A 43,734-nucleotide genomic window follows, 5' to 3' on the forward strand; every position below is an offset into this window, starting at 1 on the left:
TTTAGCATTCAATGAATTCTCCATTTATAACCACTCCTTTTACAACAACTCTTTTTTCTGCCATCCTTTTTTCGCCTTCTGAATCCAATAAAAGGGTCGGCTCATTCTCGATCGAGAATAAAGTCAGGTTCGCAATATCCCCAGCTGAAACCCTTCCAAGCTCTGGTTTATTCAACCAGGCTGCTGCATTGACCGTAACCGCATCTATTACTTCTTTTAATGGATAACCGAGGTACAAAAATTTTGTAAGCACATTTGCCATATTAAAAACTGGCCCATTCTCTCTATTTTTCCGATATATATCCGTACTGATCGTATTGAAGCCTATTCCCCGCTTTTTAGCCATTTCTGCAGTTTTAAAAGAAAAGCTTGCCGTTCCATGACCTACATCCAAATGTACACCACGTTCAATCGCCTTAATCAACTCAGGCAGCGGCTCTTCTCTTTCATCAAATAGATTATTCGCTTTACCATTTAGAAAATGAGTAATAATGTCCTTTTTCTCAAGTAATTGAAGGACTTCCTTAATATCAGGCGGCCCTGAACCGATATGAACCATTAATGGTAAACCCGTTTCAGCCGAGAACTTCCTAGCGATTTTTAATGGCTCGACACCATTTGGACCAACTACACTTTTACTTATTCTCGCTTTAAGTCCAACAACAAAATCCCCGTACTTGGAAATTGCCTTCATTAATTCCCCTTCGTCCAGCCATGAAATATCCGATAACTCATCAACCCTTTTCAATCCAATACGCGAAATATTCAGAAAGGCGAAAACATTCGTTTTGGAATTTTCACAACTTCTAACCAGATCGGTTATCCTATCTGCCCCCGTGCTTCCCGCATCTATGACCGTTGTTACACCAGTTTTATATCCAATCTCATCAACCTCATCACCATAAGGATCGAATTCCGGGAAAGCATGTACATGCATATCAATCCAACCGCTCGAAACAAAAACCTTTTGATCATAATCTATTATCTTATCTCCTGTTGCAGTTCCGGGTCGTGCAATTTCCTTAATCATCCCATTTTCCAGGATGATATCCGCTGCTTTTCCCTCTACCATTTTTACATTCTTCAGAACTAACGTATCTGTCATTTCCCTCATCCTTTTCGGTACATCCTATCGATTGAAAGTACTTTGTATACGGTTACACTGAATTGTATAAGAATTCATTAATTTCTCTTTACAAAAATAGATTATCATATTTTGTCGAACTAATCAATATTACGTTATAATGTTTAATTTAAATTTACAGAATTTTTATAAGATCAAGGCTATTTTTTCTTTGTGCTTCTTAGTTTCTTCATATAATATAATCTCATTAGGTTTTTTTAAATTTTTCATGCTACCCATGAAAAAAAGGCGGGAAGAAAAACAATCTGTTTTTCTTCCCGCCTTTTTTTTACGAATTCACAAAATCCATTGATGAAAGTTTCTACTCTAATTATCCCGGAAATAATGCTTTTATTAAAAAACTTACTCTAAATCAGAATAAAGACTAATGGGTTTAAAGGGTTTGAACGGTTCCTCCAAGACACTCGCTATAGAACCCCTTTTGTCTTCAAACAGAAGAATTAGATCCTTTTTTTCTTTTTATTCAACCATATAATTAATCCAATTATCGCTATAAATAAAATGAATAGGTCTATATTGTACATAGAAAATAAATTTCGATCGGCTATTATTACTGAGGACATCCTGATTATAAAACCTAGACATATAGAAATAAGTACAATTATTACTGTTTTAAAACTTTTTTCCTTAGTTTCCATATTTATTTTGACCCCCTGCATATAGTTATATAGTATGAAATTATACCAAATTTTCAAAAAAATATAAGGTAGTGTATTAAAAATGAAGAAAAAGTCCTTATTTTCAATACTAATAATCAGTTTATTAGTATTTTCACATGTCCCCAATACATTGGCCGAAGAGAAAAATGAAACAATACCTTCATCAACAGTCAACCCCATTGTGGAAGTCAAATTAATTAGTGATGATGTTATACAAACACAACCAACAGCAAGCATCATTGAAATGAGCAAACCTATTGCTCATCAGGCTAAACTAACAAATACCCAATTAGGAAAGATGGTAAAGGCTCATCAAAAGGGAACAACATGGTTAAGCATCGTAAGTACTCTTGTGTTTGCAGGTGGCTCAACCGCACCAGCAGGAGTAGTTACTGCACTGGCATCAGCACTTGCTGGCAGTCCTAATAGTTTAATAGCAGCATATTATTCCGGAAAACACGCTTATCATGTATCTGTCTATGCTAGTGGTAAAAAACCAAGTTTATCTAAAATAACGTATATATATTACACTAAGTCAAATCTTTCATTTAGAAGCCCTCGTTAATTAATCCTTCCTGCTCCTAATATTACAGTGGAATGTTGCTTTCCATAATATAAAAACCAAGAATGCTTATTTAAAAGCATTCTTGGTCTTGTTAATTTCCGTACTTCATTCGTTTTTCCTTTTCATGACATTCACTTAATATATATCCCGTTCCTATGAAAGCCGTTAATTTACCTTTTTCGATCCTTTCCAATGGATTTCCCTCAATCGGTATTTTTGTAGCTTACCTGTTGCCGTTTTCGGTAAAGACTCTACGAATTCAACTTTTGTCGGTGCTTTAAAGTGAGCCATTTTTGAGCGGCAAAAGGTAATGATCTCATTTTCCGTCACTTTTGCATTTGGCTGCAGCACAATGATTGCCTTAGGCGTTTCTCCCCATTTATCGTCTGGAATGGCAATGACCGCAGCCTCCAAAACATCTGGATGTTTATACAATACCCCTTCTACCTCTGTTGAAGAAATATTTTCCCCGCCGGAAATGATTAAATCCTTAGCCCTGTCTTGTATCTCAATATATCCATCAGGATAGGTAACTGCCAGATCCCCGGTATGAAACCAGCCATCCCTAATTGCTTCGGCCGTCTTTTCCGGATCCTTATAATATCCTTCCATTACAACATTGCCGCGAGTAATGATTTCCCCCAGTTCCTTTCCATCCCAAGCGACTTCTTTCCCTTCTTTATTGACTACCATCGTTTCCCCATTGAAAACCAATTCAATCCCTTGTCTTGCCTTTATTATTGCTTGTTCGTCCGCCGATTTAGCTTCAAACTCATCCTTCCACTCGTTATATAGGATGAATGGGGAAGTTTCTGTTAATCCATATACGTGGATCATATTCAAACCAAGGATATCTTGTGCCTTTTGTATAAGCGCTGCTGCTGGAGGAGCACCTGCCGTTGCCATCCTTGGATGCACTTTGATATTTGTTTCTTTTGCTTTAGGGTCATTTACCAGCATATTTACGACAGTAGGCGCTCCACATAACAATGTAATATTATGACGGGCGAATAATTTGAGGATAAGAGGGGGATCGACTTTCCTTAAACAAACATGAGTCCCGCCAGTAGCCGTTACCGACCATACCCCTCCCCAGCCATTAGCGTGAAACATTGGCAATGTATGTAAGTATACATCGTCATGCTTCACCCCTAGGTGAAAAATGAAATTAGCGGCGTTCATGTAATTCCCGCGATGAGTTAACATGACCCCTTTTGGTTTTGAAGTCGTTCCACTCGTGTAATTTATAGTCAAAAGTTGATTTTCTTCGATTTTAACCTCTGGCAGTCCATCATCATTTGCATGCAAAATGAAATTCTCATAATCTATTCCAGGTAAAGTTGTTTCATATCCTTCAAAAGGCACGATGATGATCTTTTCCAAGGAAAGTTTAGTAATGATCTTTTCGACTGGAGCGGTGAATTCTTCATCGACTATCAACATTTTTGAATCGCTATGCTTGATGATATATTCCAAATCCTCTGCAGCAAGCCTGTAATTCAAAGGGACCATTACCGCTCCCATTTGACAAATGCCATAAAAACATTCCAACATATAATGCGTATTTGGCAACATAACTGCAATATGGTCACCTTTTTCAATTCCCGAAGAATACAAAGCTTTGGAAAGTTGATCTGTTCGCTGCCCGAATTCCTTATATGTAAACTTTTTCTCTTCATCGATGACTGCTACTTTATGAGGATAATATTTTACGGCCCTGCGCTTCCAATCAATTGGGGTTAAAGGGAAAAACATTTTTACCATCTCCTTCTTTCCAGATTCACTATATACAGCACCCTGCTTGGTTCGTCATGATGGATCCTGAGAAAAAACTTCGTATCCTTTTAATACATATTCATTTTCCAGCCGTCATATCTTCTTTAATGGATTTCCATTTAAAGATTTTTGAATGACCTATCCGCTTTACTCAAGGAAATGAAACATCCGAATTTTTTTAATTATTCTGATAATTAATCTCCTAAAAACAGTGAAATTCACTGCTTTAAGAATATAGTGCTTCTTCTTTCTATTATAATGGAAACTATACACGTCAGGAAAATTATATTTTATTATCTATGCATGCCGACAGATGTTCGGTAAGTTTCCCAACGATTTGTTTGAGTCGTTCCGTTTCCTCTTCATTCAGGACGCTATAAAAATCACGAAAGGTTTTGGTAAAACACTTATTGATGGAATGATAGGTACTCCTTCCACTTTCGGTGGATTGGATAAAAACGACCCGCCGATCATCCTCACTGTGTACCCTCTCAATCAACTTCTTCCGTTCAAGCCGATCAATTAGTGCAGTTCCTGCTGCAGGTTTAATCTTCAAATGATTCGAAACATCTTTAACCGCTATGGATTCATTCAAGACTATTAATTGCAATGCGCGATACTGCACAGTAGTTAAATCATATTTAACCAGTAACGGTTCCACCAATTCCTGTGATAGGCTGCTTAATTCCCTGATCTCTAGATGTAAATTATACAATTCACTTGAATGCATGTTTGACAATCCTTTCTTATTGACACTATCTATCTAAAACTATAACATAATTAACGTATCAAAAAATTAACCATGCGAATTAAATTGGTTATTGATTTTTAAAGAGAGAGAGAGGCTGTCCATGTCAGCAGAACAACGCAAAAAGATCATTATCCTCATGATCAATATGTTTATAGCAATAGGAAGTTTCGGGATCATCATCCCCATTTTACCAGCATACCTGGCCTCCATTAATCAAGGCGGAACCGCCGCTGGCCTAATGATTGCCATTTTCGCAGGTGCACAACTTATCTTTTCGCCAATTGCCGGAAAATGGACTGACCAATTCGGGCGCAGAAAAATGATTATTTATGGATTGGTCGGTTTGACATTATCCATGTTCATTTTTTATGCAGTCAATTCCATTTGGTTATTATATGCTTCACGGATCATTGGCGGAATCGGAGCAGCTTTGCTTATACCCGCAATTTTTGCTTATGTTGCCGATATCACCACATTTGATCAACGCGCTAAAGGCAATAGTTTAGTATCTGCCGCCATGTCCCTGGGAATTGTAGTCGGTCCAGGAATTGGAGGTTTTTTAGCTGACTTTGGCTTGAAGTTTCCCTTTTTGATTTCTGCGCTTGTATCCCTATCAGCAGTCGTATTTTCGATTTTTGTTTTAAAAGAAAGCGAAACGGCACAGGTTACTCAATCCATGGATGCAAAAACTGAAACGATGCTTCGGAAGATCACTTTATCCGTGAAAAAGCCTTATTTCATCCCACTCATCATTACGCTTGTAATGAGCTTTGGCTTAATGGCGTATGAATCTGTAATTGGTCTTTATCTTGATAATCAATTCAATTCGACTCCTAAGGACATCGCCGTCATGGTTACAGCCACCGGTATCGTCAGTGTAATAGTTCAATTGTTTGTCGTCGATCGGATCGTACAGCGTTTCGGGGAAGTGAATGTGCTGAATATCTTTATCAGTGTTGCAGCCATCGGTTTCCTCCTATCACTTTTTGCATCAAATTACCTGATTTTCTTTTTGATTTCACTTATCATCTTCCTTTCCACTTCCATCTTACGTCCAGTTCTTAACACACTGATTTCCAAGATGGCAGGGAATGAGCAAGGTTTTGCAATGGGTATGAATAATGCGTATATGAGCATCGGAAATGTGCTTGGACCAACACTTGCGGGAATGATGTATGATGTCCACATTACCTATCCGTTCATGTTGGGTCTTATCCTCTTATTCATTACTTTAATGATTACTATGGCTTGGCAAAAGCGATCTCTTCATGCAAAGGCCTTATCTTAGAGCTTAAATGGCATTTCAAAATTTATTCCTTAACGAATCCCCCGAGTAGCATCCGCTATCCGGGGGTTTTCATTATGATTTTTTTATCCATTCTTCTTTTAATTGAAATCCTCTAAAACAGTTTAATATCGAGTAACACTTCAATCTCTTGAGAACTAGCTCCAATTTCATACGGTAACTTCTCATATTTTTGCGTAACACTCGAATTCACGAGTAAACAGCTTACAACTCATGCGCATCCTCTACAATTTACAAGTATTTGCTCCATTCTTTCCTTAAGTTGAAGCTTTTATCTCACCAAAATAAAAAGCGACCTTATTTTTGGAATAAGGCCGCTTATCATTCAGTTTTCTCATTTCATATTGTTATAAAGGGAAATTAATTTCATTTAATATAAATGGCTTTCTTTCCTTTACTGCTTTCAAAAGCCGCATCAATGATTTTAATGACCGTTAACCCCTCTTGGGCAGTGACTGGAGCTTTTTTCCCGCTCAATATACTATCGGCAACTGCCTGGTAATACGTTAAATAAGAACCATGCAGTGTTTCAATGGTTTCATGTATCTCATTTTCTCCTTCTACCGTAACCAGCTTACCATAAAATTCGGGATCATCTGCACCCCAAGAGTCATCGACTGGTTTTTTCCCCTCACTTAAGTCAGCCTCTTGGCAATCAAGACCGTATTTGATAAATGATCCTTTACTTCCATGCACCTGATACCGCGGTCCATTATACGGAACGATTGAGCCTGAATGCAAGATAACCCTCAGCTTTTCATATCCTAATATCACATGGAAATAATCATCCGTTTCTGCATTTTCTTTTTGGGAAAATACATCTGCCGAAACGAATTGCGGCAATCCAAACAAATGAAGTGCTTGATCGATGAGATGTGATCCTAGATCATAAAGCATGCCTGATCCCGGGCCCGGTTTTTCCCTCCATCTATCCCTGACCACAGGCCGGTATCGATCATAATGGACTTGGTATGTATTGATTTCCCCAAGCACTCCATCATCCATAAGTTTTTTCACAGTCAAAAAGTCATTATCCCATCTCCGGTTATGATAGACACTTAAAACAAGATTCTTTTCCTCGGCAATCTTGATGAGCTCCTCCGCCTCCCAAGCTTCCACAACCATCGGCTTTTCGAGAATGACATGCTTCCCGGCTAACAAGCTTTGCTTGGCCATTTCATAATGCAAACCACTCGGTGTCGTAATAACAGCCAAATCAATGGACGGGTCTTCAAGAATTTCCTCTAAGCTGCCTACCACTTCCACATCTTTCAAATCTTTTTGGACTTTTTCCTTATTGGAGCTCACAACTTTCACTATTTGAAACTGCTCTAAAACACTAAGTAATGGCGCGTGGAAAGTAGCTCCTGACAATCCGTACCCAACTATGCCCACTTTAATTTTTCTCATTTTCAATCCCACTCGCTTTCTTGTTCCTCTTAAACAAACATTTTATTATATTTCATTGTCCGGGTATGTATCTCTCAAAAACTTGACAGATTGATTAATCAATTCTTTCAATACATTAATATTGATATCTGCCACTTTATTGATGTACACACACGCTTTTCCGGAAGTGTGTTTTCCAAATACCTGTAACAATTCTTCTCTTTTTTTGTCCCCTGGAGCAAAGTATAAACTGATTTTTGCTTTTCGAGGTGAAAAGCCTACCAGTGGGGCATCGCCTTCGTGACCGGATTCATATTTATAATGATAGGTTCCGAACCCAATTATGCTAGGTCCCCACATCTTTGCCTCATAACCTGTCGTTTCGGTAAAAACATTCAACAATTCGTAGGCATCTTCACGTTTTTTCGGATTATCGACGTTTTCGATGAACTCAATGACACTACTGTCCGTCTCATTGGTTTTTTGTTTATACATGACCGGAACCTCCCTTATATTAAAAGGCAGAAAAAATTCATAAGATATCGCTTGCTCTGTATCTTAATACCCTATACAATCGTGTTTTTAGGTTGTTATGTATGTATACAGCCTTCATCACCGATGTATCAATGATTGGCGGACGAGCTCCTTTACTATTTCTCTATGCTTCATGGCAAATCCTTCATTCAATACCCTAATATATTATAGAACATTGATTCGTTTTATTCTATTTTAAGAGCAAGTTTATTAAGTAAATCTTTCGCGCTTTAAAAATCAGTACTTTACCATAATAATCTCTACGATCAGAAATTATTATTCTGATCGTAGATTTTTTTATTAAAAGGCAAACTGCAGTTTTACCAGATCTATTGCCGCCTGATCTTATCTATTTCATCAGCTATGAATTGCACCTGTGTCCCTACGATGACTTGAATGCTTTGGGGACCCACAATATTGATTCCGGCAACCCCTGCTGATTTGATTTTATTCTGATCGACAGCTCCCATATTTTCCACTTCCACCCTTAATCGGGTAACACAATTATCTACAGATGTTACGTTAGCGTCTCCGCCTAATCCCTCATATATAGCGGAAGCCATTCCAAAGAATTTACTCTCATTATTCCCGCCTTGACCGCTGTCTGCTACCGCAATCGCTCCTCCGCCATCAAGCTCATCTTCTGTATCATCTTCTCTGCCGGGAGTCATTAAATTGAACCTAGTTATCAAGAATCGGAATAAGAAATAGTAGATGACTGCAAAAGCCAGTCCTTGAAGAAGCAGCATATAAGGTTCATTTGCCATTGGCAATCTTGAGCTTAAAACAAAGTCAATGAATCCTGCACTAAAACCGAACCCTGCTGTCCATTGGAAAGTCGCAGCAATAGCCAACGATATTCCTGTTAATAAGGCATGCACAACGAATAGGGCTGGTGCAACAAACATGAAAGCAAATTCCAAAGGTTCAGTAACGCCTGTGAAAAATGAAGCGAAGCCAGCTGCGAGCATTAATGAGGCCACTTGTTTTTTCTTCCGTGATTTTGCCGAATGGTACATGGCAAGAGCCGCTGCCGGTAAACCGAACATCATGACGGGAAAGAAGCCGGCTTGATACATGCCTGTGGTTCCTTTTATTCCCGTTCCAGCCCAGAATTTACCGATATCGTTAAGACCGATTACATCGAACCAGAATACGGAGTTTAACGCATGATGTAAACCAGTTGGTATCAAAAGCCGATTGAAGAACCCATAGAGTCCTGCTCCAGCGGCACCTAATTCACTTATTCCTTCCCCAAATATAACTAACCAGGAGTAGATGAGTGGCCATACGAAGAATAATATTAGGGAAACCAGTAACATGGCAACCGCAGTAAGGATCGGAACAAGGCGTTTACCGCTAAAGAAAGCGAATGCATCCGGCAGTTCTACCTTACTGAACCGATTAAACATAGCTGCCGCTATAAGACCCGAGAGGATTCCGACAAATGCATTTTCTATTTTCAGAAACGCTGGATTTACATCTTTTACATCGATTCCTTGCAGCATCGCCACCGAGTCCGTGGAAAGCAATGTCGTTACGACTAGATAGGCTACCAGCCCGCTCAAAGCGGCAGCTCCATCTTTTCCTTTCGACATCCCCAACGCCACACCAACGGCAAACAAGATAGCCATATTGTCAATGATCGAAGAACCTGCTTTGATTAAGAAAGCCGCTAACGGACTTCCCGCTCCCCATCCTGCTGGATCTATCCAGTAACCGATCCCCATTAAAATGGCGGCTGCCGGCAATACGGCTACTGGCAGCATCAAGGAACGCCCTATTTTTTGAAGATATTTTTTCATTCCGCTTTCCTCCTGACAATTACTGATTTAGGGCAAACCCCATATTCTATTAGACAACGGTTCCTTCCATTTTAGAACTTCATTTCATTTATAAATTTGACTATATTCAGGAATAAAGTCTTAGCGATTTACTCCTCCTTCGAAAGCCCATAAAAAAAGAAAAGTCCAACCCGGACTTTTCTTTTTTCACTTATTTATAGAGCAAGTAATTTTTGCGAACCTTTTTAAAGGCATCCTGCTTTACTTGATATTCTTTCAAGATTTCATTTACTGTTGAACCTTCTTTAATTCTAGACATTATCCAGCCATTGCCAATCAATAAATTGAAATTGTTGGCTGCAAGGAATTCGAAATCATCGGGATATAGATCCTGAATGGTCTTGATGATGTGAAGTCCAGTAGGGACAGCCTTGAACTCTTCTCTATCCGTTATATAAATTTCCACTCCGTGGCTAAGTTTACCTGCATGTTTTGAAAATGTAGGTGTAAAGGACGCTGCCCTGAATTTTACACCGGGTAACCTTAATGCATTTAATTCCCCAGCAAGCTCATCACCGTTTATATAAGGAGCACCTATCAACTCGAATGGTTTGGTCGTTCCTCTGCCTTCCGAGACATTCGTTCCCTCGATCAAGCCTGTAGCCGGATATACGAAAGTAGTGGAAACTGCCGGCATATTCGGTGACGGCAAGACAAAAGGGAGACCAGTATCGTCATAATCCATATCTCGCTTCCAGCCTTTCATCTTGATGACCTTGAGATCTGCTCCAATTTTAAATTCCTTATTGAACAAAGTCGCGAGTTCCCCAACCGTCATCCCATGCTTAAGCGGGATTGGATACAACCCAACAAACGATGAGAATTCAGGTTCAAGGACCGGCCCATCTACCGACTCTCCGCCTTGTGGGTTCGGCCGATCCAGCACGATAAAGGGGATATCATTTTCTTTGGATGCTTCCATTGCATAAGCCATCGTGTAGATATAAGTGTAATAGCGTGTTCCGACATCCTGGATATCAAAAACAAGGACCTCAACATCCTTTAACATTTCAGGTGTCGGTTTTTTCGTTTTACCATATAAACTATAAACGGGCAATCCTGTTTTTTCATCAATATAATATTCAACGCTTGCACCAGCTTGCGCATCTCCACGCACTCCATGTTCAGGACCAAATAAAGCCGTTAAATGAATATCCGGATCATCATGAAGGAGATCGACGATGCTGGTTAATTTAGAGTCGATGCCAGTTGGATTCGTAATCAAGCCGACTTTCTTTCCGCTTAAAACGTTCTTTTCTTCTTTTAAAAGAACTTCAATACCAGGACTGACCTTTTGTTTTTTCTTCTCTTTAACAGCAGTTACACTTTTTGAGGAAACGATGCCGAAACAAAGCATGCAAATGGCAAATAGGATTATCATTCTTTTCAAATTGCTTCTCTCCTTAATTTTTAATGGGTCTTCCAGATTTAATATCTAATCCATATCCATATTTATAAAGGCTTTCAGAGGGCTTAGTTACTGAAGGTATATCGACCGGCAACGTGCCTTTTGGTCTTGATTCTCCAAAAATGGTCGAGATGCCTGCCGGGATATTCGGCTGTCTATAACGCCCATTCGAATACCCTTTAAACCCGTAAACAGCAAGAATCGCCTTTGCTTCTTCAAAGTTTGCAACATCATAAGGGTTTCTTAAACTCATTAAAACAAATTCTTTGTCTTTTTTCTTGGCATGATTCATGACCGCTCTAGGGAAGGCTGTTGCCCACTTCGACGAATCTTGAATGCTGTCATCTATCACTCCATCATTGACAGCCGGATCGTTTTTGACAATATAGGAACCAGTTATGACAAAATCCGATTCATCAATGAGTCTGGCCACTTGATCTGTAAATGACTTTCCTGAAAAACTCATACCCGTTATTTGGACTTTCTTTATTTTCTTTTTATCAGCTAATTCGCTGATGCTCCTGGACATGGATTCAACTTGGTCATCAAAAGGAGCAAGAATTAAAACTTTATCATTTTTCTTAGGTTTGAAAGGCAATGTTTTGTGTTTATTTTTCAATAGAGTGATGGCATCTTCCGCCATTTCCCTTTCTTTTTTCAAATGATCTTCCTTACCGACCACTTGAAGCGCGGTTTCGATTTTTTTATCTATCGGAGTATCTTCCGGGTTTAATATCCCTCTTTTCACTTTTAGTTCAAGTATCCTCGTTACAGATTGATTGACTTGATTTAGAGGAATTTCCCCGCTTGCCACTGCTACCTTCACTGCATTGAATACAGAGGTTAGATTCTTTTCCATTTGAAGCGAATTAACCTGTGCCGGCATCAAAGCAATATCAACACCAGATTTCAGGGCAAGGACCACAGCTTCTTCCTGTCCGAAGTTGTCCGCGATGGCTTTCATATTCAAAGCATCTGTAACCACAACACCGTCAAATCCCATTTCTTCACGTAATAGACCCGTGATGACCTTTTGTGACAGCGTTGCAGGAACCATAATTTCTTGACCGTCTTTTTTACTGATATAGGTAGTGTCATCGAATGCAGGAAATTGAACATGTGCAGTCATCATCATATCAACTCCAGCATCGATGGCTCTTTGGAAAGGAAGCAGCTCGATGGAGCGCAAACGCTCTTTATCATGAGAAACAAGGGGAAGACCATAATGACTGTCGACTGCTGTATCTCCATGGCCAGGGAAATGCTTGGTCGTCGCTATCATGTTCTGATTTTGCAATCCTTTTATCATCTGAATGCCAAGCTTTGATACAAGTTCCGGATCGGAACTGAAGGATCGAACGCCAATAACAGGATTTCCGGGATTATTATTGACATCGACAGACGGTCCGAAATTGACATTTATGCCAAGTGACGACAGTTCCTTGCCAATAATTTCTCCGGATTGATATGCGTAACTCTCTTGTCTGGCTGCACCAAGTGCCATATTACCAGGAAGGTTCGTTCCAGTTTGAAGGCGAGTTACGATTCCACCTTCCTGATCAATCGTTATGAACAGCGGAAGGTCCGGGCTTGCCATCTGTAAACCATCGGTGAGCCGAACCGTTTGTTCGGTATCGACTACATTCTCAGCAAACAGAATCACACCGCCCAGATGATATTTTTCGATGATGCTTGCAACTTCCGAGTTCATTTCAATAAATCCGGTCGCCTTTGTTTCTCCTTGTTTTTGCCAATTACGAAAATCCGGCATGAGCATTTGACCGACTTTTTCATCGATTGTCATGTTTTCTACGATTTCCTGTATATCTGAAACCGTTTTTTCATTCTCGTATCCCTTTGCCGTCGCATTCCCTCCCATAATGGACAAAACCAAACATAATGCGATTCCAGCTGGGGCACATATCCTTTTTATCATTCAGGCTTCCTCCCTTGTATTCTTTTTAGTTCTGTTAGCAACAATTCCAAACCACTGCCATGAAGGGGTAAAAATGAATGGAAATGAACTATAGATATCCTATAAAGAAATCAAGGCAGCATCGGGAATCTCAGCAGCCGCCTCTTTAAAAAGCCTTCATGAAATGTATCCATTTATCCCTGGATTCTTTGAGTCCAATTGTTTACTCAATTATAAGTTTTATTGTTTGACCAGGCTTTAGAAGGGACAGCAAGGGAATATCTTCTTCTATAACTCTTCCTATAACGTTGACTCGGTGGTCTGCCCCTAGGTCTCTTTTGCAAATCTGAACCTCTCCCCGATACCTTCCATAAGCATCATTGTCCATCGTTATGGATCCAAGGCTTCGTGCAGCTGTATTACTCGGCTCAACATTTGCGGTGACACGGGTATTCTGCAGCCGGAAAACATCTTGAGAAACATCTGGCCTCAATTTATACTGACCGCTTTGCAAAAGTCGGGATTCCATTCTAATAGTTAGAATGTTCAGATTTTCATACGCAGTTAGATTCTCAAGCAAATTACCCTCCGTTCCCTGATCTCCAACGTAAACTCCTTCCACATGCTGGATCAGCTCAATTCCGGCGGCGTAAGGATTCATCAACCTGTGTTTTTCAAGCGTTGGAAGACCCTCATGAAGAGGACCGCGTTTACTTCCTGCACCCGGGATGAAAGCAAAGATCGGTATGCCGTATTTCTTGAACATTCTATTTTGTTCATGAAAGAACTCTTCTTCAAGGCCCGTTTCAGGCCTTGGATAAAAGTTGTGCCAAGCTATGAGACTTTCCGGTTCCACTCCGCCCCCAAGCACGGCTAAAAGTTCATCCTCATTCAACGTACTTGCATTTAGTGAGAGTGAAAACACCTTAGATAAAGATATGATCGTTTCTTTATCGAACTCATCATCAAGGCGAATCCCTTTAATACCTAATGGCCATAAATCCGTAAATTTGTTAATCCCCAAATGATCAAGCGTATTTAATGAGACATCTGCATGGATTTCCATTCCATAGTCCTCTGCAAGCTTTAAAAGCCTGATCATCCTCTTCACGAGGTCCCCCTTTTCTTCAGGAATATGGAGCGAGGTAAATGCTCTCTTCACTCCCAGGTTAGCAGCATGTATAATTTGTGTTTCTGCAAGCGGGTCCTGTAGATAAAAAGAAATTCCGATCACTTAAATTCAACCGCCATTTCATCTTTAAATCCGAACAGATACGTAAAAATAAACCCTGCTATATAGGAAATGAACAACCCAGCAAGGAACAGGGCGATTTGGTTTGGATGAACTAGAAAGGTAAGCGGCAGTCCGGAAACTCCGATGGAAGACGTGGCGATCCCGAATTGAGCTTGGAATGCTCCGCCTACTCCTGCACCTAAACATGCAGTTAAGAAGGGCCGGCCCAATGGCAGGGTCACTCCAAATATAAGGGGTTCACCAATACCTAGCATTCCTGAAGGAAGCCCTCCTCCGATAGCCCTCTTCAAACTTGCTTTCTTCGTTTTCATATAGATGGCAAATGCCGCTCCCACTTGGCCCGCGCCACCCATCGCCAAAATAGGAAGCAGTGGATCATCACCAATCGAATTTATCAATTCTAGATGGACAGGCGTTAAACCTTGATGTAAACCAGTAATGACGAGAGGGAGGAAGGCCGCCCCAAGCACGAATCCAGCTACAACACCGCCGAAATCCAATACATTCAATAACCCATTCGTAATGGCATCCGATAAAAACCCTCCTACCGGCATAAATACAATGTAAGTGACAATCCCGGTAATGAGTAAAGCGATGGTTGGCGTCAAAATGATATCCAGTGATTGAGGAATGAATTTCCTGACCTGTTTTTCCACCAAGGCTATGAAAATAGCTGCAAAGAGTACTCCGATCAACCCACCGCGGCCAGGGAGCAAATTTTCACCGAACAATGAAATGTCGCCGACGGCCGGATTTATGACCAAGATACCAGCAAGGGCACCAAGTGCAGGTGATCCGCCGTATTCTTTTGCAGCATTGGTCCCTACCAAAATCCCCAAGTAGGCAAACAGACCGGATCCGATAACGGTTAAAATGATGGCTAATTGTGATTCTGCTGCGAGCCAGCCCGCTTGAACGATTGCCTTTGTAATACCGGTAATCAAACCTGATGCCACTAAGGCGGGAATTAAAGGGATGAAAATACTTGCAATCCTGCGTAAAAAAAGTCTAAACGGTTTTGCGTTTTTCCTATCAATCTCTGATTTATTCTTCGAGGCCACTTCTTTTAAGTTCAAATCTCCAGAAGCTTCCCCCAGATGCTTTTCAAATTCTGTATGAACCTTGTTCACCACGCCTGGCCCGAGAACGATTTGTATCGTTTCCTCTTCAATGACGCCAAAAACGCCTTCCGTATTTTTTATATCTTCCATTTTTACTTTCGAACGATCGATTGGCAATACCCTCAGTCTCGTCATACAATGTGCAGCATCGGCAACATTAGATGCCCCACCTAATTTCCCCAATAACTCTTCTGCTAAACTGGCGTACTTATCCCCCTTACCCATTCATAAGCCCCCTTTTTCAAATCTCGGATTAATCATTTATATCGATCTGTCATCGATTTAATGGCAGACCTGGTGTTATCAATATATTGGACAGTTTCTTCATACTGCTCTGAAGCCATCCCCAAAAACAAAATGTCAATCATATATAATTGCGCCAATCGTGAGGATGTTGCTGCACTTCGAAATGGTGCTTCATTCGAATAGGATGTAAACAATGTGGCATCACACAAAGAAGATACCGTTGTTTGGCCATAATGGGTCAGCCCGATTGTCTTGACTCCACGTTCCTTTGCCAGCTTCAATATATTGACAACTTCAGGTGTTTCCCCAGAGAATGAAATGGCAAAAACGATGTCATTCTCATCAGCATTTGCAATCAGGGTTGCAACTAAATGCATATCTGTAAAAGCCGTTGCTCCTTTATTGATGCGAAGTAATTTTTGCTGAGCATCCGCAGCAACTATATTCGAAGCACCCACACCGCAAAAGTGGACGGTTTTTGCATTCAGCATCAGCGTCATGGCATGTTTTAGATTATCATGATCGATTATTTCAGATGTGTCCCGGATGGTCTGAATCGAATTACTCGTTGTTTTCTCCACAATCCGGTACAGTGATTCGGAAGGCTCGATATCCCGGTAGCCCTGTTCAACCGTCTTCATCAAATCTCCGGCAATCCTTATTTTCAGGTCTTGATATCCTTTTATTCCAAGCGATTTACACAACCTAATAACAGCAGCCCCGCTTGTTTGGGCAGACGTACTTAATTCCTGTACAGTGCTGTTCACAACTTCATGAGGATTCTGCAGAATATATTCCGCTAGTTTTTGTTCTGATTGCGGCAGCTTGCTCAACATCGTCTGTATGATGGATAATCCTCCTGTAGCCATTGCTTCCCTCCTAATCTTCATAGATCGAGATGGCTTTTCTGACATCTCCATCCGCTTTTTCCAGTAACTCCATAGCTTTTTCATAATCTGTTGCCGTTTTTATCATGACAATCGCTGGCTTAACTTGATTATTTGCCTTTTCAAGCGTATTCAAAGCTTGATCATAATCAGCATTCGTTACTGTTTCTATGATGTTTACTGCACGATCCTTCAGTTTTTGATTACTGACATTTACATCGACCATCAGATTTTCATAGACTTTGCCCAATCGGATCATTGTTGCCGTTGAAATCATATTGAGTACCATTTTATGTGCGGTTGCCGCTTTCATTCTCGTGGATCCTGTTAACACTTCCGGCCCGACCACCACTTCAATCCCTATATCAGCTTCTTTCGTGATGCTCGAGTTATTATTGCAGGATAAAGCGACCGCTTTAGCCCCGACCTTTCTTGCATAACGCAAAGCACCCTTCACATAAGGAGTGCGCCCGCTTGCCGCAATGCCAATAACCGTATCATTTGCTGTAAGCGCCACGTCAATCAGGTCACTTTCCCCAAACTCTTCTTTATCCTCTGCACCTTCAACAGCCCGAACAAATGCCTTTTCCCCTCCTGCGATTATTCCCAGCACCCTATCAGGCGGAGTGCTGAAAGTCGGGGGACATTCCACAGCATCCAGCACTCCGCCTGATAGGGTGCTGAAAGTCGGGGGACATTCCACAGCATCCAGCACTCCGAGCCTTCCGCTCGTTCCTGCTCCGATGTATATGAGTCTCCCTCCTTTTTTTAACGATTCGCAAGCCCATTCAACTGCCGTTTCAATCTCTGGCAATACCTCCTGAACTGCTGCTGCCACTTTAAAATCTTCTTTATTGATTGCAGAAATGATGTCCATTGTAGTAACACTGTCGATATTCATCGTCTTTTCGTTCCGTAATTCAGTCGTTAATGAACGCAAATGTTCTTCCATAGACTATTAAATCCTCCTATAAACAATCACTTAAATATAATTTCATTTTTTAATAGAAAATAGTGAAATTATATTTCATATTATATTCAATGATAGCGTTTTCATTACTCGGAGACAAGATATTTTTGTAAAATTTGTTAACCAGCAATCTCCGTTCTTCAAAACTCGATGCTGGCGGACTTGCATCTATCCCTTTCAGAGTGGCTTAATTTACCCAAAGGAGCCTACTATTTTTAGTGTGGATTTACTCAACAAAAAAAACGTGTACCGTCACCTTATTAGGAACGATACACGCAATTTTGCAAAATGCTAAACTAGTATACTACTACAGACCCGGTACACCTGTACTCCTTTACCCAGTTAACGGATTGGGACTACTTTCCCGTTTTCTACTGCACCGACGACAATAGTTGATGCAAATCCTCCATTTTTATCTATCGAGGGAATATCGTAAATTTTTTGATCTGGCCCTATATTTGAAAGCCCGTCTTGCATATGTTTACGGATGGCCTTGGCATCATCAACGCTGCCTGCTGATTTCATCGCTTCCACAAACGCATACATCGCGATATAATTCAATCCTACTTCGGAGCTTGGATCTTCCTTATAATTCTTTTGATATTTCTCGACGAATGCAGGCACTGCTTCTTCATCTGAGTCCATCAATGGCAGAACGCCAATCGAGCCTTCCAATGTTTCATATGAACCTGCAATCGGCTTCATTTGATCCAGCTTTGCTTGATCCATGATGATGAAACCGCCTTTAAATCCCAGCTCCCGAGCTTGCTTTGCCACTTTTGCCGTAGGTTCCGAAGCTCCACCGATGAATAGCACATCAGGATCTTTTTTCAAGGCATTTGTGACAATCGTAAAGAAATCGGTTTCTTTGGCGAAATCAATCGAAGAATTATAAACGACTTTTCCGCCTTGCTTTTTCCAATGTGGGAGCACGGCTTCCGTCCAGTCCTTACCGTATTGTGAAGATGTTGGCAAAGCGGCAATTTTCTTGCCGAAATGTTCCATCGCATATGTTGTAAAAGGCTCGATATACCCCTCGTAATTCGGTGGGATTCGAACAGTTAATGAATTTCCGCTCTCGGTCACTGCCGGTTCACTCGTATATGCACCAATGATGAATTCCTCTTGTTCATTAAAAACCTGAAGTGCCAGCACGCCTCCGCTGTGAGGCGTGAATATGATCGGCGTATCATATTCCTGAATTAAACGTTTAGCATTCGACCCTGTTTCATTAGGTAAGTATTTATCGTCCAACGATACTAAGTTCAACGTGTATTTCTTACCATCTACTTCAAAACCACCAGCATCATTAATTTCATTGACGGCCATTTCGACACCATTCAATGTCCGTTTCCCATATAACGCTGCTGCCCCGCTTAAAGGACCGCTAAAACCGATGTTTACGACATTGTCATTTTTTCCTTTACTGCCACTGCTGGACACAGGGCTATCCCCTTTATTGCACCCGGTCAAAACAGTGATGGTTAGCAGGAGAAAGACAAATAATACTTTCAGTTTTTTCATAAAAATCCCCCATTCAATTTATTCAGGCCCCAATATACGCTTTCCTTACTTCATCATTGGCTAATAACTCACTTGCTGTTCCTTGAACGACAATTTCCCCATTTTCAAAAACATATCCTTTATCTGCAATGCTTAGGGCAGCATTCGCGTTTTGTTCAGCAAGCAGAACCGTGATTCCTTCGCGGTTTATTTCTTCAATGACTTGAAACATTTGTTCGACAATGAGTGGAGCGAGTCCCACCGATGGCTCATCAAGCATCAACAATTTCGGTTTTGACATCAAAGCCCTTCCAATTGCGAGCATTTGCTGTTGGCCGCCGCTCAGGCTCCCCGCTTCATCATGATGCTTTTCTTTTAAAATCGGGAATAAGTGATAGACGTATTCCAAGGAATCCTTGATCTCCGCTTTTTTCTTTCGATGCACATAGGCACCCATCCGCAGATTTTCCTGAACGGTCATCTGTGGAAACAGTTTACGTCCTTCGGCACACTGAACGATCCCCTCCCGAACATTCTTATCCGGGGCACGGCCCCCTATCGGCATGCCTTGAAAATGGATTTCCCCCTTGGAAAGCTTACTGATTCCGCTTATGGAACGAAAAGTCGTGCTTTTTCCTGCCCCATTAGCTCCTAGCAAAACAACGATTTCTCCCTCAGCAACTTCGATATTCACATGGTTTATCGCAGTGAAACTTCCATAATTCACGGCGACATCTGTTAACTTAAGCACTGGCACTCCCTCCCAAATAGGCTTTAATGACCGCTTCATTTCCGCGGATTTCCTTAGGAGTGCCCTCGGCAATTTTTTCTCCGTAATTAAGGACCATGATGTGGTCTGCCAAGTTCATGATCATATGCATTTTGTGCTCGATTAAACAAACGGTCAGTCCCGATCTATTCAATTTTTTAATCAGTTCTGTCAAGCCTTCCGTTTCATCCGGGTTGATTCCCGCAGCAGGTTCATCAAGAAAGATGATTTCCGGTTCTGTCGCTAGGGCTAGGGCAATGGCTGTCCGTTTCTTTTCCTCCTGTGAGATGTTCGAGACCATTCTGTCAGCCGATTCCGTTAATCCGACAATATCAAGCACCTCCATAGCCTTATCCCTGCAAGCCGCTTCCTCCCGTTTTAAACGTTTTGTTCTTAGAATGGCATCCACCAAATTGGATTTTGTTCGCAGTCTATGACCGACAATGACATTATCCAACACGGTCGATTGATCGAAAAGGCTTGTCGTTTGAAAGGTTCTTGAAATTCCGAGCCCCGCAATTTCATTGGCAGGAAGTTTGGTGATATCAATCCCTTTAAAAAGGACCGTCCCGGAAGTCGGTCGATGAAAGCCACTGATCAAGTTAAAAAAAGTGGATTTCCCTGCACCATTTGGCCCGATTATTGCATTGATTCTACCTTTTTCAATTGAAAAATCCACATTATTGACGGCCGCCAATCCTCCGAAACGCTTTGTCAAATTCTTAGTTTCGATTAGCAAATTCATCCCTCCTCAGCTTTTATGTGCAATTCGCCCCTAACCCCGGACAGCGCATTATCTTTTCGCTTTCTTTGCCAATCAAAGAAGGCCCCTGCGATTCCGCGCGGATAAAAGATAATGATCACCGTAAGTAATGGTCCGAATATCAACATTCGATATTCTTGAAGGAATTGCAGATTCTGCGACAGGATTACTAATAATAATGTTCCTACCAATGGACCTGAAAGTGTGCCGATTCCACCAACCAATAAATACATCAATAGATCGAACATGATGGCGGTTGATCCGATATCAGGTCCAATGAAACGGATGAATGAAGCATACAAGGCACCTGCCAAACCTGCGAAGAATGTGGATAGGACAAATGCGGTTAACTTATTCTTCATTGTGGATATACCAATTGTTTGTGCAAGGTCCTCGCTGTTCCTGATGGCCATATACGTTCTGCCGGTCAACGAGCGTATAATTCGATACACGATTAAAATCACTGCAAGCAGGAAAATGAGAACTAGATAATATTGGGATGCTGCAGTATCGAATGTGATCGGCCCTATATTCCCAGGAGCAGGGATCCCGATCAATCCCCTAACCCCCTCTGTAAGTCCTTCCCATTTATCGATCACCAGATAAATGATGTAACCCACACATAGGGTATAAATCGCGAAAAAGTGTTCCTTTGTCCTTAGCGCAATCAAACCGATTAAAAACCCAATGGCACATGTGATTAAACATGCACATATTAGTGCCAGCCAAAAGTTCATTCCCGCTTTTACTGTGAGCAGGCCAAGAGAATACGCTCCAATCGCAAAAAATCCAGCATGTGCAAGCGAGAGATACCCAGTATAGCCTGATAATAAATTGATTCCATAAACAGCTATCGCCCAGATGAACGAAAGTGTCAGCATATGGAGATAATAATCGTTTTGCGCGATATAGGGGAATGAAAAAGCAAAGACGATAAGAGCGATAATCCCATTTCTTTTCGTTAATATCCTCACACTACCTCTCCCCCTTTGCAAAAAGACCTGTTGGTTTCACCGTTAATATGATGACTAAAAGTATAAATGCAATGATGTCTTTATAATCATTTGAAATATAAGTTGCACCCAGGCTCTCACTGAAACCTAGGATATATCCACCTACGATCGCCCCCGGGATGCTGCCCATCCCACCCAATATGATTATGACGAAGGCTTTTAGGATGACTAAATGCCCCATGCCGGGAAAAACAAGATTAATCGGTGATGCAAGGGATGAAGCAATGGCTGCTAATCCCCCCGATATCATGAAGGTAAGCATCGCGACTTTATTAATGTTAATTCCGACTAATGACGCCCCTTCACGGCTTTGGGACATTGCAATTATCGTCGAACCGGCATAAGTTTTCTTTAGGAAAAGGTAAAGTAAAACCATCACTGCGATAGCTGACACGATGATCAATAATCGCTGAAGTGTGAACGTCAGTCCCAGGATATTGACGACTTGACCATATGGAGAAGTCATAGTATGGAAGTCGGCACCCCAGACAAATTGGGCAAAAGCTTCAAGAAAAAGGAGAATGCCGATGGCTGCAATCTTATCGTGCAACGGAGGTGCCTCCCTTAACAGGCGGAACACGAAACGTTCCAAAAGGACTCCCAACAAACCAACAACGATAATGGATACGAACATGGCCATCCAGTAATTGACCCCATATAATGTCATCATTGACAACGTGATATATCCTCCCAACATATATAGGGCACCGTGTGCAAAGTTCGGAATATGCAAAATTCCATATACTAGCGTCAATCCCAGTGCAACGAGACTATATACGCTGCCAATCGTCAAACCATTAAAAAGCTGCTGGATCAAAATTTCCATTTATTTCCTCCTTGAAAATTAATGAATTTCACTTTGCTGTTCCTGGCTCACAATCCTGTCCATATTTTAAAAGCACACATCTGTATTAAAAAACATTTTCACATACTCTCCCATAGCATCAACATCTCAGGAATGGCCAATAAGCTTTAATTCACTTTATTCTCCGCCTATAGAAATAGCTTAGGCATTCCTTGTTAGCGCTTTCATTTTTTCGTGCGTAACGATCGTGCAGACAAGCTGTATTTAGGGAAAGCCAATGATTCCATTTTTTGGTTTATACATGGTGGCCGTCTGGTTTTTTCACCCCTTTCACCTCGCACCTTCCATAGGAGAATCATTCCGCAGAATAATTTCCAGATTAATTTCCAGATCCAGATTAATTTCCAGATCCAGATTAATTTCCAGATCCAGATTAATTTCCAGATAATAATGCAAGTGCCGTGCCAAACATTAAATCACCTTCAATAAGGCTATTAACCAGTCTGTGAATTCATTATTGAATTGTAAAATCTCAAAAGTATCGGTTCCATACGGGATGTCCTTCATTCACTATTGACTGAAAAAATCATTTCTGAATCAAAAAAAATTAAAATGGAAAGGAACCAAAAAATCCCGTTTATAACTTCCATCATTTCACATATTAGCAGGCGGATAATGTAAAAGAACACTACCTAAGAACCAATAATTTTCTAAGGTAATAAAGCCCGTCATCCCCCAAAAACGTGTAAATATAATTAGGAATTCAGTCAAAAAGACAGCACCTCCAATTTTGGATAATTTCCAAAATTGGAGGTGCTGCTCATACTTACCTATCATTTACACGACCTCGATATTTTTTAAGTTTCTTCACGATTGTTGCCTGAGGAATCAAGCGCTTCTCCAATTTCATGGTAATTTGGTAGGTTTAAGCCGCTTTCGTCAAGATCTCCTTATTTGCTTTTACCACGGAGATCAGCTAGTAAATTATTGTTAATCCTCAAATCTCTTACCGATCGAATGGGTCACGCATTTATAATGTCTAAGAACCGTTACCTTGCAGTTGTACTTAACTCACGATTTAATGTTACCTCACTTTTTAGAGTTAGTTCATCCTTAGGTTTTTTCTACACTTCTCCGTTTTTTTCATTGTCACACTTACGATTCATGGTTTTTAACGCTTTTCTATATTCTTCATCCTTCATAGCCAATCCCTTGATGTTTAAATCTTCCTGCGTCGTATCCTGGAAACATTGAAGGGCTTGGCGGTAGGCCTGATCGTTCATGTGCTTAACCTGCCCAACGGAAGCAGTTAGAGTCTCCTCTGGAAACAATTCAGATTTGTCAGGTGAATGGATGGCTTCCTTACCAGTTTCGTTTATAACCGTTTCACGTGCCATCTCTTCCTTTGAAGTTGACCAGAAATTAATCTTGAACAATCCCCCAATAACAGCCATAGCCAATCCTATGCAAGCAATAATGGTCACCATCTGACCAACCCCTTACTGTACATGTGTTAGAGTTTGTGTGACTTCCGCTACACGTTTTCCTAAAGCTCTTCCTAACTCTTGGGCTTGCTTAGGAAGCAAATCTGTACTATCAACAGGACAGGACACCCCTACCCCGTAATATGATCCATATAAAGCATTTTCTGGAACATTACCAGGTAAGCCGACGATAATCATCCCTTGGTGAAGCATTGGAGTAATGAGGTTAAGCATCGTTGCTTCTAATCCTCCATGGACGGTAGCAGTCGTACAAAATACAGCACCAATTTTGTTTATCAGCTTACCTTCTGCCCATAAGAACCCTAATTTATCTATCCAAGCTTTTAATCCAGAGCTAATCGTCCCGAAATGTCCAGGACATCCCCACACAATCGCATCCATTTCTGATAGCTTATATACATCTGCCTGATCCACATGATCTATATGCACTTCTGCACCATACACTTCTTGAGCCCCTTCCGCTATTGAATATGCCAGTGCCTTTGTATGTTCACCTTCACTATCATAGACTACATAGATTTTCATAAAATTTCCCACTCCTCTTGGTTGCATTGATGCGAATTTTCATCTACAACGAGATTTTAACTTTAGCATTCATACCAGGAAGTACTTTGGCAGATGGATTCATAATTGAGATTTTAACAGAAACTTTTTGAGTGACCTTTGTGAAATTGCCCGTATTCGACTCTGGTAAAGACGAAAATACAGATTTAGTAGCATAGCCGATTTCTTCAACTTTTCCTTCGAAAGTTACGTCGGTATCGCCATCTACGTTTATATCCACTGAATCGCCTTTTTCAATATCCTTTAAATCTGTTTCCTTGATGTTAGCTGTAATGTATAAATGCTTGAGGTCTGCAGCTTGAGCTAGCACTTGGCCACCTTGTACTAGCTGGTCATTTCCTGCTCCATTTTTAATAATCGTTCCCTCCATGGTAGACTTTATGGAAACGGCTTGACCTTCTTCATCAATTGTTCCTATTGCCTTTCCTTTTGTAACATCTTTACCCTCTTTAATATTCCAATCTTTGAGCATACCAGAAGCTGGTGCTACAATTTGAACCATGTCTGCAGATACCTTCGCATCATCGGTTTTAACAAAGTTCTCATTTTGATAATAAAAGTAGGCACCGCCTGCTAGCAAAGCAATTACAACAAGAATACCTAAAATATTGGCAATTATTAAACGACCTTTACTCATACGTATTTCCCCTTTTTATTCGTTTTTTCCAATGGTGCTGGAAGTAAAATGTGCTGCTCTTTCTGCACTAGCGACCTTCCTTTGCCCGTTACAGCCTTTCCGATGGAAGCTAACAACATGATTATGCCTAATACCAGGAGAATGGTAAATAAATCATGGTAAGCACCTAGAAGCGCACCTTTTTGACTATTCTCAACCATTGAATAATAAGCCATGCTTTTTGCCTCTGTCAGTGTATGTCCATTATTGATATAATTGCGGACCAATCCGGCCATCTCTGAGTTAGTTTCGGGATTCAATAGAGATATTTCCCCTCGAACATCTTCATAGTGAATCGCATGCATTCGATAAGCGAACCATCCTAGTACTGGTCCAGCAATTGAACCAAATAAATTTCTCATTGAATGCAGGGATGATGACCGTAGTACTGCCTTGTGAATGTCACCTGCTAGTGCTGTTCCCAATGCCCCTGATAATAGCACCATGCTTACGCCTACGCCTATACAAGCCATTTGAACATTTATTGCCGTTAAAGAAACCTCGGTTCCCATTGATCTCCATTGAATACTGATCATTATGATGATGATGGATCCTACCATTCCCAGCCTGCCTGCACCCCATTTGTCATACAGCAAAGTACAGATGGTGCCAGACGCCAAAAAGCCAACAAAAAACCACAAATAAAAATACGTAAGGTATATGAATGGAGGATCAAGAATGTTAAGCAAAAACCCATTAGCTCCTGCAATCGAGACGATAAGAGCAATATGAGCAGTTAAAGCCATAATTGTTCCTGAAACTGTTTTTGCTGACCACAATGATCGGATTGGAATAAAGGGATCAACAGCATTAAAATCAACCGCTATGAACAATAACGCCAATAGAAGAGCAATCACAAAAAATGGCCAAACCTGATTTGATGTAAAGCCGTGTTCTTGTAAGTTATACAGCGGGAAAATCAAGTCCAATATTAATAAAGTGAATAAGAAAATTCCTTTCATGTTATGTTTCGTCGTTCCTGAGTTTAACTCTGGCTTCGTTTTGGGTAATATCCTGAACCCTATTACAAGGCAAATGAGGGATGAGAGAATATTTAACAAGAATATCCATCGCCACTCTGAAATACTTAAAGATAAGGATCCAACAAATGCACCTACCGCGCTGCAACCAAATAAACCACCTATCGCAAACAATATAAACAGATTCCGCACCTTGTTTGGGTAAGACCTTAAACTAAGCGGTAGGATTGTCAGAAACAATACACCTGCCCCTAAACCTTGGAGTGATCTGCCAATGGTGAGCGGAATGATCCCCCAGCATAGAATATTGATGATCGTTCCCCCAAGGAATATGAAAATGAAAGTAAGATAAATTTTTCTTATTCCATATTTCATGGGAAGGATACGTCCAAATGGGAGACCTAACGAAAAAGCCATATTTGAGCAAATGGATGGAAGTAACATAACGTGTGTACTTAAGTTAAGTCCATTTTGAATAACGATTTGATTCAAGATGTAGGAAAGACTTGTAAAGTATTGAGGCCCAAATGAAAATAACGTTAATAGAGACATGAGCACATATTCCGGCAAGAGGGGTTTCTTCATCTCGCCACTCAATACATTATTTTGTGAATTCATATAATTCCCCCTTTCTTTCTAAGCTAATTTTGAATGTCAAATTCCATTCCTTAATATTTTTAAAAGAAAAAGGTCTTCACCATCCATTCATATTGAGCAGTTAAACATGCAACATACCCAAACTTGCTATTTACAATTTGTATTATACAACATATATAAAATATAGCAATAAAAATATTACCCAAACAATCCTATAACACGGAAAAATGAAAAAGCCTAATTCAAATAAGAACATTTGAATTAGGCTTTTTCATGAAAAGGTTCATTAAAATATGTAATAAACTTTACTGGTTCTGCTTATCAAAATTCGGATTATCTTTGTTTCCAGTTCTTAATATCCTGATTCAAACGTGTTAAATTCCTCTGAAGAACGTTTAAATCTTCCTCTGACCAGTCTTTAAGAATATCGGATAATCTTTCTTGACGAGACTTCTGAGCATTATGTAATATTTCTTGCCCTTCTTTCGTCATGACAATTAAGCTGATTCGTCCGTTTTTCGGATCTGGATAACGGCGAATGAATTCCTTTGACTCCATAGCGGCAACCTGGCGACTTGCGGTAGACACATTCAGTCTCAATTGGTCTGACAATTCATTAATGCCTAGTGGCCCATGCTTATCCAATTCACTTAGCAATAAAAACTCGGATCGATCTAGGTTGCCTATTTGTCTACTCGGGGATGTTGTTAGACGTACAAGCAGGGCTATGTCATATTCAATTAACTGGAGTGAGTCCAAATTCTATATCTCCCTTCTAGTGATTTACTTGAAAAATAATTAGGCTGAACTGTGAAGCTGGCTCTTTATATATATTTTCCAATTAAAATGATCCACTACCCTTGTATGTGTATAAAAACAATATACATGATTTTCAATGGCTTACCAAGTTTTAAAGCTTTAATAAACCCATTTAAATCAATATATTGAATAGGATTTAATCAGATATCTTATTGATAAATTCCTCTGTTTGTCTCTGACATTCTGAAGGTTCGGGCGAAAATCAGTGTTGATAAATTAATTCTTTAACTTTACATATTCTTCCTCACCTGTATAAATCGGCTTTTCCTCCTATTCATCGGAACTTTAATAAATTTGTTGATCGAGCAGACTGGTTTCTCAGTAAGACCGTCCTCTAGCCAAAGGTGTTTACACCTGGTGAATCTAGGTTGGACACCGCTGCTCCATTCTATTTTATCTTTTCGTCTTTGGTTCACATTCAATTTATATTTTTTTATTGAATTTTCGCCACTCGTATAATCAGTCAAAAAAACTGTACCTCCCATTTTCTAACATTGGGAGGTACAGTTCAAACTCATCTATTCTTTTCCACTGACCTTTAATCGATATTTTTTAAGTTTCCTCACGATTGTTGCCTGACTGGATTCCAGGGCTTCTGCTATTTCATATGTAGTTTGGTAGGTTTGAGCCGCTTTCGTCAAAATTTCCTTTTCGGCTCTTTCCACCGCTTCTTTTAAAGTTAAGGTAGCATTGAGGTTCGGTTGATTCCGATTTTCCGGCTGATATTCTTCCGGAAGGTCGTTAATCGATAATATTCGATTATCCGTCAGCACGACGAGCCTTTCCACAATATTAATCAATTCACGGACATTTCCTGGCCAATCATGTTGATAAAAATATTCCTTCAACCGCGAATCTATTTCTTTTGAGAATTTATATTGTTCGTTTGCTTTTGTTAAAAACAAGTCAGTCAATGCCAAGATATCCTCTCTTCTTTCCCTTAGAGGAGGAATCGTAATCGGAATGACATTCAACCTATAAAAGAGGTCTTCACGAAAATCACCCGATTTGACCATTTCCGAAAGATTTCGGTTCGTGGCTGCTATTATGCGAACATCGATTTTCTTTGGTTTTGTACCTCCGATTCTTTGAATCTCCCTTTCCTGAAGGGCCCGGAGCAGCTTCACCTGAAGTTGCAGGGGAAGCTCACCGACTTCATCCAGGAATAGGATACCACTCTCTGCAAGCTCAAACATCCCTGGTTTTCCTTTTTGATTGGCTCCGGTAAATGCCCCTCCTTCATATCCAAAGAGCTCGGATTCCAATAAATCAGCTGGAATTGCCCCGCAATTTATTTTGATGAAGTCTCCTTTTTTAGACCGGATGCTCCGATTATAGATATTGCGGGCAAGGACATCCTTTCCAACACCCGTTTCTCCCAGTATGAGTACTGTCGCATCAATATCCGATATTCTTTCTGCTATCTCATAAATCATTTTCATTTTATCACTGACGAATACGACTCCATCTTTGCTCGTTATCTTCCGCAGTTTCTCAATTTCCTGCTTATATTGATGATTCAGTTCATTAGCTTTCGTCAACTCATGCATCAGTTCATTTAAATCAGATAAATCCCTTATATTCGTAACGACTTGCTCTATTTCCCCTTCTGCATTAAAAACGGGACTCCCTGTTATCAATGTTTCCTTTCCCGCAAAATTATCCTGTACGACTGATACCGTTCGTCTCAGCTTCACTACCTTATGAGTCACCGACGCATTCAGTATGCCGCGTTTAATCAATTGGTCCACAGATTTGCCGATATAGTACTCTTTTGGTATGCCTGTGATCCGTTCAATTGCCGAATTGGTATAAAGCGTGATTCCATCTTGATCGGTGATGTATATTCCATCATAGGAATTTTCGATTATTGCATCGAGTGCGCGATTCAATTTATCCGTCTCATGAGCATCAATCAGTAAATCATCCAAAAATTCCGTTTCCCTGCCTATATAAAGAATATTGTCAGCATCCATTTGTTTCATTAATAAAAATAAATACCGTTTATCATGCAGCCTTGCAGCTGCAAGCCTTTTATTATCGAGAAATTGCCACTCATCGAATTGTTCGGTTAATATATGATTACCATCCTGGCTTAACAATTGATTAAAATAGTTTCCCCAATCCTTAATCCGATTTGCAGAATCCACGACTAGTGCAGGAAAGGTCCACTCTTTGAGCAAATTAAGCTGAGAATCCTGTTTCACTTGATTCATTACTATTCACCTCACCGCCGCAAAAAGAATTCTTTTTAAGTACAATTCTGGATAATTTTCGAAACTCCTTTAAAATTGTCGAATTTCGCTCCTAAAAAAAGTAGTGATGAAATAATTTTCATCACTACTTTACCTCAGTAAGTCTTAAAAATAACCTCTCCACTGATCGCTTCCTTACCTGACTGGTTAGTGGCCGCTACGTTGAAAAAATATCTATTCCCATTTTTTCCTTTTAGATCCGCTTGAAGAGTTATGACATCATTCAAGAAAACCATCCCTTTGAAACGAATTTTGTATTCTTCGATAAATCCAATTTCATAAAGATTACTGAATAGCTTTGCGAGGTTTCCCATCGTCCACATTCCATGTGCGATGATACCTGGAAGACCAGCATTTTTTGCTTCCTCATCAATGGTATGAATGGGATTGAAATCACCTGATGCGCCGGCATATTTAATGAGGTCTAGTCGTGTTACAGGTGCAAGCTCGATGGAATGTAACGAGTCACCAATATGAAGTTCGGTTAATGTCGTCACTTACTCATCACCATCCTTCTGATCGTTTCATTTAAAATGACAAGCTGTTCAGCAGTGAAGACAATTTCCCCATTTACATCCGTCCCATAATTTTTAAAGGCTAGAAATCCCATTTCCCCTTGTTTCCCTTTTTTCTCATAATAGTCTTTCACTTCCGTATAACAGGTGATTTCTTCCCCTACCTTAAGCGGCCTGTTATAGCGATAAACCTGCTCACCGTGAATCAAGCCTTTATTCGGGAGATTTAAGCTTTCAATCGTCCCAAAATCAAAGACCCTTGGGAAAGTTGGTGGAGCGATATTCGTACCGTACCTTGATTGCCTGCCTGTTTCTTCATCAATGAAAATCGGGTGGGGATCACCAATCGATAATGCGAATTTTTTAACGGCTCCCCGTTCAACTATATTTTTAACGGGGTTGGATCGTTTTCCAATACTTTCGTTGAACATAACATCCCGCCTTTTCCCTTAATTTTTCGGACCGCCCGCAACATATAAAACCTGCCCGCTAATGAATGAGGATGCCTCATCGGCAAAGAATGCAACAGCATGAGCAATATCACTTGGCAAACCGCTTCTGGCAACTGGAATACTGTTTGCCCTATCCTGGATGAATTGTTCAAAACTCACTCCCACCCGCCTAGCTGTTTCTTTCGTCATTTCGGTTTCGATAAAGCCTGGTGCAACCGAATTAGCCGTTATCCCATATTTGCCAAGTTCAATCGCCAGTGTTTTTGTTAACCCCTGAAGCCCAGCTTTTGCGGCTGAATAATTAGCCTGCCCGCGGTTCCCAAGGGCCGAAGTGGATGATATATTGATGATTCTTCCGTACTTATTTGCAACCATATGCTTCTGGGCGGCACGTACTGCATTGAAAGTACCTTTTAAATGCACATCCATTACCGTCTGCCAATCAGAATCGGTCATTTTAAAAAGTAAATTATCCCGGATGACCCCAGCATTATTCACGAGAATATCAAGGGATCCGAATGTGTCGGCTATTTCTTTTATCGATGCTTCCACCTCTTCTGGATTGACCACGTTGGCCACTTTGGTAAAAATGGTATACCCCTTATCCCTTAGTTCATTTCCTGTTGCTGTCAAAACCTCTTCGTTGATATCAATAATCGCTACGTTTGCGCCTTCACTGGCAAACAGTTCGACGATCGCCCGGCCAATCCCCCTGCTTCCACCTGTAACTAAAGCTGTTTTCCCTGAAAATCTCCCTGTCATAATCGTCTCCTCCTAATCTATTATAAAAATTGCCCTACTTTAACATGTCCCTTAATCAAATTTCGGGAAATGATCATACGCTGTATTTCATCCGTACCATCATAAATCCTCCAAAGCCTGGCTTCGCGGTACCAGCGTTCGATGGGAAGCTCCTTCGTATAGCCCATGCCACCGTGAATCTGCAATACACGATCAACGACCCGATTCCCCATATTGGCTCCATAGAGTTTAGCCATTGAAGCTAAATGGCGGTTGTCTTCTCCATTATCAAGTGTAAAAGCCGCATTCAATACAAGCCATCTTGCGGCTTCAATCTCTACAGCGGAATCAGCTATCTGCCATTGAATGGCCTGGCGCTCAGCGATCGGTTTACCGAAAGTTACTCGTTCTTTAGCGTATTCTATAGCCATTTGCAGCAATCTTTCCGCAGAACCGACAGCACGTGCGCCCACGATCCATCTTGCAAACCCAATCCATTCTAAGCCTAGTTTATAACCGCCATGCACTTCCCCCAAGATGTTTTCTTCGGGTACCCTGACATTATCAAAAACTAAACCGGCCGGTCCCCATTCTCCCATCGTATTGATATATTCTGATCTCCAGCCCATATCACGGTCTACAATGAAACAGGTTACCCCTTCCGTCCCGGTTGCTTGATGACGTTCTTTGTCAGTTACGGCAATGACCATGACGAAATCGGCATCATTTCCTCCAGTGATGAATGTTTTTTCTCCGTTAAGCACCCATTCATTTCCTTCTTTTACTGCCGTCATTTTAATATTTCGCGTATCGGACCCAGCCCCCGGCTCCGTCATGGCAAAACAGGACTTTTTCTCACCATTAATAGTAGGGATCAGATATTTCTGTTTCTGTTCTTCATTTGCATAATAAAGGATGTTATCAGCCGAACCTCCAAAACTGAATGGTACAAACGTTTTTGACACTTCCATCAAGACAATTGCCATCATGAGCTGACCTAGGTCTGCCCCGCCATATTCCTCCGGGGTATTGATGCCCCAAAATCCGGCTTTTTTTGCTTTTTCCTGTAAATCTTTCAATGTCCCCTCTGGTAAACTAGGTTTCCCTGCCATTTCATTGCGAAGCACTTCATTTTCCAATGGAATCAATTCATTTTCCACGAATTTGCGTATTGTTTTTTGTACCATTTTTTGTTCATCTGATAGTCGTAAATCCATATTAACCCCTCCGCTTTCCAATTAGACTAGTTTTGATATTTTCTCTTCAATTGTCCGGTAATGATATTTTTTTGGATTTCGGACGTACCTTCATATATTCTGGTGATTCGGGCATCCCGATAGAAACGTTCAACTGGATAATCCTTCATGTATCCCATCCCGCCATGAATCTGTACGGCCTTATCAGCGATACGATTATATACTTCCGAACCATACAACTTAAGCATGGCCGCTTCTTTAATGATTTTTTCTTTCTGATCGACCATCCATGCGACCCTGTATGTGAATGAGCGAAGTGCTTCTATTTCCATTGCCATCTCGGCAATCATATGGGACACGGCTTGATGATCAATGATCGGGACATTGAATTGTTCACGTTCTGTGGCATATTTGGTAGAAAGATCGAGCAGATATTGACAGGACCCCAAATTACGGGCAGCAAGGCCTGCCCGGCCATTTGCAAGGATTTTCAAGGCATTTACATACCCTTGGCCGACGTCCCCCAGTACATTTTCAGCAGGAACCTCGCAATCTTCAAAAAATAATTCGGCCGAATGTGAGCCTCGAAGACCCATCTTCCTTTCCAGGCTACCAACTCTAAAACCCGGAAAATCCTTTTCTACTATGAATGAGGTGATCCCTTTCGCCCCTTTATCTTTGTCCGTAACGGCCATAACTGTAAAAATATCTGCTACATCTGCATTCGTTATATAATGCTTGGTACCATTTAAAATATATTTATCGCCATTTTTGACCGCCGTCATTTTGAGATTCGTAGCATGGGACCCCGCTGCAGGCTCAGTTAAAGCAAAAGCGCCAATTCTATTACCGCTTGCCATATCTGGTAGATATTTTTCCTTTTGCATTTCATTGCCCATTTCAACTATCCCTACCGTCCCTATACCGGTGTGAGCCCCAATCAGAGTGGTATATCCATTATGTGTTTTACCGATTTCCTCATATAAAGCACATTTTCCCACCATCCCGATTCCGAGTCCGCCATACCTTTCCGGGATACTAAGTCCGAATAGCCCGATTTCCTTCGATAAATTTATGATGGATTCCGGGATATGATCTTCATCCTCTATCTGCATGGAAAATGGATCGATTTGTTCCTCGATAAACTGGCGTATATTTTCTTTAAGTAGCAGGATGTCTTCATCCAAGCGAAAGTCCATTTGCATTCCCCTTTATCTGCGAATTGGTTGTTAACGCTTACATATTTAGTTCGAATGAGCGATATGTTTTTCTTGAAGCTTGCGTTTTAAAATTTTACCGACCGCCGTCTTCGGAAGTTCACTTTCAAATGTGATTGCTTTTGGGACCTTGAAGGCAGCGAGCTGCTTTCGGCAATAATCCTTCAATTCGTTTTCAGTTATTCTTTCACTTGGTTTTAGAACTACCGCTGCATGTACCGTTTCACCGCGATATTGATCGGGAACGCCAAAGACGGCAGCTTCCAGAACCTTAGGGTGGCTGTATAGTATATCTTCAATTTCAATTGGATAAATATTGAATCCACCTGCGATGATCATCTCTTTCTTCCGTCCCACAATGTAAAAGAAGCCATCTTCATCCATCTTGGCCATATCACCGGTATGCAGCCATCCGTTTTGAATCGTCTTCTTCGTCTCTTCAGGCATGCCCCAATAACCTTTCATTACCTGTGGACCCTTTATGACCAATTCACCTGGTGTATCAACCAAGAGGGCTGGCTCTCCTGTAATGCTGTCAATTATGGCGGCATCCGTATTGTGTATCGGAATCCCGATACTTCCTGGTTTTTGCAGGCCGCTGACTGGATTCCGGTGCGTGACTGGTGACGCCTCGGACAGTCCATAGCCCTCAGCAATCTTTGTTCCACTAAGTTCGTTAAACCTTGACAATACATGCAATGGCAATGGTGACGAACCCGAAACGCAAGATGTCAATGTATGCAAATCAAATGGATGGGACTGATAATATTGTAATAAAGCAATATACATCGTCGGTACCCCTGGAAAAATAGTCGGTTTAAGATTAGTGATAATATCGACGATCTCCGTTACCTGAAATCGGGATACAAGAATTAATTCCCCGCCATTATAAAACGTCAGGTTCATCCCTGAAGTCATGCCGTAAACATGAAATAATGGGGAAACGCCCAGTACCCTTTCCTTCCCCTTTTGAGTATTGATTCTTGAAGTGGCAGCACTTTGCAGCGTATTGGCTACGATATTACGATGGGTTAGCATCGCGCCTTTAGAACGCCCTGTCGTTCCTCCAGTATATTGGAGGACGGCGACATCTCTAGCAGGTTCAATCTCCACAGTGAAATCCGCCTCTGTAACAGATAGCAGTTTTTTTGTCATTTCACATTTGCCCTTTTCCAGCGACACGCTCAACACCTTTTCAACATCGGTTTCAGCTATGACAGCTTCAACTATGGGCAATAAATCGTCGAGTACAATGATGTGCCTTGCACCTGAATCTTTCAGGACATGCATTAATTCGTTCGCCTTATACATTGGATTGATTTGGACAACAATGGCACCATTCAAAAGAGTTCCAAAAAAACCAATTGGATATTGGGGACAATTAGGAAGCATGATAGCCACACGATCTCCCTTTCCAATCCCTTCATCAGCAATCAAGCGGGCACATTTTTTCACTAACTTCCCCAACTCTGAATATGTATACCTTTTCTCCATGAACGTTACCGCTGTATTATCCGAATACTGTTCGACTGATTGAAAAAATAGTTCTGTCAATGAAATTTCAGGAATTTCAATCTCTATTGGATTTCCGGACGGGATATGCTTTATCCAAGGTCTATCCATTTGTCCTCCCCTTTCTTCATTCAAAAATAAAGAAGTCATACTAACAACATGCAAGGAGTGTGCCAAAAATAAATCGTTTTGATACGTTGATTCAGTTAATGCTAAAATTCAAAATTGAATTATTTGCTGCGTTCTTAATAATTTTAGGTTCATAATACTAGGATTTAAATTTGACTCAATAAGTCATTTTTGAATTAAGACATTGCTTTCGTATAAAGACCCAACTGTAGTGCTGGCCTGTGGATATACTGATCATTTTCAGGAAAATAAAACGGGATGCTGATCAAGGTCAGCATCCCGTTCAAAAAAATGATTCACTGCTCCATGGCGGTGTCATCTTCCAATGATATTTTCCATAATTCTTTCGCTTTTCCACTAACCGTTTCATCAAAAACAAATGATCCATTCGTATATCGATCATGATTTTTTAATGAAGCGGCATGTATCGTTTCAATGGTTCCCTTTTCGGAAAGAATGAATAGACTGTCGGTTTTGTTAATGATATCGAAACCAATGACCCTATGAGGATTCGATTTCAATTCCCTCAAGACCACGACACCGCGTTTTGCCCGGCTCGTTTTTTCAAACTCGGTTAATTTCATTTTCTTTATGGCCCCGCGCTGTGTAACGATAAAGATCGATTCTTTACTATCCTTGGCCAAAACCTTTCCGCCAATGACATAGTCATCTTCTTTCAAATTAATCCCTTTGACTCCTGCTGCCCGGACACCGACAACACTTACTTCTTCTTCATCAAACCATAAACCATAGCCATTATGAGTGACTAGGAAAAGGTCAGCCTGTCCATTCGTATGATGGACATCGACCAGTTCATCGTCACCTTTTAAATTGACACCCACCAGCGGTTTTGAATGACGCTGAGCTTTATAGGAAGCTAATTCTGTCTTTTTCACCATACCATTTTTCGTGATGAAAACTAAGAATTCCGGCATGGTAAAATCTTTGATTGGAATCGCTTTTATGATTTGCTCTTCCCTGTCGATTGGTATGATGTTAGCGATATGCTGACCGGTTTCCTTCCAGCGAATATCAGGAAGCTGATGAACTGGACAATAGAGGTAGTTCCCTTTGGACGTGAACAGCAACAGGACATCTGTTGTATTCATCTCCAGCCTCTGGAGCAGGCGATCGGAATCCTTCATGCCAAAATCAAGCCCTCCTGACGCTGCATAAGATCGTAACGATGTCCGTTTGACATAGCCTTCTTTCGTCACGGTAACCATTACGTCTTCACTCGCAATCAAGACTTCAAGATTTATTTTGATTTCTTCAATTTCTTTTTCGATTTTGGAACGACGTCCGTCGTCAAAGCCCTTTTTAATGAATCGAAGTTCTTTTTTAATAACTTGAAGAAGAACCTTTTCACTGCCAAGAATCTTTGTCAATTCCTCAATTTTGTCCTTCAATTCCGCTGCCTCTGCTTCAAGTGCTGTAATATCCGTATTTGTCAGCCTATATAACTGCAAGGAGACAATGGCTTCAGCTTGCGCTTCTGTAAAAGCAAATTTAGCTATGAGGTTATCTTTAGCGTTCCGTTTGTCTTTAGATGCCCGGATGACAGCGATGACTTCATCTAATATGGATAAAGCTTTCACTAATCCATCGACGATATGTGCCCTGTCATGTGCCTTTTGCAGCTCATAACGTGAACGGTTCACGATTACCTCTTTACGGTGTTCGATATAAGCATCGAGCATTTTAGGCAGGCTCATCAATGTTGGCCGCTTTTTATAAATTGCAACCATATTGAAATTGTAGGCAATTTGGAGATCGGAATTTTTATATAAATAATGCAGGACTCCATTTGCATCTGCTTCTTTTTTCAGTTCGATGACAATGCGCAGTCCTGTACGGTCGGTCTCATCCCTTACTTCGGCGATACCTTCCACTTTCCGGTCTAGACGGAATTCATCCATTTTCTTAACAAGGTTTGCTTTATTGACTTCATATGGGATTTCAGTGATGACGATTTGCTGTTTGCCGCCCCGAATCGTTTCCACTTCCGCCAACCCGCGAATGATTATTTTCCCTTTACCTGTTTCATAGGCCTTACGAATGCCCTCAATTCCTTGAATGATACCGCCAGTAGGAAAATCCGGCCCTTTAATGACAGTCATTAAATCAGCGACTGTCGCTTCCGGCTTATCGATTCGCATAATGGCAGCATCAATGACTTCACCTAGTTGATGTGGCGGGATTTCAGTGGCATAGCCGGCTGAAATTCCTGTAGAGCCGTTTACAAGCAGGTTAGGGAACATTGCAGGCAATACAATGGGCTCTTCTGAAGTATCATCAAAGTTCGGTACAAAATCGACCGTCCTTTTTTCAATATCCCGCAGCATCTCGGAGGCAATCGATGAAAGCCTCGCTTCCGTATACCGCATCGCAGCAGGCGGATCACCATCAATGCTACCATTGTTTCCGTGCATTTGGACCATGACCTTCCGCAGCTTCCAGTCTTGGCTCATCCGAACCATTGCCTCATAAACGGATGAATCTCCGTGAGGGTGATAGTTACCGATTACATTACCGACCGTTTTTGCGGATTTCCTGAATCCTTTTTCCTGAGTATTTCCTTCGACATGCATCGCATACAATATCCTGCGCTGCACCGGTTTTAAGCCGTCCCTTGCATCAGGAAGTGCCCGATCTTGGATAATATATTTACTATAACGGCCGAAGCGGTCACCAATTACCTCTTCAAGCGGCAAATCCCGAAACGTTTCTTCAAATACCATCGTTAATGACCTCCTCTTCAATCGACATATTTTCATTATCTAAAATATTCGATTCCTCTTCGAGACCAAAAGCGACATTGGCTTCAATCCACTTACGACGCGGTTCAACCTTATCTCCCATCAAAGTTGTCACACGTCTTTCTGCACGTGCTCCATCATCGATCTTCACACGTATCAATGTCCTTGTTTCCGGGTTCATGGTGGTATCCCATAATTGATCGGCATTCATCTCACCCAGCCCTTTATAGCGCTGAATCATATAGCCTTTCCCCACCTTGTCTATCGCTCCCTGGAGCTCCTCATCGCTCCAAGCATATTCAATGACTTCTTTCTTCCCTGTCCCTTTGCTCACTTTATATAAAGGGGGCAAGGCAATGTAAACCTTTCCTGACTCTATTAACGGCTTCATATATCGGTAAAAGAAAGTCAGCAGCAGCACTTGGATATGGGCCCCATCCGTATCTGCATCAGTCATGATGATCACTTTATCATAGTTAGTGTCCGGCGTATTGAACTCCGCCCCGACACCTCCGCCGATGGCATGGATGATCGTATTTATTTCCTCGTTCTTAAAAATATCCGCCAGTTTTGCCTTTTCCGTATTGATAACTTTACCCCGCAAAGGTAGAACTGCTTGGAAACGGCGATCCCGCCCTTGTTTAGCGGATCCCCCAGCAGAGTCACCTTCTACAAGATACAATTCATTTCGTTCGGGATTTTTCGATTGGGCCGGTGTTAATTTCCCGGAAAGGATGGCATCGGATTTTTTCCGTTTCTTCCCGCTTCTTGCGTCTTCACGGGCTTTGCGTGCCGCTTCCCTTGCCTGGAACGCTTTAATCGCTTTTTTAACCAATAGGGTACTTGTGGTCGGGTCTTCTTCAAAAAAGTAGGCTAGGTGCTCTGATACGATGGAATCGACTGCAGAACGGGCTTCGCTGGTTCCAAGTTTGCTTTTGGTTTGTCCTTCGAATTGAAGAAGTTCTTCAGGGATGCGCACTGAAATGATTGAAGACAAGCCTTCACGTATATCGGTACCTTCGAGGTTTTTATCTTTTTCCTTTAATAGCCCCATTTTTCTGGCATAATCATTGAATGCCCGTGTCATGGCCGTTTTTGCACCAATCTCATGGGTGCCTCCATCTTTTGTACGAACGTTATTCACGAAGCTTAGAATATTTTCTGAATAACCATCGTTGAATTGAAAGGCAAGTTCGACTTCGATCCCATTTTGTTCCCCTTCTAAGCTGACTACACTATGGAGTGTCTCTTTCTCTTCATTTAAATAATCAACAAACGCTTCAATGCCATTTTCATAGTGAAAAATTTCATTATGGTCGTTACGCTCATCCGTCAATTCTATCTTCATGCCTTTTAAAAGAAAAGCTGATTCGCGAAGGCGCTCACACAGGATCTCATAATTAAAAGTCGTCACCGAAAATATTTTAGGATCAGGCTTGAAGTGGATTTTGGTCCCAGCTTGATTTGTTTTGCCGATTTTCTCCAGTGTGGTTTCTGGCTTTCCTCCATTGAAAAAACGTTGTTCGTATATGAACCCGTCCCTCTTGATTGTCACGACAAGCCATTCAGACAACGCGTTAACGACCGAAGCACCGACTCCATGAAGGCCTCCGCTCGTTTTATATCCGCCTTGTCCAAATTTACCTCCAGCATGAAGAATCGTTAAAATGACCTCAGGCGTCGGTTTACCTAATTTATGCATGCCAATAGGCATTCCACGCCCTTTATCGGATACACTTACACTGTTATCTTTATGTATTTTCACACTAATTTGGTCTCCATATCCAGCTAAAGCCTCATCTACGGAGTTATCTACAATCTCGTACACTAAATGATGAAGTCCGCGTGCATCAGTACTGCCGATATACATACCGGGACGTTTTCTGACCGCTTCGAGTCCTTCCAGTACCTGAATTGCATCATCATTGTACTCGATTGTTTTTACTTTCTTTGCCACAGAAATTCCCCTTTCCTTACTAAACACAATTTCCGGGCCAAATCATACTGCAATGAAATGACTCACTAGCTTAACAAATCCATTAATACGTTATTATCATTATAACAAGTATAATACTTTCATGAACAAAGAACAAGTGTTCTATTTTTTTGTCCTTTTTATTAGCGTTAGCACATTTGTTTGGAACAAAACGTATCATAGCTACCATTCTAATTGTAGCGGTAAATTTTCATTTGGCAAATATACTTTCATATTTAAATCAAATTAAGCTTTAATGGCTTAATTTTGCCCGACCGCTCAATGCCCGCTATGGCTGCCTTTCAGTTTTTCTCCAGAAATAAAGCGATACCTTAAAAAAAGAGCGGAAGTTCCGCTCTTCATTTTACTTAGTAAGGGCGTGTTCGACTTTTATACATCGATTCATGATGACAGTATGTCCTTTTTCTTTCAAGAAATTATAGGCTTCTTCATTTTCCACTCCTAGCTGCGCCCAAAAGATATCTGCATCGATTTCTGCAAATTCCTTGGCTATCTCCGGAAGGAACTCTGAACGGCGGAAAACATTGACGATATCGACGTGCCCTTCAATATCTTTCAGGGCTTTTACTGCCTTTACACCCAGCACTTCAGCTACAGCAGGGTTTACCGGGATGATTTCGTATCCGCTATCCTGCATGGCCTTCGATACCATATAAGAAGTGCGCTCAGGGTTATCAGATAAACCGACGACAGCGATGCGCTTCGATTTTTTCAACATCTTTCCCATTTCTTCCCTGCTTGGATTTTCTATCATTCTTTTCAATCCCCTTTTATAATAAAATGTAATATTTGATTAAAGAGTATTCCTAACAAAGGTATTTTACAGAGAAAAGCTTTTTATTACCATTATTAAGAAAAATCATTATACAAGAAAGAATAAGTTTAGAAAAGGCATGACTCACTTAACTTTCTTATGTTCATACAGACTACCACGTATTGTAACAATTTATACAAGGAGGCATCGTTCATTATATATTTACGAAAATAAGGAAGTCTAAACCTTTTACCGTTCATGAACTTAACGTATATCAAAAGATGTAGGTCCATCAAGGAAAATTCATTTTTTTAGTGGATTTTTTTTGGACAGCCGTACCATTTTGTCACGAAAATGTTACAATAAGAGAAGCTTAACAGGTATTTCAGGGCTGTTTTTAGCTATTTCTACACGTTTATTTTTGAAAAAGGGAACAATCTTCCTTAAACGTGATAAAAAAAGAAGATTTTTCTTAAAGAAAGGGTAATAGAATGCTTACATTTATCACTATACTGGCTGCCTACCTGATCGGTTCGATTCCGTCCGGTTTAATAATCGGTAAAACATTTTACAAAATCGACATCCGGGAGCATGGCAGTAAAAATCTAGGTGGGACAAATACCTTCAGGACACTTGGTGTCAAGGCAGGACTAACCGTTACTATCATGGATATACTTAAGGGTACCCTAGCAACTTATCTGCCGTATATGCTAGGCGTGGAAATGCATTTATTGCTAGCCGGAGTTATTGCGGTAGTCGGTCATATGTTTCCCATTTTTGCAAACTTTCGGGGCGGAAAAGCCGTGGCAACTTCTGCTGGTGTCATTCTTGCTTATGAACCATGGTTTTTTGTCTTTGCCGTCATCATTTTCTTTATATCCTTATACATATCCAAATATGTCTCGCTTTCATCCATGATTGCTTGTCTACTTGCTCTCATCTACAGTTTAGTTTTTCATATTAAAGATTTACCGCTCATTATTGTAATCAGTTTAATAACGATCTTCATTTTTTACCGGCATCGCGCAAACATCAAACGGATTATCGATAAAACTGAACCTAAAGTAAAATGGTTATAAGAACATGTGCATTACCATGTGAAGATAGGCCCGTATGCAAGGGCCTATTTTCCATTCTACAATTCATTTGTAAGGCATGCCTCGAAACCTTTTCAGCAGCGCTCCGATTTCCTTGATGATTGACACTTTTCCCTGGATTGTCATTTCCATTTCTGCAATCCATTATATTCCCTTTGATGATTCCGATTATTTCATTGAAGGAATTTTCCGTTAATCCAGATTCCTTCTCACCTGCTTGAACCACTTCTTTGACACTTAGGGCAGAATCAACAACATCTTTCATGTATTCATTTGATGATTGCACGATTTCATCTATTCCAGCTATCGACTTTTTAGTCTGTCCAGCAAGTTTCCTGACCTCTCGAAACAACCGCAAATCCATTACCATGTTCAGCTGCCCGCCTCGATGGCTAAGTTCAATAAAAGGCATCAAAAACTCCCTCGACCTGGGGTACGCATTGCCTCTCTAAAATATTGAACAGCTTTAAATCGTATTCCGTTAAATCGATGATATTAACCTGAAGTTTCACCTGTTCACTGCTTACATCCAATATGCCATCTGTTTCATTTGAAACCAGTGCTTCACTTTTATGAAAACCCATATCCCACTCCCCGGATTTTGTAAATCCCGACAAAGTTAATCCATTATACCCGACAATAAAATATGATTCTTTATACCTGTTTAATTGAAATTAATTCAGGTTACCCTCAAAAAAAGTGATTCTTTCAGTCTATTTATATTTCATTCTGGACTCCACACGATTCTTTTGTCAAGGTAAAAGGGCCTGAGTCATTTCTACATTAACTTCCAAACGAATAAATCGTTTGGAATTCGTTTAGTGGAGAAAGAGTCAAGTAAGGATTGAATAATTGTTAAACAGGGGCTACACTGGAACTAGTTATTACATATCGATAGGAGAAAGTGCCATGAAACCATTGCAAATATCACCGGAAACTGCATTAAAGTTATCCAAGTCACTAAATCTGCCTTTAGAGCAAATCATGCATATGCCTACACCAGTCTTGCTGAAAAAGCTTGCCGAGGCTGAAGCAAAAGAAAAAGGCAATACAAAATAGCTGCAGGAATCTGCAGCTATCATTTTGTAGACAAAAGGGGTTCGGAATTAAAATATTCTGAACCCCTTTTGAAATCCCCTTTGAATTTTCGCCTAAAGTTAAGAGATTGCGGCTCTACAAGCCCACATGTTAGGCCATTTTTGGACCTCGCCATGTCCAATTGGCCATCTTCTTTAAATGAATGGCAGTGAAAGTTAGCGTCGCCTGCACTGACAATTTTTTAAGTCCCCTTAAAGTAGTCCAACGCATACCATGCTTTTCTTTTGCATCTGCGAATACACGCTCAAT

40 protein-coding genes (1 of these 40 only partly in view) are annotated in these 43,734 nt (G+C 40.8%); 4 read left to right on the forward strand and 36 right to left on the reverse strand.

Annotated features, from left to right (window positions below):
* Together AC3WLU_RS01465 and AC3WLU_RS01470 are read right to left on the reverse strand one after the other, a co-directional pair.
* A protein-coding gene (locus AC3WLU_RS01465) for a DgaE family pyridoxal phosphate-dependent ammonia lyase (RefSeq protein ID WP_492596651.1) crosses the window boundary here: on the reverse strand, nt 1-24 show its 5' portion. It extends 1,086 nt beyond the left edge of the window; the window shows 24 of its 1,110 coding nt (coding positions 1-24); it begins with the start codon at nt 22-24; its stop codon lies beyond the left edge, outside the window.
* Nucleotides 2-1,105, reverse strand: coding sequence for an amidohydrolase/deacetylase family metallohydrolase (locus AC3WLU_RS01470; RefSeq protein ID WP_145505788.1), 1,104 nt, complete (start codon nt 1,103-1,105; stop codon nt 2-4). The genes AC3WLU_RS01465 and AC3WLU_RS01470 overlap by 23 nt, the downstream gene beginning before the upstream one ends.
* Before the next feature lie 759 nt (nt 1,106-1,864).
* On the opposite strand from AC3WLU_RS01470, the gene AC3WLU_RS01475 reads away from it, so the two are divergent.
* The gene (locus tag AC3WLU_RS01475) at nt 1,865-2,368 is read left to right on the forward strand and encodes a hypothetical protein (RefSeq protein ID WP_492596652.1); all 504 of its coding nucleotides are present in this window, start codon (nt 1,865-1,867) and stop codon (nt 2,366-2,368) included.
* A gap of 165 nt (nt 2,369-2,533) precedes the next feature.
* Here AC3WLU_RS01475 and AC3WLU_RS01480 read toward each other — a convergent pair whose 3' ends face one another.
* Both AC3WLU_RS01480 and AC3WLU_RS01485 read right to left on the reverse strand, forming a co-directional pair.
* The gene (locus AC3WLU_RS01480; protein WP_492596653.1) at nt 2,534-4,123 is read right to left on the reverse strand and encodes a long-chain-fatty-acid--CoA ligase; all 1,590 of its coding nucleotides are present in this window, start codon (nt 4,121-4,123) and stop codon (nt 2,534-2,536) included.
* A gap of 304 nt (nt 4,124-4,427) precedes the next feature.
* Nucleotides 4,428-4,874 (reverse strand): MarR family winged helix-turn-helix transcriptional regulator, encoded by a 447-nt coding sequence (locus AC3WLU_RS01485; protein WP_057277783.1) that lies wholly within the window; start codon nt 4,872-4,874, stop codon nt 4,428-4,430.
* 121 nt (nt 4,875-4,995) lie between these two features.
* On the opposite strand from AC3WLU_RS01485, the gene AC3WLU_RS01490 reads away from it, so the two are divergent.
* Nucleotides 4,996-6,183, forward strand: coding sequence for an MFS transporter (locus tag AC3WLU_RS01490; protein WP_057277784.1), 1,188 nt, complete (start codon nt 4,996-4,998; stop codon nt 6,181-6,183).
* 384 nt (nt 6,184-6,567) lie between these two features.
* Here AC3WLU_RS01490 and AC3WLU_RS01495 read toward each other — a convergent pair whose 3' ends face one another.
* The 29 genes from AC3WLU_RS01495 to AC3WLU_RS01635 form a co-directional block, all read right to left on the reverse strand.
* Nucleotides 6,568-7,611, reverse strand: a complete 1,044-nt coding sequence (locus AC3WLU_RS01495; RefSeq protein ID WP_098865616.1) for an oxidoreductase — start codon at nt 7,609-7,611, stop codon at nt 6,568-6,570.
* A gap of 45 nt (nt 7,612-7,656) precedes the next feature.
* Entirely contained in the window at nt 7,657-8,085 is a 429-nt protein-coding gene (locus tag AC3WLU_RS01500; RefSeq protein ID WP_145505793.1) for a DUF1801 domain-containing protein, read from the reverse strand.
* Nucleotides 8,086-8,453: 368 nt separating this feature from the next.
* Nucleotides 8,454-9,929, reverse strand: a complete 1,476-nt coding sequence (gene nagE, locus AC3WLU_RS01505) for an N-acetylglucosamine-specific PTS transporter subunit IIBC (protein WP_492596654.1) — start codon at nt 9,927-9,929, stop codon at nt 8,454-8,456.
* Between the two features lie 190 nt (nt 9,930-10,119).
* Nucleotides 10,120-11,325: an exo-beta-N-acetylmuramidase NamZ family protein gene (locus AC3WLU_RS01510; RefSeq protein WP_492596669.1), complete on the reverse strand. Its 1,206-nt coding sequence runs from the start codon at nt 11,323-11,325 to the stop codon at nt 10,120-10,122.
* Nucleotides 11,326-11,371: 46 nt separating this feature from the next.
* A complete protein-coding gene (locus AC3WLU_RS01515) occupies nt 11,372-13,312 on the reverse strand; it encodes a glycoside hydrolase family 3 protein (RefSeq protein WP_492596655.1) in 1,941 nt (646 codons plus the stop codon).
* Between the two features lie 202 nt (nt 13,313-13,514).
* Nucleotides 13,515-14,525, reverse strand: a complete 1,011-nt coding sequence (locus AC3WLU_RS01520) for a MupG family TIM beta-alpha barrel fold protein (protein WP_413002820.1) — start codon at nt 14,523-14,525, stop codon at nt 13,515-13,517.
* Nucleotides 14,522-15,892, reverse strand: a complete 1,371-nt coding sequence (locus tag AC3WLU_RS01525) for a PTS transporter subunit EIIC (RefSeq protein ID WP_413002818.1) — start codon at nt 15,890-15,892, stop codon at nt 14,522-14,524. The genes AC3WLU_RS01520 and AC3WLU_RS01525 overlap by 4 nt, the downstream gene beginning before the upstream one ends.
* A gap of 32 nt (nt 15,893-15,924) precedes the next feature.
* Nucleotides 15,925-16,782: a MurR/RpiR family transcriptional regulator gene (locus AC3WLU_RS01530; protein WP_098185305.1), complete on the reverse strand. Its 858-nt coding sequence runs from the start codon at nt 16,780-16,782 to the stop codon at nt 15,925-15,927.
* A 10-nt stretch (nt 16,783-16,792) separates the two neighbouring features.
* Nucleotides 16,793-17,752 carry an N-acetylmuramic acid 6-phosphate etherase gene (gene murQ / locus AC3WLU_RS01535; RefSeq protein ID WP_492596656.1) on the reverse strand — a complete coding sequence of 320 codons (960 nt, stop codon included), beginning with the start codon at nt 17,750-17,752 and terminating at the stop codon, nt 16,793-16,795.
* 360 nt (nt 17,753-18,112) lie between these two features.
* Nucleotides 18,113-19,294, reverse strand: coding sequence for an ABC transporter substrate-binding protein (locus tag AC3WLU_RS01540; protein ID WP_063576369.1), 1,182 nt, complete (start codon nt 19,292-19,294; stop codon nt 18,113-18,115).
* A 22-nt stretch (nt 19,295-19,316) separates the two neighbouring features.
* Complete coding sequence (locus tag AC3WLU_RS01545) at nt 19,317-20,024, reverse strand: ABC transporter ATP-binding protein (RefSeq protein ID WP_063576370.1); 708 nt, start codon at nt 20,022-20,024, stop codon at nt 19,317-19,319.
* On the reverse strand, nt 20,017-20,781 hold the full coding sequence (locus tag AC3WLU_RS01550) for an ABC transporter ATP-binding protein (protein WP_063576371.1): 765 nt from the start codon (nt 20,779-20,781) through the stop codon (nt 20,017-20,019). Before AC3WLU_RS01550 ends, AC3WLU_RS01545 begins: the two co-directional genes overlap by 8 nt.
* A gap of 2 nt (nt 20,782-20,783) precedes the next feature.
* A complete protein-coding gene (locus AC3WLU_RS01555) occupies nt 20,784-21,752 on the reverse strand; it encodes a branched-chain amino acid ABC transporter permease (RefSeq protein ID WP_231892262.1) in 969 nt (322 codons plus the stop codon).
* A 28-nt stretch (nt 21,753-21,780) separates the two neighbouring features.
* A complete protein-coding gene (locus AC3WLU_RS01560) occupies nt 21,781-22,644 on the reverse strand; it encodes a branched-chain amino acid ABC transporter permease (RefSeq protein WP_034312368.1) in 864 nt (287 codons plus the stop codon).
* A 1,103-nt stretch (nt 22,645-23,747) separates the two neighbouring features.
* A complete protein-coding gene (locus AC3WLU_RS01565; RefSeq protein ID WP_492596657.1) occupies nt 23,748-24,110 on the reverse strand; it encodes a hypothetical protein in 363 nt (120 codons plus the stop codon).
* Nucleotides 24,111-24,122: 12 nt separating this feature from the next.
* Nucleotides 24,123-24,653, reverse strand: coding sequence for an NAD(P)H-dependent oxidoreductase (locus AC3WLU_RS01570; protein ID WP_057277798.1), 531 nt, complete (start codon nt 24,651-24,653; stop codon nt 24,123-24,125).
* Between the two features lie 43 nt (nt 24,654-24,696).
* Nucleotides 24,697-25,329, reverse strand: coding sequence for an efflux RND transporter periplasmic adaptor subunit (locus tag AC3WLU_RS01575; RefSeq protein ID WP_400449164.1), 633 nt, complete (start codon nt 25,327-25,329; stop codon nt 24,697-24,699).
* Entirely contained in the window at nt 25,326-26,966 is a 1,641-nt protein-coding gene (locus AC3WLU_RS01580; protein WP_492596658.1) for an MFS transporter, read from the reverse strand. Before AC3WLU_RS01580 ends, AC3WLU_RS01575 begins: the two co-directional genes overlap by 4 nt.
* Before the next feature lie 312 nt (nt 26,967-27,278).
* Nucleotides 27,279-27,704 (reverse strand): MarR family winged helix-turn-helix transcriptional regulator, encoded by a 426-nt coding sequence (locus AC3WLU_RS01585; protein WP_053534838.1) that lies wholly within the window; start codon nt 27,702-27,704, stop codon nt 27,279-27,281.
* A gap of 578 nt (nt 27,705-28,282) precedes the next feature.
* Nucleotides 28,283-29,980, reverse strand: a complete 1,698-nt coding sequence (locus tag AC3WLU_RS01590; RefSeq protein WP_492596659.1) for a sigma-54 interaction domain-containing protein — start codon at nt 29,978-29,980, stop codon at nt 28,283-28,285.
* 134 nt (nt 29,981-30,114) lie between these two features.
* Nucleotides 30,115-30,516, reverse strand: a complete 402-nt coding sequence (locus tag AC3WLU_RS01595) for a MaoC/PaaZ C-terminal domain-containing protein (protein WP_492596660.1) — start codon at nt 30,514-30,516, stop codon at nt 30,115-30,117.
* Nucleotides 30,513-30,965, reverse strand: coding sequence for a MaoC family dehydratase N-terminal domain-containing protein (locus tag AC3WLU_RS01600; RefSeq protein WP_095678347.1), 453 nt, complete (start codon nt 30,963-30,965; stop codon nt 30,513-30,515). The genes AC3WLU_RS01595 and AC3WLU_RS01600 overlap by 4 nt, the downstream gene beginning before the upstream one ends.
* An 18-nt stretch (nt 30,966-30,983) precedes the next feature.
* Nucleotides 30,984-31,748, reverse strand: a complete 765-nt coding sequence (locus tag AC3WLU_RS01605; protein WP_057277805.1) for an SDR family oxidoreductase — start codon at nt 31,746-31,748, stop codon at nt 30,984-30,986.
* Between the two features lie 20 nt (nt 31,749-31,768).
* Entirely contained in the window at nt 31,769-32,944 is a 1,176-nt protein-coding gene (locus AC3WLU_RS01610) for an acyl-CoA dehydrogenase family protein (RefSeq protein ID WP_057277806.1), read from the reverse strand.
* Between the two features lie 26 nt (nt 32,945-32,970).
* The gene (locus AC3WLU_RS01615) at nt 32,971-34,122 is read right to left on the reverse strand and encodes an acyl-CoA dehydrogenase family protein (RefSeq protein WP_034312386.1); all 1,152 of its coding nucleotides are present in this window, start codon (nt 34,120-34,122) and stop codon (nt 32,971-32,973) included.
* Between the two features lie 45 nt (nt 34,123-34,167).
* The gene (locus AC3WLU_RS01620; protein WP_492596661.1) at nt 34,168-35,763 is read right to left on the reverse strand and encodes a long-chain-fatty-acid--CoA ligase; all 1,596 of its coding nucleotides are present in this window, start codon (nt 35,761-35,763) and stop codon (nt 34,168-34,170) included.
* Between the two features lie 314 nt (nt 35,764-36,077).
* Nucleotides 36,078-38,522 (reverse strand): DNA topoisomerase IV subunit A, encoded by a 2,445-nt coding sequence (parC, locus tag AC3WLU_RS01625; protein WP_412993639.1) that lies wholly within the window; start codon nt 38,520-38,522, stop codon nt 36,078-36,080.
* Entirely contained in the window at nt 38,512-40,497 is a 1,986-nt protein-coding gene (parE, locus tag AC3WLU_RS01630; protein WP_048678600.1) for a DNA topoisomerase IV subunit B, read from the reverse strand. Before parE ends, parC begins: the two co-directional genes overlap by 11 nt.
* Before the next feature lie 382 nt (nt 40,498-40,879).
* A complete protein-coding gene (locus AC3WLU_RS01635) occupies nt 40,880-41,290 on the reverse strand; it encodes a CoA-binding protein (protein ID WP_063576383.1) in 411 nt (136 codons plus the stop codon).
* A gap of 491 nt (nt 41,291-41,781) precedes the next feature.
* Here AC3WLU_RS01635 and plsY point away from each other — a divergent pair, with 491 nt between their 5' ends.
* Nucleotides 41,782-42,369, forward strand: a complete 588-nt coding sequence (plsY, locus tag AC3WLU_RS01640; protein WP_034312400.1) for a glycerol-3-phosphate 1-O-acyltransferase PlsY — start codon at nt 41,782-41,784, stop codon at nt 42,367-42,369.
* Here plsY and AC3WLU_RS01645 read toward each other — a convergent pair.
* Both AC3WLU_RS01645 and AC3WLU_RS01650 read right to left on the reverse strand, forming a co-directional pair.
* Nucleotides 42,350-42,799, reverse strand: a complete 450-nt coding sequence (locus AC3WLU_RS01645) for a hypothetical protein (RefSeq protein WP_412993636.1) — start codon at nt 42,797-42,799, stop codon at nt 42,350-42,352. The two genes, plsY and AC3WLU_RS01645, sit on opposite strands and share 20 nt — an antisense overlap.
* On the reverse strand, nt 42,786-42,971 hold the full coding sequence (locus AC3WLU_RS01650; RefSeq protein ID WP_413003617.1) for a hypothetical protein: 186 nt from the start codon (nt 42,969-42,971) through the stop codon (nt 42,786-42,788). The genes AC3WLU_RS01645 and AC3WLU_RS01650 overlap by 14 nt, the downstream gene beginning before the upstream one ends.
* 325 nt (nt 42,972-43,296) lie before the next feature.
* Between AC3WLU_RS01650 and AC3WLU_RS01655 the strand changes: the two genes are divergently transcribed.
* Entirely contained in the window at nt 43,297-43,446 is a 150-nt protein-coding gene (locus AC3WLU_RS01655; RefSeq protein WP_082609358.1) for a YycC family protein, read from the forward strand.
* A 129-nt stretch (nt 43,447-43,575) separates the two neighbouring features.
* On the opposite strand, the gene AC3WLU_RS01660 is transcribed toward AC3WLU_RS01655, so the two are convergent.
* Nucleotides 43,576-43,734, reverse strand: a 159-nt coding sequence (locus AC3WLU_RS01660; RefSeq protein ID WP_492596670.1) for a transposase, incomplete at its 5' end; no start/stop codon positions are given.

The organism is Peribacillus sp. FW305-BF15 (assembly GCF_058783805.1).

Bases quoted from the DNA above. Each gene is read 5' to 3' on its own strand.
- AC3WLU_RS01610 (WP_057277806.1), bottom strand. From the start codon at position 32,944: ATGGATTTACGACTATCAGATGAACAAAAAATGGTACAAAAAACAATA.
- murQ (WP_492596656.1), bottom strand. From the start codon at position 17,752: ATGGAAGAACATTTGCGTTCATTAACGACTGAATTACGGAACGAAAAG.
- AC3WLU_RS01570 (WP_057277798.1), bottom strand. From the start codon at position 24,653: ATGAAAATCTATGTAGTCTATGATAGTGAAGGTGAACATACAAAGGCA.
- AC3WLU_RS01650 (WP_413003617.1), bottom strand. From the start codon at position 42,971: ATGGGTTTTCATAAAAGTGAAGCACTGGTTTCAAATGAAACAGATGGC.
- AC3WLU_RS01605 (WP_057277805.1), bottom strand. From the start codon at position 31,748: ATGACAGGGAGATTTTCAGGGAAAACAGCTTTAGTTACAGGTGGAAGC.
- nagE (WP_492596654.1), bottom strand. From the start codon at position 9,929: ATGAAAAAATATCTTCAAAAAATAGGGCGTTCCTTGATGCTGCCAGTA.
- AC3WLU_RS01510 (WP_492596669.1), bottom strand. From the start codon at position 11,325: ATGCTTTGTTTCGGCATCGTTTCCTCAAAAAGTGTAACTGCTGTTAAA.
- AC3WLU_RS01580 (WP_492596658.1), bottom strand. From the start codon at position 26,966: ATGAATTCACAAAATAATGTATTGAGTGGCGAGATGAAGAAACCCCTC.
- AC3WLU_RS01530 (WP_098185305.1), bottom strand. From the start codon at position 16,782: ATGGCTACAGGAGGATTATCCATCATACAGACGATGTTGAGCAAGCTG.
- AC3WLU_RS01645 (WP_412993636.1), bottom strand. From the start codon at position 42,799: ATGCCTTTTATTGAACTTAGCCATCGAGGCGGGCAGCTGAACATGGTA.
- AC3WLU_RS01485 (WP_057277783.1), bottom strand. From the start codon at position 4,874: ATGCATTCAAGTGAATTGTATAATTTACATCTAGAGATCAGGGAATTA.
- AC3WLU_RS01560 (WP_034312368.1), bottom strand. From the start codon at position 22,644: ATGGAAATTTTGATCCAGCAGCTTTTTAATGGTTTGACGATTGGCAGC.
- AC3WLU_RS01600 (WP_095678347.1), bottom strand. From the start codon at position 30,965: ATGTTCAACGAAAGTATTGGAAAACGATCCAACCCCGTTAAAAATATA.
- parC (WP_412993639.1), bottom strand. From the start codon at position 38,522: ATGGTATTTGAAGAAACGTTTCGGGATTTGCCGCTTGAAGAGGTAATT.
- AC3WLU_RS01540 (WP_063576369.1), bottom strand. From the start codon at position 19,294: ATGAAAAAACTGAAAGTATTATTTGTCTTTCTCCTGCTAACCATCACT.
- AC3WLU_RS01635 (WP_063576383.1), bottom strand. From the start codon at position 41,290: ATGATAGAAAATCCAAGCAGGGAAGAAATGGGAAAGATGTTGAAAAAA.
- AC3WLU_RS01620 (WP_492596661.1), bottom strand. From the start codon at position 35,763: ATGGATAGACCTTGGATAAAGCATATCCCGTCCGGAAATCCAATAGAG.
- AC3WLU_RS01500 (WP_145505793.1), bottom strand. From the start codon at position 8,085: ATGTATAAACAAAAAACCAATGAGACGGACAGTAGTGTCATTGAGTTC.
- AC3WLU_RS01495 (WP_098865616.1), bottom strand. From the start codon at position 7,611: ATGAGAAAAATTAAAGTGGGCATAGTTGGGTACGGATTGTCAGGAGCT.
- AC3WLU_RS01655 (WP_082609358.1), top strand. From the start codon at position 43,297: ATGAAACCATTGCAAATATCACCGGAAACTGCATTAAAGTTATCCAAG.
- AC3WLU_RS01525 (WP_413002818.1), bottom strand. From the start codon at position 15,892: ATGGGTAAGGGGGATAAGTACGCCAGTTTAGCAGAAGAGTTATTGGGG.
- AC3WLU_RS01490 (WP_057277784.1), top strand. From the start codon at position 4,996: ATGTCAGCAGAACAACGCAAAAAGATCATTATCCTCATGATCAATATG.
- AC3WLU_RS01475 (WP_492596652.1), top strand. From the start codon at position 1,865: ATGAAGAAAAAGTCCTTATTTTCAATACTAATAATCAGTTTATTAGTA.
- AC3WLU_RS01565 (WP_492596657.1), bottom strand. From the start codon at position 24,110: ATGGTGACCATTATTGCTTGCATAGGATTGGCTATGGCTGTTATTGGG.
- plsY (WP_034312400.1), top strand. From the start codon at position 41,782: ATGCTTACATTTATCACTATACTGGCTGCCTACCTGATCGGTTCGATT.
- AC3WLU_RS01615 (WP_034312386.1), bottom strand. From the start codon at position 34,122: ATGGACTTTCGCTTGGATGAAGACATCCTGCTACTTAAAGAAAATATA.
- AC3WLU_RS01575 (WP_400449164.1), bottom strand. From the start codon at position 25,329: ATGAGTAAAGGTCGTTTAATAATTGCCAATATTTTAGGTATTCTTGTT.
- AC3WLU_RS01515 (WP_492596655.1), bottom strand. From the start codon at position 13,312: ATGATAAAAAGGATATGTGCCCCAGCTGGAATCGCATTATGTTTGGTT.
- AC3WLU_RS01590 (WP_492596659.1), bottom strand. From the start codon at position 29,980: ATGAATCAAGTGAAACAGGATTCTCAGCTTAATTTGCTCAAAGAGTGG.
- AC3WLU_RS01470 (WP_145505788.1), bottom strand. From the start codon at position 1,105: ATGACAGATACGTTAGTTCTGAAGAATGTAAAAATGGTAGAGGGAAAA.
- AC3WLU_RS01480 (WP_492596653.1), bottom strand. From the start codon at position 4,123: ATGTTTTTCCCTTTAACCCCAATTGATTGGAAGCGCAGGGCCGTAAAA.